A 55,663-nucleotide genomic window follows, 5' to 3' on the forward strand; every position below is an offset into this window, starting at 1 on the left:
ATCCTATCATTTGAGTGGCTTGGGAGACTGAGCGACGAAGTGTGGATGTGCGACACAATTGAATACCGAATATATGTGGGCTGATCAAAGATCAGCCCAGGCTTCTTCTAGTTTGTACCAGTTTATGTCTGGTGGCCATAGCGAGGTGGTCCCACGCCTTCCCATCCCGAACAGGACCGTGAAACGCCTTAGCGCCGATGATAGTGTGGCATTCGCCATGTGAAAGTAGGACACCGCCAGACGCCCGATTGCGAAGCCCAGCTCAGACGAGCTGGGCTTTTGCATTGGTGTTCAGATCTTGCCAAGCCTCCCCATGGGAGGCTTTCGCGCGTCTGGGACGGTCCGCCTTGCGGTTCAGTGTTGGTTGGGAGGGAAGCGGATGGTGAAGCTGGCGCCTTGTCCCGGTGCGCTGTCTAGCCGAATCTCGCCTTTCAGTATGGTGTGCACGATGTTGTGCACCATGGCGAGTCCCAGCCCCACGCCGCTCTGTCCCATTTGCGTGGTGAAGAAGGGGTCGAAAACCTTGTGTTGCAGCTCTGGCGCAATACCCTTGCCGTCGTCTGAATAGCGCAGCAGCAGCGTTTCTTGCTGCGCTTGCAACTGGATGTCTATGCGGCCGTGGTCGTGCTCGTTGAAGCCGTGGGCAAGACTGTTGGCGATGAGATGGGACAGCAGCTGTTCCAAAGCGCCCGGATAATTCTCGATCTGTAGATCATGAGGCGCGTCCAGTGTTAGCTGGATATCGGGATAGTGCTCCGGCGGAAGCAGGGCGCGGGTCAATTGGGCAATGGTTTGAGCGGGCTTGAACGCGCGCTTGGGTTGCTTGAGTTGATCGGAGGCAATCAGCTTGAAGCGGCTGATCAGATCCCCGGCCAGCTCGCTGTTTCTTTGCAACAATTCGCTGGTTTCGACCGCCTTGCGCAGAAAGGCTTGCAGATTGCCGCGCGAGAGTTGCTTGGCTTCGTCTGCGTGGATGATGGACGTGAGGTCCGCGTGCAATACGGAAGCGCTAAGCAGAATATTTCCTATCGGCGTGTTCAATTCATGCGCCATGCCGGCGACCATGCGGGCGAGCGCCGTCTGTTTTTCCGCAATGCTGATTTGCTGCATGGCCTGTTTGAGCTCGGCGCTTCGCTTGGCGACGCGGTCTTCCAAGTGGCTATTGAGCTGTTGCAGCTCGGATTCCGCCTGCTTGCGCTGGCTGATGTCAGAGTAGGTGCCTATCATGCGCGACGGCCGCCCCTGCTCGTCGCGGCTCACCACCATGCCGCGGCTCAACAGCCAGATCCAGCCGTGTTGTGTGCGGAAACGGTGCTCCGAGGTGAATGAGCCTTCTGCTTGGCGCCGATAGGCTGTGATGTCGGCCTTTACCGTCGGCAGGTCGTCGGGGTGGATGCCGGTGTGCCAGAGCTTGAACGCGCCGGTGTCTTTATCGTCCAGTCCCAGCAGTTGCCGACAGCGGGGGGAGAGAAAGACGGCGTCGCCGGCGATGTCCCAATCCCATACGCCGTCGCCGGCGCCTTCCAGTGCGAAGTGCCAGCGTTCCTCGCTTTCGCGCAAAGCCTGTAACGCTTTCCGCTCTCCGGCTCGCAGCGATTCGAATTCCCGCCTAACGCGTTCGGCCTCGTCCGCGCGCAGAATGGCGTCCTCTTGTTCCCTGGCCATGTCGTGGTAAACCTGATGCAGGTCGCGCTCCACCATGGAGCGGAACTGGCTGAGCAATTGCTTGTGGGTTGGGCTGTAGGGATTTTCCACGCGGTCCAGCACGCAAATGGTGCCGAAGATATCCTGATTGGGCCAGATAAGCGGCATGCCCAGATAAGAGATCATACCCAGCTTGATGTCAGGGTTGTGATCCCAGTCGGGGTCTTTCAAGGCGTTGGGCACCAGCAGTTCCTTGCGGCTGCTCATCACGGTTTCGCAATACAGGCCGGTGTCGAGGTCGGCCAGTTCGTTTTCTTCGTACGGGTTGCCTTGGCTATGGCTGGAGAGGAAGACTTTGATGCTAGGCGCCTGCTTCTGCATGATCAGCGCGGCGGGGATGTCTACGATCTTGGCCAGCAGATCCAGCACCTGCTGCCACTTTTCCGACAGCTCGTGGCTGATGCTCAGGTTTTGGGTGTTGATCTTGATGGCCGACATCTCGGGCTCCATGTTTTGCTAAGCGCTTTCATCTTTTTAGCATATGGGCCGATGCGGGCGGAAATGGCGGAGACGTTTGGAGCCTATTCGGGACGCGACGGTTTCGAAACGCTGATGCGCTTTTGCGCCTCCTGTTTTCTCCGCCGTCGCGCGGGGGGCTTCAGAACGTGTTTACGATCTAGCGAGCTAAGGTGAAACAAGGCGAAAACAGCTGAGAAAGCGGAGTGTACACACGGTACATGAGCATTTCGAAGCGGTTTTCAACGCGGTATCGCCGACGCGCAGCAGATCGTAAACAGGTTAAGAGCGTTTACAGCATCAGGTTGAGCATGCGGTCGATGCGCACGCGGCTCAGGCGGGTCAATAGTTTTTTGATTTGTTCGGGATAGGTTCGAACGTCTTCCAGTTCGCGGTAATGCAGCAACTGCCGGCTGTGACGCAAGATGTTTTCCTGCTCTTGCTGGTTCTGGTGTTTGAGTTCGGCGTTGGGGTCGCTGATCAGCAACGCATTCTCCATGTCCAGGCGGAAGGCGCGCGGATTGAGATTGTTGCCGGTCAGCAGCATGTAGCGCTGGTCGCTGAACATGCCTTTGAGGTGATAGGTGTTGTCGCCGTCTTTCCACTGATGCACCCGCAGCTGGCCGATGCCGATGTAGTGGCGTTGGCGCTTGGCGAAGCGGCGCAAGTTCATTTCGTAGAGATAGGGCAGCGCGCCGATGACGCGGAAGGGCTCGCTGGGCGGAATGTAGAAGTCATTGGCGGTTTTGTCGCCGACGACGATGTCTATTTGCACGCCGCGGCGCAGCGCCTTGCTGATGGCGAGCACCACCGGCCGCGGAAAATTGAAATAGGGTGTGCAGATGAACAGCGAACTGCGGGTGTTTGCAACCAGTTCCAGAATCACCCGGTTGAGCATATTCCCTTTGCCGATGCCGACAATCGGGCTGATGGCCAGTCCGTCTTCCGCGCCTGTCGGGTTTTCAATCCGGTATTGGCTATGGCTGATCTTATCGCGGAAGGCGCGGATTTCCTTGCGTATGCTGCGGGTGGCCGGCGCCGGTTTGTCCAGCCGGAATACCGCGGGATCGTTGAAGAACTGCTCGTGCATATAGCTGGACATCACATCCGTCAGCGCCTGATTGCGAATCAGGTGGTAGCGGTCGAAGCGGTACTTATCCAATTTGTGCAAGTAGACATTGTTGATGCTGGCGCCGCTGTACAGCACCTGGTCGTCAATGATCAGCCCTTTAAGATGCAGCACGCCAAACAGCTCGCGGGTTTGCACCGGGATGCCGTAAATGGGCACGTCAACGTTGTGCCGCAGCGCCTGAGCCCGATACCAGGCGGCGTTGCAGCTGTCCTGGCTTTCTCCGATGCGCCCGCGCTGGGCGCGGTGCCAGTCCACCATGACGCGGATATCCAGCTGCGGTTGCCGCTGTTTGGCGGCGAACAGCGCGTCCAGCACTTCCTGGCCGGCTTCGTCATGCTCCAGATAGAGCGCGGCGATATAGATGCGGTGCCGGGCCTGCGCGATCGCTTCCAGCAGGCAAAGGCGGAAGTCGGCGGTCTGGTGCAGGGTGGTGATGGCGTCGGCTTGCATGCGCAGCTTGGGAAGCTGAGCCAGCAACGATCTTTTTAGCAGAAATGCCATGTAAGCGTTGGGTTTGACGTTTAATCGTGGAATCGTAGCATCGTTTTCGCCTCTTGGGGGAGTCCGCGCCTGAGCAATCCTTGCGCCAGCGCAGTTCCGGACGAAGTCGAACCTTTGCGAGGCTGGCGATAGAGTCCATGGCAAGGCGGGGCGAAATGTGCAAAAATTCGTTCAACTAGATGAATTGCAGGTTTTCCAATGCTGGACCGGGACGGATACCGCCCCAATGTCGGAATCATCCTCATCAACGGTAAAAATGAGGTGTTCTGGGGCAAGCGAGTGCGGGAGCATTCCTGGCAGTTTCCGCAAGGCGGGATCAAGCCAGGCGAGAGTCCGGAAGCCGCGATGTATCGCGAGCTGCTGGAAGAGGTGGGTTTGCTGCCGCAACATGTGAAAATACTGGGACGCACCCGCGACTGGATGCGTTACGAGGTGCCGACCAACTGGGTGCGCCGGGAGTGGCGCGGCAGTTACAAGGGGCAGAAGCAGATTTGGTTTCTGCTGAAGCTGGTGGGGCGCGAGTGCGACGTTTGCCTGCGCGCCAGCAGCCACCCCGAGTTTGACGGCTGGCGCTGGAACGAATACTGGGCGCCGGTGGACGCGGTGATCGAGTTCAAGCGCGAGGTGTACGAGCGCGCGTTGGCCGAGCTGTCGCGCTTCCTGCGCGGAGTGGAAAGCAGGGAGGCCTATCTGGCTCGCCTTGGCCGCGCTCAGGAGCCGCATTGACGCGGCGCCGTCCGCGCGCCTCGAAGCGACACGGCGGGCATGGCCCGCTGTCTTTTTTTGCGCCGTGGCCGTTGGCCGCGGCGTTTGGCGTAATTTGCTGAGCAACAAGATTCAAACATGACGCAACAATACGATGAGTCGTCGGTACGGGTGCTGAAAGGCTTGGAGCCGGTCAAGGAACGGCCGGGGATGTACACCCGCACCACCGATCCCACCCATATTTGCCAGGAAGTGATAGACAACGCCGCTGATGAGGCCTTGGGGGGCTTCGCGCGCAAGATCGCGGTGACGGTGCATCAGGATGGCTCCTTGTCGGTGGAGGACGATGGCCGCGGCATTCCGGTGGGCCTGCATCCGCAAGAAGGCGTGCCGGTGGTGGAACTGGTGTTCACCCGGTTGCACGCAGGCGGCAAGTTCAATAAGAAAGACGGCGGCGCCTACGCTTTTTCCGGGGGCCTGCACGGGGTTGGCGTGTCGGTAACCAATGCGCTGTCCACCCGGCTGGAGGTGGAGGTCAAGCGCGAAGGCGGCGTGCACCGTCTGGTGTTTTCCGGCGGCGACGTCATTGAGCCGTTGACTCGGGTGGGGGATTGCGGACCGCGCACCAGCGGCACTCGGGTCAGGGTCTGGCCCGACGGCAAGTATTTTGAAAGCCCGCGTTACTCCTTGCCGGAGCTGGAGCGCCTGCTGCGCGCCAAGGCGGTGCTGCTGCCCGGCGTGGCGGTCACCCTGGTAGTGGAGCGTCCCAGCGGCGACGAGGTCAAGGTCTGGCAATATCCGGAGGGCTTGAAGAGCTATCTGGCCGAGCTGTGCAACGGCGACGAGCCGGTGGCGCCCTTGTTTGCCGGAGAGGCGTATATCGGCGACGATCACGAGCAGTTCGCCAAGGGCGAGGGCGTACAGTGGGCGATGGCCTGGTTCGAGGATGGCGCCAGCGGCGAGAGCTACGTCAACTTGATTCCGACGCCGGTGGGCGGCACTCATGAAGCTGGTTTGCGTGCCGGCGTGTTCGACGCGGTAAAGAGTTTCATCGATCACCACAACCTATTGCCGCGCGGCGTCAAGCTGATGGCGGAGGATGTGTGGAGCCGAGTGCGCTTCGTATTGTCCGCCCGGGTGCTGGACCCGCAGTTTCAGGGGCAGACCAAGGACAAGCTGACCAGCCGCGACGCTCTGAAGCTGATTTCCGGCCTGGCGCGCGATCCGGTGGAGCTGTGGCTGAACCAGAACGTGGAGTCCGGCAAGAAGATTGCCGAACTGGCCATCCGCCAGGCGCAGTCGCGTCTGAAGTCGGTGAAGAAGGTTGAAAAGAAAAAAGGCTCCGGCGTGGCGGTGCTGCCCGGCAAACTGACCGATTGCGAGAGCGAGGATATCGATCGCAACGAGCTGTTCCTGGTGGAGGGCGATTCCGCCGGCGGTTCCGCCAAGCTGGCGCGAGACAAGGAATACCAGGCCATCTTGCCCCTGCGCGGAAAGGTGCTCAATAGCTGGGAAACCGATAAGGACCAGCTGTTCTCCAATGCCGAGATTCACGACATTTCGGTGGCCATCGGGGTGGATCCGCACGGGCCCAGCGACCACCCGGACTTGTCCGGCCAGCGCTACGGCAAGATCGCCATCCTGTCCGACGCGGACGTGGACGGTTCTCATATCCAGGTGCTCTTGCTGACGTTGTTCTTCCGCCATTTCCCGCGTTTGATCGAGAACGGCAATATCTATGTGGCTCAGCCGCCGCTGTTCCGCGTGGACGTGCCCGGCCAGGGCAAGCATCGTCCGCCGCGCAAGCTGTACGCCTTGGACGAAGGAGAGATGACCGCCATCCTTGACCGGCTGCGCAGCGAAGGCGTGCGAGAGAACGCCTGGAGCATTTCCCGCTTCAAGGGCCTGGGCGAGATGAACCCGGAGCAGTTGAAGGACACCACGATGAATCCAGATACCCGCCGTTTATCCCAAGTGCGGGTGCGCACCGGCGAGCTGGAGCAGACGTTGTCCACTTTCGTCATGCTGATGGGCAAAGGGGAAGCGTCCAGCCGCCGCAGCTGGATGGAAGCCAATGGCAACGCGGTAGAGGCCGATATCTGAGCGACCGCGCCGGTTGTTCTCAAAGGACGGAAAGCCCCTGCAAGCCTTGCTTGCGGGGGCTTTTCCATTGCGGGCTATAGTGAGGCTAGGCGTGATGTCTCAATCAAGGGGAATGGCATGGCCAAACGATGGCGGGGACTGTTGGCGGGGTGGCTGGCGCTGCCTGCGCTGGCGGCCGGCTACCACTCCTCCAGTCAGGATATTGGGCCCTGGGGCGACGGCGCTAGTCAGGACGGCCTGGCGCCTCGTTTCATCCGGTTTGTGGCGAAGCAGGCGGGGCTGGCGCTGACTCAGGATGTCCGGCCGTTGCCGCGCGCGATAGAGGAGCTGAGAAATGGGCGAAACGCGCTGGCGCTGGTGACCGCTTCGCCGGAGCGAGCACGCTTCGCCGTGGAGCTGTGCAGGCCGGTGTCGATCCGCATTTCCGTGCTCTACCATCGTCGCGGCCAAGTATCGCCCATAGGTCCGCAGTGGTTCCGCCTGCGCAGCCTGGGCATTCTGCGCGGCACCCACACCCTGGACGGCTTTGTCGCCGAAAGCGGGGCGACGCCGGTGGAGGTATCGGACATGCCGCAGGGGTTTCGCATGCTGCAAGCCGGCAGGCTGGACGCAATGATGTGCGTGCGTCCAGGCTGCGGCCACGCGCTGAGGCAGATGGGCGAGAGCCTGCCCAATCTGGCCGAATACGTGCACGGCGACGAGCCAATGGCGCTCTACGTATCCAAACGCAGCGAGCTGGCGCGCGACGCCGTCATGCTGGGCAAATTGAAGACGGCTTGTCTGTCCGCCGCGGGCAAGCGCGAGATGGCCGGCTTGATGACGATTTACGATTGAGGCGGGGGCTTACCAGACGCGCAGCGTTTGACCGGTCTGCACGCCTTCCACGCTGCGGACATAGGCTAGGGCCGCGCGTGCCGCTGGCACCGCTTCGAAGCCGGGGAAAAAGTCCCGGTACTGCTCCCAGGATTCCTGCAACACGTTGGGGCTGACCACATTGATGCGGCGTCCGCCGTCCAGCTCCGCCGCCGCGCCGCGCACAAAGCCCTCCAATGCGGAGTTCACGGCGCTGGCGTTGCTGCCGAAGCGGATGGGCTGTTCGCTGACGATGCCGCTGGTCAGGGTGATGGAGCCGCCGGCGTTCAGATAGTGTTGGCCGATCAGCGCCAACTCCACCTGGCCCATCAGCTTGTCGTTGAGGCCGATGCGAAATTGTTCGGCGTTCATCTCCGCCAAGGGGCCGAAGTGCAGCTTGCCGGCGGCGCTGATGATGGCGTCCACCCCGCCGATGCGTTCGAATAACGCGCGGATGCTGTCGCCATTGGTCAGGTCCACCAGCACATCACCGCGGCGGCTGCCCGCTTTGATGACTTGATGGTGGGACAGCGCCTGGCTGACGGCCTGGCCCAGAGTGCCGTGGGCGCCGACGATGAGAATCTTTTTCATGGGAAATCTCCCGGACAAGTGTTAAGACCCGCTCATTCTGCTCCCGCGCGGAGCATTGATTAATCCGCTAAGATGAACAAGATTGAAAACCATAGGTTATGAATGGCATGGATCGCCTTTTGAGCATGGAGCTGTTCGTGGCGGTGGTGGAGCGAGGCAGTTTCACCGCGGCGGCCGAGGCGCATGGCTTGTCCCAACCCATGGTGGGCAAGCATATCGCCAGCCTGGAACAGCGGCTGGGCGGCCGCTTGCTGGCGCGCACCACCCGCCGCCAGCAATTGACCGAGCTGGGCCTGCATTACTTTCAACGCTGCCAGTCCATTCTGGCGGAAATTCGCGCGGCGGAAAGCGGCGCCGAGTTGATGAGCGGCGCGCCGCGCGGCGTGCTGCGCGTCAATGCCTCTGTGACCTTTGGTTCGCTGCGGCTGGCGGGCTTGTTGGCAGAGTTCATGCAAGCGTATCCGGATATCACGGTGGACCTGACTTTGTCGGACGAACTGGTCGACTTGGTGGCCGACGGTTACGACGCCGCCTTCCGCATCGGCCGGCTGCCCGATTCGGGCTTGGTGGCCCGGCCTCTGCAGCCCTACCGGATGATGGTGGCGGCGGCGCCGGCCTATTTGGCGCGCAAAGGCGTGCCGCGCGCGCCGGAAGATCTGGCCGAGCATGATTGCCTGGGTTTTTCCCTGTGGCGCAAGGACGATGGCTGGGAGTTGCTGGGGGCCGGCGAGTGGGGGCGGGCCAGCCGCTTCCAGTCCAATCATGGTCAGGCCTTGCGCATGGTGGCGCTGGCCGGCGGCGGCGTCGTGCTGCAAGCCGAGGCGCTGTTGGGCGACGATGTGGCTTCCGGCCGGCTGGTGGAGGTGTTGCCGGGTTGTTTGCCGCCGCCCAAGCCCATGCATTTGATTTATCTGCCGGATCGCCAGCCTTTGCCCAAGCTTCGGGTGTTCATAGACTTCATTCTGGAGCGCTTGGGCGCGCTGTGAGTTTTATTGACAGGGCCTGTCAGCGATTTTCGTTTGAGCTGCGGCGCGCATCGGCGTAGCGTGAACGCATGGATGATTTGGAGAGAGGAAAGGGCATGGAACCGGATTTGCGGGCGCCCAGCCGGCGCGATTTGTTCGCCGGCTTTTTCTCTATCGGGCTGACCGGTTTCGGCGGCGTATTGCCGCAGGCGCACCGGATGATGGTGTTGCGCCGCCGCTGGCTGAGCGAGGCCGACTTCGCTGTGGTGCTGGGCCTGGGCCAAGTGTTGCCGGGGCCCAATATCGTCAATGTCGCGGTGGCGGTGGGCAGCCGCTTCCACGGCGTGAGCGGAGCCTTGGCCTCCATCGCCGGTTTGTTGCTGGCGCCCATGGTCATCGTACTGTTGTTGGCGTCCTTCTACGGCCATTACCGGCAGCTGCCGCTGGTGCAGAATGTGTTGCATGGTTTGGCTTCCGCCGCCGCCGGCCTGATCGCGGCGATGGGGCTGCGCTTGCTGGCGCGCATTGAGCGCAAGCTGTGGTGCGTGCTGGTGGCGGCGTTGACCTTCTGTGCGCTAGGCGTCCTGCAATTGCCCCTGCTGTGGTCGCTGGCGCTGTTGGCCCCCATTGCCATCGGGCTGGCCTGGCGAGACAGGCCGAAGGAGGACTCATGATTCTGCTGGTGCTGTTATGGCAGTTCTCCCTGCTGTCGCTGGTGGCGGTGGGCGGCGCCAATGTGCTGATTCCCGAGTTGCAGCGGCTGGTCATGGAACAGGGCTGGATGAGCGGGCGGGAGTTCGCCGCGTTGTTCGCCATCGCGCAGGCCGCGCCCGGCCCCAATGTGCTGGTAGTCTGTCTGATCGGCTGGCAAGTGGCCGGGGTGCCGGGCGCACTGGTCAGCATGGTGGGCATCTGCGGCCCGTCGTCGGTACTGAGTTTTTACGTGGCGCGCTGGTGGCAACGCTATCAGCAGGCGCCGTTGACCCGGGCGATCCAGCGCGGGCTGGCGCCGCTGACCATAGGCCTGGTGGCCGCCAGCGCCTGTTTGTTAAGTCAGGCGGCCAATGCCAGCGTAGGCGCCTGGTTGTTGTGCGGCGCGGTGGCGCTAGCGGCGTGGCGCACTACGCTCAACCCCCTGTGGCTATTGTCGGCCGGCGCTTTGCTTGGCGGTTTGGGTCTGCTGTAGGATGGCGCTCAAAGTCTCGCTTTAGTTCGCGAGATTGTGAACAGGCTCTACGCGGCGGCCATAATGAACAGGGTGTTCTCGGGAGGGCGCGCATGATGCGAATCTTGATGCTGCTGCTGTGCGTTCTGGCGCTGCCGGCGCTGGGGCAAACTTTGTCGATCCGCTACGCGCTGGTGTCCGGAGAGCAAGACCCGCATCTGCCTTATATGCAGGCCTTGCTGCAACTGGCGTGCAGTGAGGTCAAAATCAGTTGCGAACTGAGCAGCGCACTGGACATGAATCAGGGGAGGGCGCTGGAGCAGATGGCGCACGGCAATGCCAGCGTGGATCTTTTCTGGGGCATGAGCAGCCGCGAGCGCGAACAGAAGGCCCTGCCGGTGCGCATCCCTTTGTACAAGGGCTTGATTGGCTGGCGCGTGCCGCTGGTATCGCAAAAGCGCGGCCGGTTGTTTGAGAAGGTCTTCACATTAGCGGATTTGAAGGCGTTGACCGCAGGTCAAGGGCAGGATTGGCCGGATACGCAGATTCTGCGCGACGCGGGCTTGCCGGTGGTGGCGAGCCCCCTGTATCTGCCGCTGTTCGCCATGTTGCGCCAGGGGCGCTTCGACTATTTTCCGCGCAGCGTGATCGAGGTGGGGCAGGAGCTGGAGTCAGACGTCGCCAAGGGCCTGACACTGGATCCTTTCATTGTGTTGCACTATCCGGCGGTCTTTTATTTCTTTGTGTCGCCGCGCCGGCCGGAGCTGGCCCGGGCTCTGACTCAGGGCCTGGAAGCCGCCGTTAAGGATGGTAGCTTCGACAAGTTGTTCATGCGCTTCAACGGGCCTCGCCTGCGGGCCTTGAACCTGGCGCAGCGGCGCATTATAGAACTGCCCAATCCCTTGTTGCCCAAGGAGACGCCGCTGAAGCGGAAGGAGCTGTGGTTCTATCCGCGTTGAGTGTCCAGCGGCAGCAGATCGGTAAAGACAAAGCCGTCCCGCTCCACCGTTTCGCCCACTGCATGCGGCACCGGTCGCAGGAACATCGGGCCGTCCCAGGCGAAGGAGTGGAACTCGCCGTATTCGCCGCAAGGGTCGGCATCCGGCGGCAGCGCGTCCAGCAAAGCCTGGCCAAACTCGCTGCCGGCCAGGCCGCGCGGCAGCTTGCGCGGGTCCAGGCAGGTCAGCCTGGCTTTGAGCCCGCCGCGCAGCATGGTTTGCGCCAGTTCCGCGGTGGACAGGCCCCATAACGGGAATAGCGGCGCAATGCCGCTGCCGGCCAGGCTCTGCTCTCGGTAGACGCGCACATCTTCCAGAAATAGATCGCCAAAGGCCATATGGCTGACGCCGTCGGCGCGGCAGGCGCTGACAAAGTCCGCCATCCGGCTGGCGTAGTCCTCGTTGCTGCAAGGGTAGGGGATGCTTACCTGGCGCAGCGGCAAGCCCAGCGCCGCCGCCTGCGCCTGCAGCAGCTCCACCCGCACCGCGTGCATGGCCACGCGCTGGAAAGCCTGGTTGACGGTGGTGAACAGTCCGACGACTTCAACGTCGGGATCCCGGCGCAGCACATGCAGCGCCCAAGCGCTGTCCTTGCCGCTGCTCCAGGACAAGAGAACGGTTTTCTTCATGGCGCACAGCTTAGCCGCGCGGAGGCCAGCCGCCAAGCGGGGGGACTGGGCCGGGGGACTCGGGTATAATGACGGTCTATTTTTTTCGCCTCTCAGGACTGATTGCCGCATGACCCAGCTCAAGAACGATACCTTCCTGCGCGCGCTGCTTGGCCAGCCCGTCGAATACACCCCGATCTGGATGATGCGCCAGGCCGGCCGCTATTTGCCGGAGTACCGCGCCACTCGCAGCCGAGCCGGCAGTTTCATGGGGTTATGCACCAGTCCCGACTATGCCACCGAGGTGACGTTGCAGCCGCTGGAGCGTTTCCCGCTGGACGCCGCCATCCTGTTTTCCGACATCCTGACCGTGCCGGACGCCATGGGCCTGGGCCTGTACTTCGCGGAAGGCGAGGGGCCTAAGTTCGAGCGTCCGCTGCGCGACGAGGCCGCCATCCGCGCGCTGACGGTGCCGGCGCTGGACAAGCTGGGCTACGTCTTCGACGCGGTGTCCAGCATCCGCAAGGCGCTGGATGGCCGCGTGCCGCTGATCGGCTTCTCCGGCAGCCCGTTCACCTTGGCCTGCTACATGATAGAGGGCGGAGGCTCCGACGATTTCCGTCACGTTAAAGCCATGCTTTACAGCCGCCCTGAGTTGCTGCATCACATCCTGGATGTGAACGCCCGCACCGTGATCGATTACCTGAACGCACAGATCGACGCCGGCGCGCAGGCGGTGCAGATCTTCGACACCTGGGGCGGCGCGCTGACCCAGGCGGCCTATCGCGAGTTCTCGCTGGCCTATATGCGTCAAATTGTCGCCGGCCTGAAGCGCGAGGCCGACGGCCGCCGCGTGCCGGTGATCGTGTTCACCAAGGGCGGCGGCCAGTGGCTGGAGGAAATCGCGGCCATCGGCGCCGACTGCGTGGGGTTGGACTGGACCACGGACCTGGGCGCCGCGCGCGCGCGGGTGGGCGGCAAGGTGGCCTTGCAGGGCAACTTCGACCCCAACGCCTTGTTCGCGGAGCCGGCCGCCATTGAGCGCGAAGTGGCCCGCATCCTGGCCAGCTACGGAGCCGGCAGCGGCCATGTATTCAACCTGGGTCACGGCATCTCGCAACACGTCAAGCCGGAGCACGCAGGAGCCTTGGTGGAGGCGGTGCATCGTTTGTCCCGTCCCTACCACTCCGCGGGCTGATCAACCGGTTTTAAGTTCAATGGCATGTTTCTGTCGGTCCGACGGAATCCCCTTTGACGAATGCACCAAGTTGGCGCTGGCCGGCGGGCATTAAAGCCGGCTTTATCAGTGTCTAAATCCGGTATCAAGTTGTTGTTAGCGGGGCCTGCGGAAAAGGATTTGTTTTTTCAACAGAAAACTTAACTTTTCCCTTGGGGCCTTTCGCGCGTCGTCAGGGTATCCTAACTTGTCCGGCCAAGGACTCTCCTCTGGCCGGATTGTATTTTTACACTGAGATGAATAAGGATATTGACAAGGCGAACCATAGTTGTTCTCTGAGTTATGCACATTTGCTAGTCAGAGTTCGGGCCCTTGTCAAGCCGATTGCTCATGTTTTTTTGATCAATTTAAGTCTTTGAAAATAAAGAGAAAAATAATTGATTAATTTTTGCGCAATCTAACGGAAACGCTGATCTGAGGCCGTTTCAACCTCGGACCGGCAGCTTGTTCACAAAGTTATCCACAGCATCTGTGCACAGAGGCCGCAAAGCCTTGTCACAACAGCATTTGTCTTCGGGGGCGCACCGGATGGGGCAGCAAAGCATCGTACAAGTGGCCGTGGATGTGCCGCTGCCAGGTACGTTCAGTTACCTGACCCAGTTGTCTGTCATGGCCGGGCAAAGAGTAGCGGTTTCCTTTGGGCCCCGCCGGCTGTGTGGCGTGGTTGTCACGGACATACCTCAACAGGGTATCGATCCCGCCAAGCTCAAGCCGGTGGAGTCGGTTCTGTCCGGGCTGCCCCCGCTGCCGGAAGACTTTATGTCCCTGGTGCGCTTCGCCGCGGATTATTACCATCATCCCTTGGGACAGGCGCTGTTCACCGCTCTGCCCACCGGGCTGCGGGAGCCCCGCGACATCGTTTTGCCGGATGAGCGCCCGTACGCGCTGACGCCGCAAGGCGAGGCGGAGGCGCCGCCGGCTCGCCAGCGCGCGCGGCTGGCGCTGTGGCAGGCTTTGCAGGACGGGGCATTGACGCTGGCCGCGGCCAAGGCGGTGACGCCGCAGGCCGGCAAGGTGTTGGCGGATTGGCTGGTGGACAACAAGGTCCGCCGCGTGGAGCCGGAGCCCGTTCCTTTGCGAGTGGCGGGCAGCCCTGAGCTGAACGAAGAGCAGCAAGCCGCGCTGGACGCTTTGCGCGGCCAAGCCGGATACCAGCCCTGGCTGCTGCACGGCATTACCGGCAGCGGCAAGACCGAAGTTTATCTGCGGCTGATCGCCGATCATCTGGCCACCGGCCGCCAAGTGTTGGTGCTGGTGCCGGAAATCAACCTGACCCCGCAGTTGATCACGCGCTTCACCCAACGCTTTCCGGACAGCCGCATCGCGGTGCAGCACAGCCATCTGGCCGACGGCGAGCGCCTGAGGGGCTGGCTGGACGGCTGGCAGGGGCGAGCCGACGTGATGATAGGCACCCGCTTGTCGGTATTTACCCCGCTGCCGCGCCTGGGGCTGATCGTGGTGGACGAAGAGCACGACGGCTCATTCAAGCAACAGGACGGTTTGCGCTACCATGCGCGCGATCTGGCGATCTGGCGCGCGCGCCAGGCTGGCGTGCCCATTCTGCTGGGGTCGGCCACCCCCAGCCTGGAGACCGTGGCCAATGTCGAGGCTGGCCGCTATCGTCGCCTGTCGCTGAGCCGGCGGGCGCACGGCGCGGCGCGGTTGCCGGATGTGAGACTGGTCGACGTGAGGCGGCAAAAACTGGCGGAAGGCTTGTCCGAGCCAGTGATTCAGGCGTTACGCCAGCGCCTGGCGCGCGGCGAGATGAGCTTGGTGTTCATCAACCGCCGTGGCTTCGCGCCGGTGGTGGCCTGCACCGATTGCGGCTGGACCAGCGGCTGCCCGCGCTGTTCCGCCAAGCTTGTGGTGCACTTGTTGGAGCGCAAGCTGCGTTGCCACCATTGCGGTTGGGAAGAGGCGGTGCCGCGCGCCTGCCCGGATTGCGGCAATCCCGACATCAAACCGCTGGGGGAGGGCACACAGCGGCTGGAGTCCGCGCTGACGCGTTTGTTTCCCGAGGCGCGCATCCTGCGCATAGACCGCGACACCACCAGCCGCAAGGAGGCGTGGGACGAGATCTATCGCAAGGTCCATGCCGGCGAGGTGGACATGCTGGTGGGCACCCAGATGCTGGCCAAGGGCCACGACTTTGGCACTTTGTCGCTGGTGGTGGCGCTGGGCGCGGACGGCGGCTTGTATTCCGCGGATTTCCGTGCTTCCGAACGGCTGTTCGCGCAACTGATGCAAGTGGCGGGCCGGGCTGGCCGCGCCGAGGCCGCCGGCGAGGTGCTGATCCAGACCCAGTGGCCGGATCATGAGCTATACCAAGCGCTGACGCGTCACGATTTCGACGGCTATGCCAAGGCCCTGTTGGACGAGCGACGCATCGCCGGCTTTCCGCCCTGCGCCTACCAGGCGCTGCTGCGCGCCGACAGCCCCAGCCTGGAATTGGCCACCGCCTTTCTGGCCGAGGTGCGGCGGCTGGCCGAGCCGCTGGCCGAGCAGGTGTTGATCGCCGGCCCGGCGCCGGCGCTGATGGCGCGATTGGCCAATCGCGAACGCGCACAGCTGGTGCTGGAGTCGCCGCAACGGCAGGCGCTGCACGGATTTTTGAATCAATTGCTGCCGCAGGTGGAAGCGGCGGCCAAACGCCATGGACGCGGCCTGCGCTGGTCGCTGGACGTGGATCCACAAGACATGTGATCGCCCAATGAAAGCAATGAAGAAACAAATCCTGATGGCGGCTTGTCTGCTGTTGCCGGCGTTGCCGGCCCGCGCGTTGGACCTGCACGGCCTCAAGCCGGAGGAAGTGGCCGTCTGGGCCGCGCCGGTGGAAAGCGGCAAGGAGCTGGCCGGCCATCGCGCGGACAGCGCGGTCAATCCGGCCTCCACCATGAAGCTGATCACTAGTTGGAGCGCGCTGAACCTGCTCAAGCCCGGCTACCGCTGGCACACCGGGCTGTGGTCCGCCGCGCCGGTGCGCGACGGCGCGCTGCAAGGCGATCTTTACTGGCTGGGCGCCGGCGATCCGCGTTTCAACAACGATAGCCTGCTTAATCTGCTATACGGTCTGCGGCTGCGTGGCGTGCAACGGATAGACGGCAAGCTGGTGTTGGACAAGAGCGCGTTCAAGGGCGTGTCCAGCGCTCACGACTTCGACGAAGACGCCGGCCGCGCCTTCACCGTGGAGCCGGACAGCCACCTGACCAACCTGAAAGTGGCTTGGCTCAACTTTTACGTCGACGCCGGCGGCGCGCGCGTGGCGCTGGACCCGCCGTTGGCAGGCGTCAGCGTCAACGCCAAGCTTCAGGCCGGCGGTCAGGGCGGCCCGAATGACTGTTCCGATGTGCGCCGCTACGTCAGCATCGCCAACGACATGCGTTCCGTCACGGTCAGCGGTACTTTGCCGCCCAGCTGCGACGGCGTCAAAACCTTCGTCAACGTGCTGGACCACGACGCTTTCGCCAGCCAGGACTTCGCTGCCCTATGGCAGGCGCTGGGCGGAGCCGGACCCAAGGGTGCGGGGTTGGGGCGGGTGCCGGCCGGCGCGCGCGAACTAGCCGGCCACGACTCGCAGCCGCTGACCGTGGCGATCAGCGACATCAACAAATACAGCAACAACACCATGGCGCGCACCCTGTTCCTGACCTTGGGCAAGGAGGGCGGCGGTGAGGATACCCGCGCCAACGCCGAGCACGCAGTGCGGCGCCTACTGGCGGCCAACGGCATTTCCGATGAAACGCTGGTGTTGGAAAACGGTTCCGGCCTGTCGCGCCGCGAGCGGGTGAGCGCGCGGCTGATGGGGCGGGTGCTGCTCAACGCCGCGCGCGGGCCCTACGCCAGCGAATTCCTGGCCAGCCTGCCCATCGCCGGCGAGGACGGCACCTTGCGCAAGCGCTTCGCCGAGCAAGGCCCGCGGCTGCGGATGAAGACCGGCACCTTGAAGGACGTGAAGGCTCTGGCCGGCTACTGGCTGGGCGCGGACGGCCGCCGGCTGGCGCTGGTGGTGATCGTCAACAGCCCGCGCGCGCCGGAGATGGGCAAGGCGATGGACCAGATCGTCGCCGATCTGATCGACCGCTTCGAGGCCTCCAAGTAAGAACATGGCGGATTGACGGTTTCGGCGCGCGCGGCGGCGGTATAATATCGGGCTTTGCGCGCTCCTTGCCGGAGCGCCCGATTTCGCGAAAGCCATCGATGAAACCCGTAACCATGTATACCACCGCGGTGTGCCCCTACTGCATCCGCGCCAAGCAAATCCTCGCCGCCAAAGGCGTGGCCGACATCAAGGAAATCCGCATTGATCTGGACCCGGTCGAGCGCGACAAGATGATGGATCTGACCGGCCGCCGCACCGTGCCGCAGATCTTCATCGGCGACACCCATGTCGGCGGCTGCGACGACCTGGTGGCGTTGAACCAGGCCGGCAAGTTGGAGCTGCTGCTGGGCGATTGAGCCGTTTTGCCCGCGATCAAAGCCCTCGTTTGCGGGCGGTTGGCCCTGAACCGCTTTCGTGCGATGATGCAGGCCTGTTTTAACCATTCCCAAACCGGCCGCTTGCGAGCGGCCTCCGTGTGAGACAAAGAGATGAGCGAACAACAAGAGCTGCAGCCGGCGTTTTCCATCGAGAAAATCTATGTGAAGGACATGTCCCTGGAAGTGCCTAACGCGCCGCAGGTATTCCTGGAGCAAGAACAGCCGGAAATTGACATGCAGCTGGCCAGCGAAGGCAAGCAGCTGGACGACGGTTTCTACGAAGTGACCCTGACCGTGACCGTAACCGCCAAGCTGCCGGAAAAAACCATGTTCCTGTGCGAAGTGGGTCAGTCCGGCATCTTCCAGATCCGCAACGTGCCGGCCGAAGACATCGATCCCATCCTGGGCGTGGCTTGCCCCAACATCCTGTTCCCGTACGCGCGCGAAGCCGTGTCCAGCGTGGTGAACCGCGCGGGCTTCCCGCCGGTGCTGTTGTCCCCGATCAACTTCGAAGCCCTGTACATGCAGCAACGCGCGCAACAGGCCGAAGCCGGCAACGCCTGAGGCGACGCAATCAATGAAACGCCTCGTATATCCGCTGGCGCTGAGCCTGGGCCTGTTGGCTCACAGCGCCGCCGCACTTGAGTTTCGCTCAGTGAAGGAAACCGGCGTGGCGCTGTACGAGGCGCCGGCGCTCACCTCGAAGAAACTGTTCGTGGTGAGCCGCTACTACCCGGTGGAAGTGCTGAGCAGTCAGAAAGAATGGTCGCGCGTGCGCGACGCCACCGGCGGCATCGCCTGGATCCCGGCCGCCGCGTTGTCCAAACAGCGCTGGCTGTTGATCACCGCCGACAAGGCGGAAGTGCGCGCCGCGCCGGCCAACGATGCCCCGCTGGCCTACACCGTGCCCAAGGACGGCGTGGTGGAGCTGCAAGAGCCGCCCAAGGGCGGTTGGGTCAAAGTCCGCCACCGCGACGGCAGCATCGGCTATGCTCGTATTACCGACCTCTGGGGCTTGTAAAGGCTACGCATGAAACTGGCCATCCTGGGCGCTGGCGCGTGGGGCACCGCCCTGGCCATCGCCTTCGCCCGTCACCATCAAGTCACGCTCTGGGCGCGCGACGCCAATCAGGTGGCCGAATTGGCCGCCAAGCGCGTTAACCAACGCTATCTTCCCGATTGCCCGTTTCCGGATGCGCTCAAGCTGTCCGCGGAACTGCCGCGCGCTATCCAGGACGCCGAACTCATTCTCATCGTCACGCCGATGGCCGGTTTGCGGCCCACGCTGCGGGCGTTGACCGCGCTGTCTTCGCACCTGCCGCCGCTGCTGTGGGCCTGCAAGGGCTTTGAGGCCGGCTCCAGCTTGCTGCCGCACCAAGTGGTGGCGGAAGAACTGCCGGCCAACCACCGCTGCGGCGTGTTGTCCGGACCCAGCTTCGCCCGTGAAGTGGCGCAGGGCTTGCCGGCGGCGGCGGCCGTCGCTTCCGATGACGAAGCCTTCGCCCGGCAAGTGGCGCGAGATCTGCACAGCCCGCTGCTGCGGCTCTACGCCAACGCTGACCTGGTGGGCGTGGAAGTGGGCGGCGCGGTCAAGAACGTGATGGCCATTGCCACCGGCGTGGCGGACGGCCTGGAATACGGTATGAACGCCCGCGCCGCGCTGATCACTCGCGGCCTGGCCGAGATCACCCGCCTGGCCACCGCGTTGGGCGCCAGCCAGCAGACCATGATGGGCCTGGCCGGCATGGGCGATCTGATTCTCACCTGCACCGGAGCGCTGTCCCGCAACCGTCAGGTAGGGCTGAAGCTGGCCGAGGGCAAGCCTTTGCAGCAAGCGCTGCAAGAGTTGGGCCACGTGGCCGAAGGCGTAGCCACCGCTCGCGAAGTGCTGACCATGGCTGAACGGCTGGAAGTAGACATGCCGATCACCGCCGCGGTTTGCGGTTTGCTCTACCAGGGGCACGACCCGCAGCGGGTGGTGCAGGAGTTGCTGAGCCGCTCCCCCAAGTCGGAGGCTGGCGATCTGCTGCATTGAAGCCTCTGCCATCTGCCGGCGTTGCCGGCTGAATGAAAAAACGGACCGTTGCTCGGAAAAGAGCGGTCCGTTTTTTATGGCTAGCTGTGACAAGGCTATTGACAGCTAAACCCGGGCCCAATAGAATGCCCCACTCTGAGTCGGAGAGGTGGCAGAGTGGTCGAATGTACCTGACTCGAAATCAGGCGTACGTGCGAGCGTACCGAGGGTTCGAATCCCTCCCTCTCCGCCAGAACCAGACATTGAAGCCCTGAGCAATCAGGGCTTTTTTGTTTTGTTCTTCCGCCCCTCCACCTGTTTGCGCTGACCATTGCAGCCTTCTTCTCCCGGCCGCTGGCAAAGCGGTAATGGCTATCGAACGGCCCCTGGCTCAACAAGATAAAACCGTGATGAAACGATTGGCCTTACTATTTCGCAAGGCGGTGACCCGTGCCGCCAAACGTAGCGAGGCCGCGCGCTCCAACACCCACCGCAGCACCAAGGCGCCGACTTTTTTACCCTGATGCTCAGGCTGCACATAGAGATGATCTAAACGCATCTCCCCCTCTTGCTCCTGAAAAACGATAAACCCAGCCGCTGCTCGGTATCGACAATAAAGGAGGGCGGGGTCTGGACCGGCTACCCAGCCATGTGCCACTCTCACAGATCCCTCTCGGCAACCACAAACCAGACCCTAATCCAGATCCATCCAAGCCACCAACGGCATCTTGCTTGACCCGCTATCCCAATCAGTAACGATCGCCGCGTCTTGCCTCATTCTGCGGCATTTGCGTGTGGCAGCTATGCGCGATCGGTGCAAGGACCACGGTAGCCGCCGCATGACAAGTCGGCTTTACACGAACAACAGGGCTGAGTCATTTCTCGCCGCCATAAAAAACGCCGCCCGGAGGGCGGCGCGTTCAACGGAGCAGGCGGTGCTCAATGTTTTTTCAACTCGCCTTCCCACTTGGCCACCACCGCGGTAGCGATGGAGTTGCCCACCACGTTGGTGGCGGAGCGGCCCATGTCCAGGAAGTGGTCGATGCCCAGCAACAGCAGCAGGCCGGCTTCCGGAATATTGAATTGAGCCAGGGTGGCGGCGATCACCACCAGCGAGGCGCGCGGCACGCCGGCCATGCCCTTGGAGGTGAGCATCAGAATCAGCAGCATGGAGATTTCCTGCGCCAGCGTCAGATCGATGCCGTAAGCCTGGGCAATGAAGATGACGGCGAAGGTGCAGTACATCATCGAGCCGTCCAGGTTGAAGGAGTAGCCCATCGGCAGCACGAAGCTGGCGATCTTGTTGGAGCAGCCGAAGCGCTCCAGCTGTTCCAGGGTCTTGGGGTAGGCGGCTTCGGAACTGGCGGTGGTGAAGGAGAGCAGCAGCGGCTCGCGCATCATGCCCATCAGCTTTAGCACGCGCGGGCCGATGAACATCGCGCCAGCCAGGATCAGCAGGCCCCACAGGATGCCGATGGACAGGTAGAACTCCGCCATGAACTTGCCGTAGGTGGCGAGGATGCTCAGGCCTTCCTTGGCCACGGTGGCGGCGATGGCGCCGAACACGGCCAACGGCGCGAACAGCATCACGTAGCTGGTCACTTTCAGCATCACGTGAGCCACCACGTCAATGGTGTCGATCAGCAGTTTGGCGCGGTCGCCCAAAGCCGCCATCGCGCAGCCGAAGAACACCGAGAACACCACGATCTGCAGAATTTCGTTGGTGGCCATCGCTTCAAACACGCTCTTGGGGATGGCGTGGGTGACGAAGTCCTTCACCGACAGCGCGCCGGCCTGGATGCCGCTGGTGGCGTGGGTATCCGGCAGGGGCAGGTTGAGCGCCACGCCCGGCTTGAGCAAGTTGACCATGATCAGGCCCAGGGTCAGGGACATCAGCGAAGCGCTGATGAACCAGAGCATGGTCTTGCCGCCGATGCGGCCCACGGTCTTGGCGTCTCCCATTTTGGCGATGCCCACGATCAGGGTGGACACCACCAAGGGCGCGATGATCATCTTGATTAGGCGCAGGAAGATGTCGGTCAGGATGGAGATATTGCTTGCGAAGGCTTTGATGTCGGCTTCGCTAGCGGCATTCTCGCGATAGAGATAGCCGGTAATGATGCCCAGCACCAGGCCGATCAGGATCAGCCCTGTGAGTTTTTTCGACTGCATTGAGAAGTTCCTACCTGTATTTGAGAGCGTTTTGATAACAACACGGCAAGTTCGCAATGAAACAATGCCGGCGCCGGTCCGGTGGAGGGAGCAGCCGCTTCGTGTGTGTCAAGGTTGCCGATGTAGTGGCCTGCCTACGTTATTGTTGTTTGATTTTATTGGCATTGCTGCCAGTTGTAGGACAGTTGTTGACCTATTTAGGGGTGGGATTATAGTGAATTAGCGAACGCTTGTCTTTGTTGTATTTCGAGTCTTGAATTTCGTGGCTGAGTATGTGTTGCGGAAACGAATGATGATGAGCTTGCCATTGGGATGGGGCCGCCCCCGGCGCCTTGCGGCGGCGGCCTGATGCGTCAGTGGTGGATGTCCAGCGTGACATCGCCGCGCTCTTCGGCCACGGTTTCCAGAATTTCCAGGATGGTGGTGTAAAGGTCCACGCCCAGCGCCTTGCGCGCTTCCTCCGTTTCGCGCCATACGATCTCGAACGGCCCCGCCACGTCTTTGGCCAGGCTGTCGTAAAGCGCGTCCAGATTGCGGCCGAAATGCGCCGGCAAAAGCAGTTGCCGGCTTAGTTCGTCAAACAACTGGTCCAGATTTTTGATGTGGTGCAGTTCGCAAACTTTTACTGGCATGGTGGCACCTCGATGAAGCGGTTGTAGTGGTCCACGGTGACGAAACGCTGGCTGGAACCGGAGAACACGATGCGGTAAGCACCGCGCTTGCCCCCTTTATAGTTCAAGTCGGCTTCCTGCCATTGCCCTTTGGGCAGGCGTTTTTCGTAATTGCCGAAGCGGTCGCCTCCTATCGATTTGCCATTGAGGCCGGGCACGCTCCACAGGCTGCGGCCGGGTTGCCAGCCGGCGTTTTTCGCTTGGCGTTTATTGATGAATTGCGGAGGCAGCTGGCCGTTCTTGCCCAGTTGACTTAGCACCGCGCTCAGTTCGTTCTGGTTGAGCCGGTTGCCGGTTTGCTGATTGACTTGGGCCGCTACTAGCGAGCATTGGGGCAAGGCCCAGGCAGCGGGGGCGGCGATCAGACAGGCCAGCGCCAGCAGGCGCGATAGACGTGGAATCATTGAGCTTGCTCCAGGGGCAGGGATTCAACCGGATAGTCGGCGCCGATCAGCAGCGGCAGGATGCGACGCATGCCGGCGTTGTCGGCGTCGGTGGTGATGAAGCGGTAGGCCGGAGCGGCGGCGGGCGCGGTGTCCGGCAGCAGCGAGGCCACGCGCCGGGCAATGGCTTCGGCCGGATCGTACAAAGCGATGCCGTCGCCGGTGAGTTCGCGGATCAGCGGCTCCAAAAACGGATAATGGGTGCAGCCCAGCGCGATGTGGTCGATGTTTTCGCCAAGTAGCGGCCGCACTACGTCCGCCACCAGTTCGCGCGTGCGCGGGCTGTCCAGTTCGCCGGCCTCCACCTGTTCCACCCAGCCCGCGCCCACGCGGCGCAGCACTTCAACGTGGCCTGCGTGGGTGTCCAGCAGTTTGCGCACCCGCTCGCTTTGCAGCGTGGCCTGAGTGGCCAGCACTGCGATGCGGCCGGTGCGGCTCATGGCCGCCGCCGGCTTGATCGCCGGTTCTATGCCCACCAGCGGGATGGAGAGTTCGCGGCGCATGGCGGCGATGCCGGCGGTGGTGGCGGTGTTGCAGGCCACCACCAGCAGGGTGGCGCCTTGTTCTTGCAGGTAGCGGCCCATCCTGACACTGCGCTCGGCGATGTCGCTGTGGCTGCGTTGGCCGTAGGGGCAGTAGGCCTGGTCGGCCAGATAGGTGATGCCCCAGCCGGGCAGCGCGGCGCGCACGGCCTTCCATACCGAAAGGCCGCCGAGGCCGGAGTCGAACATCGCGATCATGATGCGTGTGTCAGTTGTTCTGGATGACGATCTTGGGGAATTTGCTGGAGAAGTCCTGGGCTTTCTCGCCCACCTTCACCGCCACTTTGCGGGCGATGGCCTTGTACAGCTCCGCTACTTTGCCGTCCGGATCGGCCGCCACCGTGGGGGTGCCGCCGTCCGCCGCCAGGCGGATGCCCATGTCCAGCGGCAAGGAGCCCAGCACGTCCACGCCAAAGTCCGCCGCCATCCGCGCCGCGCCGCCTTCGCCGAAGATGTGTTCGGCGTGACCGCAGTGGGAGCAGACGTGGATGGCCATGTTCTCCACCATGCCCAGGATGGGAATGCCCACTTTCTGGAACATGGTGACGCCCTTGCGCGCGTCCAGCAGCGCGATGTCTTGCGGGGTGGTGACAATGACGGCGCCGGTGACCGGCACCTTCTGCGACAGCGTCAGCTGGATGTCGCCGGTGCCCGGGGGCATATCGATGACCAGATAGTCCAGATTGTCCCAGCGGGTGTCGTTGAGCAACTGTTGCAGCGCCTGGCTGACCATGGGGCCGCGCCACACCATGGCCTGATCCGCGTCCACCAAGTAGCCGATGGACATGGTTTGCACGCCGTGGCTTTCCAGCGGCTTCAGGCTCTTGCCGTCCGGGGTTTCCGGACGCTGGCCCTGCAAGCCCATCATCAGCGGCTGGGACGGGCCGTAGATGTCGGCGTCCAGGATGCCGACGCGCGCGCCTTCCGCGGACAGCGCCAGCGCCAGGTTGGCCGCGGTGGTGGATTTGCCCACGCCGCCCTTGCCGGAGGCGACGGCGATCACGTTCTTGACGCCGGTGAGCAGCGGCACGCCGCGCTGGGCGGAGTGGCTGGTGATCTGGCTGCCCACGCGCACGCTTAGTTTGCGTTGCTCGGCCAGCGGCGCCAGCGCGGCTTCAAAGTGCTGGCGCACGGATTCGTGCTGGCTGTTGGCCGGGTAGGCCAGCACCACGTCCAGCGACAGCTCGGCGTCGCTGATCTTGATGTTTTTCACCGCCTTGGCGGCGACGAAGGGTTTGCCGGTATTGTCGTCGATCAGGCTGGACACGGCTTCCAGCACTTGAGCATCGCTGAGTGACATGCTGTTTTCGGTTCCCGGTGAGGACTGGAAAAGGCGGGTGAGCTTGGAAAGCATGGGGAGGACATCCGTTGAATCTGTGGCTGTCCGGCAGTGTACCCCAACTTGCCCGCGCTGGCATCGGCGCGGGCAAGTTGGGCTTGCTGCCAGCCTGGTTTATTTGACCACGTTGCCGGCGACGTTGAGCACGTCCCAGGTGCGGGCGAACGGCGGCGCGTAGCAGAAGTCCATCATGCCCAGTTCGCGCGCGCTGACGCCTTTGGCGATGGCCACGGCCAGCGCGTCCAGCCGGTGCACCACATCGCCGTTGCGGCCTATCATCTGCGCGCCCAGCAGCCGCTGGCTGCCGGTTTCATAGCAGAGTTTGACGTGGACTTCCGCCTGTCCGGGCACGTAGTTGGTGTGGTTTTTGTCCTTGACCAGCACGCTTTGGCAATCAAAGCCGGCGGCGCGCGCCTGTGTTTCGGACAGGCCGGTGCGCGCGGCGTCCAGGGACAGGACGCGCACCGCGGCGGAACCCAGGGTGCCGGGATAGGCTTGGCGGCCGCCGGCCAGGTTCTCGCCCACTAGTCGGCCCAGCTTGTTGGCCCCGGTGGCCAGCGCCACGTAGACCGGTTGGCCGGTCAACTGATGCGGAGCGGCCGCGCAGTCTCCGGCGGAGTAGATGTCCGGCAGGCTGGTTTCGCCGTAGGCGTTGACCACGATGGCGCCGTTGCCCAGTCGCGTGAGGCCGGCGTCGGCGGCGAAGGCGGTATTGGGGCGGATGCCTATGCTCAGCACCACCAGATCGGCCGGGTATTCGCCCCGTTCGGTGACCACGCTTTGCACCGCGCCGTCGCCACGCAGCGCGGTGACGGCCTCGGACAGGTGCAGCGCCACACCATGTTCGCGCAATTCCTGCTCCATCAGGCTGGTGATTTCGGCGTCGAAGGCGTCCGGCATTACCCGCTCGGCCAGTTGGATCAGCCGCACTCGCTTGCCCAGGCGAACCATGGCTTCTGCCAGCTCCAGGCCGATGAAGCCGGCGCCGATGATGACAACCTCGCGCACCTCGTCGCGGGCCGCGGCGGCGCGCAGCGCCAGGCCGTCCTCCATTACCCGCAGCGTGTGTACGCCGTGCAAGTCCAGGCCCGGCAGCGGCGGCCGGATCTCGCTGGCGCCGGTGGCGATCATCAGTTTGTCGTAAGCGGCGTCGAACGCTTCGCCGTCCGCCAGCCGGCGCACGCGCACCCGCTTGGAGGCGGGGTCTATGCTCAGCGCCTGGTGGCCGGTGTGCACGCGGATATTGCGCTTGGCGAAGTCTTCCACGCTGAATTCGGCCATATAGCCGGGCTCGTCGAACTCGCCGCCGACGAAATAGGGGAGGCCGCAAGCGCCGAAAGAGATGATGTCGGACATCTCGTAGACGTCGATTTCGGCTTGCGGCGCGCTGCGGCGCGCCTTGGCCGCCGCGCTCATGCCGGCGGCTTCGCCGCCGATGATGACGATTTTCATATAGTGTTTCCGTACGGGTTTTGCTGCGCCGCACTGCATCGTTTCGCCGTGCGGCGGCCTCTGTCGGCGCTGTCAGGCGTCCTGCGGGGTTTTCTTGCCCGCTTTAATGGGAAAACCGCCGTGGATGCTTAGTTTACAGGCTGTAAATCGGCATTCCCAGGCGGTTTTCAAGGCTGCTTCGCGCGCAGATCGTTAAGCCATCTCTTCGTCCAGATTGATTTCGCGATCGCTATTGAACACCTGCATATCGGTCTGGCCCAGCAAGCGGCTGGTTACCGTGCCGGCGGTGATGGAGCCGCTGACGTTGAGCGCGGTGCGGCCCATGTCGATCAACGGCTCGATCGAGATCAGCAGGCCGGCCAGCGCTACCGGGAAATCCAGCGCGGACAGTACGATCAGGGCGGCGAAGGTGGCGCCGCCGCCAACGCCCGCCACGCCGAAGGAACTGATGGTGATGATGGCGATCAGCGGCACGATGAAGTGTAGGTCCATCGGGTTGACGCCCACGGTGGGAGCGATCATCACCGCCAGCATGGCCGGGTAGATGCCGGCGCAGCCGTTCTGGCCGATGGTGGCACCAAAGGAGGCGGCGAAGTTGGCGATGCCATCCGGAATGCCCAGCAGCTTGTTCTGCGTGGCCACGTTCATTGGAATAGAACCGGCGCTGGTGCGCGAGGTGAAGGCGAAGGTCAGCACCGGAATCACCTTTTTAGTCCAGCGCAGCGGGTTGACGCCGGCCAGGCCCACCAGCAGCAGGTGCACGGCGAACATCAGCAGCATCGCGCCGTAAGAGGCCAGCACGAAATTGATCAGGTTGACGATGTCGGTCCAGCTGGAGCCGGACACCACCTTGGTCATCAACGCGAACACGCCATAGGGCGTCAAGCGCAGCACCAGGGTCACCATGCGCATCACGATGGCCTGGGCCACGGCGATGAAGTGGCTGAAGCTGGCGAACAGCTCGGGCTTTTTGCGGGCGATGCCGGTGGCGGACAGGCCGATCAGCACGGAGAAGATCACCACCGCGATGGTGGAGGTCTTGCGCGCGCCGGTCATGTCCAGGAAGGGGTTGGCCGGGAGGAAGTCCAGCACCAGCTTGCTGAAGGACAGGTCTTCGACCGTACTCAGGTTCTTCACCAGCGATTCGCCGCGCGCCACTTCGGCGGCGCCTGCGGTCAGGCCTTCGGCGCTGAGGCCGAAGAGATTGGCCATCAGAATGCCGGCGCCGGCGGCGAGCATCGTGGTGAACAAGAGCACGCCCAGGGTGGCGGCGCTGATCTTGCCCAGAGAAGAGCCGCCTTCCAGCTTGAGCAGCGCGGCGATGATGGACACCATGATCAGCGGGATCACGATCATCTGCAGCAGCTTCACATAGCCGGAGCCGATGATTTCACATAGTTCCAGGCAGGCGGCCAGCGCCGGCGAGCCGGGTTGGGCGAGCCATTGCAGAGCGGCGCCGAAGGCGACGCCCAAGGCCAGGCCGGTGAAGACCCGCTTGGTGAAAGAAACGTGGGTGCGTTGCTGCTGCCACAGCAGCGCCAGCAAGGCCAGCGTGACGGCTAGCGTGGCGATGACGGTCAAGGTCATGGGAAACCCCTTAATCTATTGGTTTTGTCGTCAGGTTTCACTGGCCGCCCGGGCCGGCTGGGTGTAGGAGGGTTGGGGTGGGGCGGCGAGCTGGGCTCAGGGTAGCGACGGCTTTGCGTCGGCATTTTGAGCGAGGTCAGACGAGCGTGGAATCCTGATAAAAAAAGCTTCATCCAGGCGGGGCGAGGCGCGAGCGAACGCGCGCGGCCATGCCGGGAGATACGGTGATAAAGTCGCGATTTTACCGAGTTTCCATTCGTTTTACTTATATTAATAAGAATAAGCTTATTGATTGTTTTTCTATCAGCCGCGAGGGGGCTTGGGCAGGAGCGATTAAAGCGGAGGGCCGCAATGGCGCGGCAAGCGTCGGCGCCAGCCGGGGCGCCCGGCAGCGCCTCTTGTTGAGGGAAATGGATTTTCTTGGTTGCAAATAGCTGTTTTTATTGTGTTTGTGGCAAAAATTGCTTTGCGCGGAAGGGGTTCTGCAGGTACAATTGCGCCCTTTTTTCGCTTTATTGGCCCTTGTCCGTCCGGCCGCATGGGCAAGCGCGCCGCCGCTTGCCGGTCTCAGAAAGGCTGCATCTCCGTAATGTCCGCTCTACACGCAAAGCTTAGCCGTTCCAATCTATTGTTCCCGCTGGCTCTGGTTCTGTTCGAATTCGCCGTCTACATCTGCAACGACATGGTGCAGCCGGCGATGTTGGCCGTGACCCGGGAATTCCTGGTCGATGCCTCTTGGGTGCCGGCGTCGATGACTGCCTTTTTGCTGGGCGGCGCGCTGCTGTCCTGGCTGACCGGCCCCTTGTCCGATCGCATCGGCCGCCGGCCGGTGCTGCTGTTCGGCGTCGCCTACTTCACCGTGACCTGCCTGGCCACCTATCTGGTCAGCTCCATCGAAGCCTTCATCGCGCTGCGCCTGCTGCAGGGCATCGGCCTGTGCTTCATCAACGCCGTCGGCTACGCCGCGGTGCAGGAAGCCTTTGAAGAAAAGGCCGCGGTCAAGGTCACCGCGCTGATGGCCAATGTGGCGCTGATCGCTCCCTTGGCCGGCCCGCTGGCCGGCGCCGCCTTGATGGAGCTGGCGCCGTGGCGCACCAGCTTCCTGCTGATCGCCGCGCTGTCTTTCCTGGCTTTGTTGGGCCTGCTGTGGAAAATGCCGGAAACCACCCAGCCCAGCCATGAAAAGCTGCCGCTGGCGCAGATGGGGCGGGATTACCTGAAAGTGTTCAGCAACGGCCGTTTCGTATTGTCCGCGCTGTGCATTCCCTTACTGGCGCTGCCGCTGATGGGCTGGATTGCCATGTCGCCGGTGCTGTTGATCCATGATCTGCACATGAGCGCGCTGGAATACGGCCTGATGCAGTTGCCGGTGTTCGGCGGCCTGATCGCCGGCAATCTGGCGCTGGTGGTGGTGGCCGGCCGCTGGCCGCTGGGCCGTTCCGCGTTGATCGGCATGTGGCCCATTGTGATCGGCCTCAGCCTGATGCTGTCCGGCGTGCTCTGGTCCGCGCACCCGCAGTACTTCATGGTGGCCGGCATGATGTTGATGGCCTTCGGCGAAGGCTTGGCCTTTGGCGTGCTGTATCGTTTCGCCTTGATGTCCTGCGACGCCGCCGGCAAGGGCACGGTGTCCGCCAGCATGAGCATGTTGTCCATGGCCGGCTACGCGCTGGGCGTGGAGCTATTCCGCATCGCTTATCAGCAGGCCGGCATGTTGGGTTTCGCCTGCCTGTCGCTGGCCTTCTCGCTGGCCTATGTGCGGGTGGCGCGCCGTACTGTGCGCTGGGCGATGCTGGAGCGAGCGCAGCAAGCCGAAGCCAAACAGCCGGAACTGGCCAGCCAGGTTTCTTGAGCCGGCGTCTGATTCCGCAAACTAAAGCCCGGCCCGCATGCGCGGCCGGGCTTTGTTTTATCAGCGGCAGCATCCCGGATATCCATCGTGACCGCCGGGGGCGACTGCCTCTATAATCGATCGTTTGAGATCGCACCTTTGGAACAATCCTAATGACCAAACGCAAGATTCTGGTGACCAGCGCATTGCCTTACGCCAACGCGGGGCTGCATCTGGGTCACATGCTGGAACAGATTCAGACCGACATCTGGGTGCGCTTCCAGAAGATGCGCGGCCACGAATGCTATTACGTCTGCGCCGACGATACCCACGGCGCGCCCATCATGCTGGCCGCGGAAAAGCAGGGCATTACCCCTGAGCAGCTGGTGGACAGCGTGCGCGAACTGCACCTGGCGGATTCCCAGGGCTTCCTGATCGGCCACGACAACTACTACAGCACCAACAGCCCGGAAAACAAGGCGCTGGCGGAGCAGGTTTATCTGGCTTTGAAGGCCGACGACAAAATTGCCTGCCGCACCATCGAACAACTGTTCGATCCGGAAAAGCAAATGTTCCTGCCGGACCGCTTCGTCAAGGGCGAATGCCCTAAGTGCAGCGCCAAGGATCAATACGGCGACAACTGTGAAGTCTGTGGCGCCACCTACAACCCCACCGAGCTGAAGAACCCGTATTCGGCGGTGTCCGGCGCCAAGCCGGTGCTGAAAACTTCCGAGCACTACTTCTTCCGCCTGGGCGAATGCGCCGACTTCCTCAAGCAGTGGACCGGCGGCAGCAGCGTGCGCGCAGACGGCGCGACTCAGCCGCACCTGCAGCCGGAGTCGTTGAACAAGATGAACGAGTGGATTTCCGGCGGCTTGCAGGACTGGGACATCAGCCGCGACGCGCCGTATTTCGGCTTCGAAATCCCCGGCGCGCCGGGCAAGTACTTCTATGTATGGCTGGACGCGCCTATCGGTTACATGGCCAGCTTCAAGAACCTGTGCGATCGCAGCGGCCTGAACTTCGACGAATGGTTCGGCAAGGATAGCCGGACCGAGATGTACCATTTCATCGGCAAGGACATCCTGTACTTCCACGCCTTGTTCTGGCCGGCGATGCTGAACTACTCCGGCCTGCGCGCGCCCACCGGCGTGTTCGCCCACGGCTTCCTGACCGTGGACGGGCAGAAGATGTCCAAGTCTCGCGGCACCTTCATCCAGGCCAAGAGCTATCTGGATTGCGGTCTGAACCCGGAGTGGATGCGCTATTACATCGCCGCCAAGCTCAACGGCCGCATCGAAGACATCGATCTTAACCTGAACGACTTCGTCGCGCGGGTGAATTCCGACCTGGTGGGCAAGTTCGTCAACATCGCCAGCCGCTCCGCCGGCTTCATCGCCAAACGCTTTGACGGCATGCTGGCCAGCCAGGTTAGCGACGGCGATATCCTCGCCAAGCTGCAGGCCGCCGCCGACGAACTGGCCGCCGCCTTCGAGGCGCGCGAATACGCCAAGGCGCTGCGCGACGTGATGGCGCTAGCCGACGTGGTCAACGCTTACGTGGACGCCAACAAACCGTGGGAACTGGCCAAACAGGAAGGTCAGGACGCGCGTTTGCAGGAAGTCTGCACCGTGTTGATCAACGCCTTCCGTCTGCTCACCATTTACCTGAAGCCGGTGCTGCCCAAGCTGGCCGAAGGCGTGGAAGCCTTCCTCGACGTGGCGCCGCTTGCCTGGAGCGACGCCGCAAACCTGCTGCTGGGCAAGAAGATCAACGCCTACCAGCACCTGATGCAGCGCATAGACCCTGCACTGATCGACAAACTGATAGAAGCGAACAAACAGAATATGCAAGCCACCGCAGGCACCCCGGCCGCCGCTCAATACGAGCCGCTGGCCGAAACCATCAAGATCGACGACTTCGCCAAGCTGGATCTGCGCATCGGCAAGGTGCTGGAATGCAACTTCGTCGAAGGCTCGGACAAACTGCTGCAGTTCACCGTGGATCTGGGCTTCGAGAAGCGCAATATCTTCTCCGGCATCCGCAAGGCTTACCAGGAGCCTGAAAAACTGGTGGGCCGCAATGTGGTGGTGGTGGCCAACTTGGCTGAACGCAAGATGCGCTTCGGCGTATCGCAAGGCATGATTGTCTGCGCTTCCGGCCAGGACGATAGCGAAGGCCTGTTCCTGCTGGACGCCGATCAAGGCGCCAAACCGGGCATGCGCATCGGCTAAGCCGGTAGTTCCTAATCCTGACTGTTCTTTTTGCTAGTTGGGTCCCGCGGCCCCTGCTGTCATATTGGCATGCAGGGGCCGCGTCATTTCGCGGCCCTGAAATCTTCACTAGGCTGTCATCTGAGGCTGTTACATTCACTGCAAGCCAAATGCGAAACATTCTCGTCCGGCTGGCGGAACTTTTGAAAATATGGTATGTCTCTAGATGAAATGAATTTTGAACAACCCAAAAAAAAGAAAAAGGAATGAACCATCATGAAAATTTCTCAACTGAAACCCGGCTACAAAATCCTTGAGCACAAGGACAGCGGCTCTACCATGCATTACGAAGTGGTCAGCATTCGACAGGTTGGCAAGATGTTTGAAGTGACTTTCAAGTCCGCCTTGGGCTTGGCCAGCGCCTTGTATCCCGCAAATGCCTTCATTCAGGCGGCCGCCTGATGCCACTCCCCTGCGTTTGTCCATTCCATTGCGCAGATTACAGATGAAGCCCCGCGAAACGCGGGGCTTTGTTTTTTGGCCGGTCTGTTTCTTCCCGTGTGAAAAACTCAAGTCAGGCAGTTGACGTTTCGATGCAAATTGTTCATGCTTTTTGCATTTGATGGCGGAGGTTCCGTGCCGCAACGCGCAAAACTGATATTGGAAATCATCGTTAATTTCCTACTGCCCTGGTTGTGTTACCGCTATGGCGAGCCACGCTGGGGCGAGGCCGGCGCGCTGATGTTTTCCGCTTTGCCGCCGGTATTGTGGAGCGTGGTCGAACTGCTGCGCTTCCGGCGAGTGGACGCCTTGAGCCTGTTGGTGTTGCTGGGGATCGGTCTGTCCTTGCTGGCCATGCTGCTGGGCGGCGACGCGCGGCTGCTGTTGCTGCGCGAGTCCTTGATCACCGGCTTGATTGGCTGCGGTTTCTTGCTGTCTTTGGCGCTGCGTCGGCCGCTGGTGTTTTATCTGGCGCGTGCGACCTTGGCGCGAGAGTCCGAGCAGGGACGGGAGCGATTTGAGCAGCTGTGGCGCTTTGACGGTTTTAGACGCGCTATTCAGCGGATGACCCTGTGGTGGGGTTTGGGCCTGAGCCTGGAGGCCGGCGGGCGCGCTTATCTGGCCTGGACCTGGCCGGTAGAGCGTTTTCTGCTGGTTGCGCCGTTCATCAGCTATGGCGTGATGGGCGGGTTGTGTCTGATGACCTTGCTGTATCGTCGGCGGATGCGACGCGAAGCCGCCATGGCGATGGCTGCGTCCTGACGTGTTGGGTAGGGGAATAAAAAAAAGGGCCGCATAAGCGGCCCTGAAGTTCCGTGATGAACACTTAGGAGGAAAGACACGGCTGCTGGTTTGCGGCTTCGCTGGCAGTCGAAACCGCAGCGGCAATGTCTTCCAAAATGCACAAAGATCGCGCCCGCATCGGCAGTGCCTGTTGGCAGACAGGCGGCTGACTTCTCGGGCCGCAATCGCTCGGGGAGAACGACTGCGCTGACCTTAAGTTCACTTTAGACGGTCTTTGTTGATCAGGTGTGTGGCAGCAAAGATCAACTGTTAACAAGTATGAATCATCTGGGTGCGAACTTTCTGCGCGCCTGTAATCTTTTTGTCAAAAGGCTTGACCAAGGAAACGCGGCGGGGTATAGTTCACTCCTCTGCACGAAACACAGCAGACAGATCAGACGCGGGGTGGAGCAGTCTGGTAGCTCGTCGGGCTCATAACCCGAAGGTCGTAGGTTCAAATCCTGCCCCCGCAACCAAGTTAAAAAGCCCGAAGCTAAAAAGCTTCGGGCTTTTTGCTTTTTCATTCTCGCCCGGGAGGGCCGGAGTTGGCTGCGCGCCAGGTTTTTAGTTGAGAGAAGAGCTGCTTTATAGTGGTTATATCTATTCGCATTCGGGAGCCGCAGCATGCGCATTGCCGTTTTTGACGCCAAGAATTACGACCGCCACGCGCTGGAGGCCGCCAATCAAAATCACCACCATCAACTACATTTTTTCGAGCCGCGCTTGAATCAGGACACCGTGGGGCTGGTTCAGGGGATGGATGCGGTATGTCCTTTCGTCAACGACAGGCTGGACGCCGCGGTGGTGGCGAAGCTGGCCGCGGCGGGTGTGAAGCTGGTGACTTTGCGCTGCGCCGGCTACAACGGCGTGGATCTGGCGGCTTGTCGCCAGCAAGGCATCGCGGTGACCCGGGTGCCGGCCTACTCGCCGCACGCGGTGGCCGAGCACGCCTTTGCTCTGTTGCTGGCGGTGGTGCGTCGCATTCACAAGTCCTACACCCGGGTGCGGGAGATGGATTTTTCGCTGGATGGGTTGGTGGGTTTCGATCTTCACGGCAAGACCATGGGCGTCTTTGGCGCCGGCCGAATCGGTCAGGCCACGATGTCCATCGCCCGCGGCTTTGGCATGCGGGTGCTGGCCTATGATCTGTATCCCAATGCCGAACTGGCGGCCAGTCTGGGTTGCGAGTTCGTATCTTTGGAGGAAATCTGGCGGCAGGCGGATGTGATCAGCCTGCATTTGCCGTTGACGGCGGAAAGCCGGCACTTGATCAATCGCGAGACGCTGGGACGGATGAAGCCGGGCGCGGTGTTGATCAATACCAGTCGCGGCGGCCTGGTCGACACCGCCGCCTTGCTGGAGGCGCTGAAGGCAGGGCGCTTGTCCGGCGTGGGCCTGGATGTGTACGAGATGGAAGAAGGCGTGTTTTTCGAGAACCTGTCGGAAAGCGGGCTGCAGGACGATCAACTGGCGCGTTTGCTGACTTTCCCCAATGTGCTGGTAACTTCCCACCAGGGCTTTCTGACGCGGGAGGCGCTGATGAATATCGCCGACACCACCTTAGGCAACGCCGGCGCTTTCGAGCGGGGGGAGGCGCTGGTCAACGCCATCTCCGTTTAGTCAGGGAAGATCGCGGCGGAATACCCAGGTGAGTTCGCTGGAGGCTGTCGCATCGTAGGCGTAACCGGCGCTGTCAAAGTGCTTGAGTTGTTCCGGCTGGCTGACCTGATGCAGTGCGGCCCAGCGCACCATCATGCCGCGCGCGCGCTTGGCGTAGAAGCTGATGATTTTGTACTGGCCGTTCTTGCGGTCCTGGAACACCGGGGTGATCAGGCTGCCGTTGAGCTTGGCGGGTTTCACTGCCTTGAAGTATTCCTCCGAGGCCAGATTCACCAATACCGGGTCTTTTCTTTGCTCCAGCACGGCGTTCAAGGCGTGGGTGACGGTGTCGCCCCAGAACTCGTACAGGTTTTTGCCGCGCGGGTTGCTCAGGCGGGTGCCCATCTCCAGCCGGTAGGGCTGCATCAGGTCCAGCGGCCGCAGCGCGCCGTAGAGCCCGGATAGAATGCGCAAATGGTTTTGCAGATAGCTCATCTGACTTGGCTCCAGGTTGGAGGCGTTCAGGCCTTCGTAGACGTCGCCTTTGAACGCCAGCACCGCCTGTTTGGCGTTGGCCGGGCTGAACGGCGCTTGCCAGTCGTGGTAGCGGCCCACGTTCAATTGCGCCAGCGCATCGCTGATGCTCATCAACTTGCCGATTTCCAGCGGGCTCTTGGCGCGCAGCTCCTGGATCAGCTCGGCGCTGTGGTGCAGGAAGTCCGGCTGGGTGTATTGATCGGTGGCGGCGGGGGTGTCGAAGTCCAGCGTTTTGGCTGGGGAGATGACCATCAGCATGAGACGAATCCTTATTGAGCAACCGCCATTGTACTGGACTGCGCCGGGCTTGGCCCGCCGTCGTGACCGGCGGCTCGCTTGGCTCTAAAATGCAGGCCAGGATTTGAATCTATGATGGTCAGGCAAGGAGAAGACATGCGGGTATTGGTGCAGCGGGTGAAGCAGGCGTCGGTGACGGTGGAGGGGCGCGTGACCGGGGAAATTGGTTCAGGGCTGCTGCTGCTGGTGGGCATAGAAGAAGAGGACGGGGCGGAGGATGTTACCTGGCTGACGCGCAAGCTCAGCCAACTGCGGATTTTTAACGACGAGGCCGGGGTGATGAATCGTTCGGTGCTGGATTGCGGCGGCGAGGTATTGGCGGTCAGCCAGTTCACCTTGTTTGCCAGCACCAAGAAGGGGAACCGGCCATCGTATTCGCGCGCGGCGCGGCCGGAGCGGTCTAGGCCCTTGTTTGATCAGTTTGTCGCCGCGATGGCGGAGACCCTGGGCAAGCCGGTGCCCACCGGCGTATTTGGCGCGGACATGCAGGTGGCGTTGGTCAATGATGGTCCGGTGACGATCTGGCTGGACAGCAAGACGATGGAGTGAGCGATGGAGGGTAGCCGCTGGCGGTCATGGCGCATTCTGTTGACGCCGTATTATCTGAACCTGTATGCCCGGCAGGCGCATGTGCTGCGAGTGGCCGCGGCGTTTCTGGTTGGGCTCGGCTTGAACCTGTTGTTCGAGATACCCCACGGCAGCTGGATGCTGGTGACCATCCTGATCGTGCTGGGCAGCGTGCCGCATTGGGGCGGGGTGAGGCGCAAGGCCTTGCAGCGCATGGGCGGTTCCTTGCTGGGCGCGGCGGCGGGCCTGGTGGCGATGGCCTTGTACCGCCACTCCCCGCTGTCTTGCTATGCGTGGATGACGGCGCTGGTGATGCTCAGCGCCTGGTTCGCGCTGGGCAAGGGCGAGTATTTGGCGCTGCTGGTGGGGCTGACCATGGTGATCGTGGCCGGTTTAGGCAACGAGCCGGTTGAGGCCGCGCTGTGGCGCAGCTTCAATGTGCTGGCCGGATCTGTGCTGGGCTTGGTGGCCGCCGGGCTGTTTCCATTGCGGGCGATAGACAGCTGGCGTTTCTTGCTGGCGGACAATTTGCGCGAAGCGGCCACCCTGTACAGCAAAATCGCACGGCGGCGCGAGGTGGACGCCGGGCTGGCGCTGGAGCGTTTTAATAGCCGTTTGATCCGCATGCGCGCGCTGGTCGCGGCGGCGGTGCAGGAATCCGGCTTGTCCGGGGGCCGTTTTGACGCCATCCAGCGGCGGCAACGCGCCCTGTGCAGCCTGCTGGACCGGATGAGCGAGGTCGCCCAGGACACGCCGGCCTTGACCGACGGCGCGGAGTCGCGCCGCGCCATTGTTCGCACGCTGATGCGCGCGGCTCACGGGATGCGCTTCAACCAGCCGGGAATGCTGGCGGAGACGCTGGAGGAGGCCGTGAGCCCGCTGGCGCTGGACAAGCCTTCGTATTGCCACTGGCTGACCGCGGAGTTCAATCTGGTTGCCGAGCATTTGCGCGAAGACTTGGCGCTGCTGCTGCCCAGCTTGATGCAGGTGCCGCCGCCCAGCCGCGGGGTGCTGCTGATGGTGTGGCGCTGGCTGAGCAGCGCCAGTCAAGGACGCGGCCGATAGTGGCGGACATGAAAAAAGCCAGGGCTTGCTCTGGCTTTTTTTTGGGGGGAGTTAGTACTTAGAACCTGTTCAAAGTCTGCTGCGCGTCGGCGATACGGCGTTAAAACAAGCTCAAAATGCTGATGTACCACTCGTAAATTCCGTTTTTCGCTCGTTTTCGCATTGTCTTGTCTCGCTCTTGCTCGCGAGACTTTGAACAAGCTCTTACAGGCCCTGGATACGCACTTTCTGGCCTGGTTGCAGCCGGGTTAACTGGCGGGAATCGTTCCAGCGCTGGATATCGTTGTGGTTGACGCCAAAGCGGCGGGCGATGCTGAACAGGGTGTCGCCGCGTTGCACCACGTATTCGGCCGGCACGCTGCCGGTGGCGCGCTGGTTGATCTGCAGGCTGCTGACTTTGAGCAAGGCGTCTTGCTGCGCCTGGCTGGCCCGGTTGTCCGCCAGCAGCGTTACGCTCTTGTCCATGGTCTTGTTGACGTTCAACACCTGGCCCACCAGAACGGTGTTGGAGTCCAGCTGGTTGGCCGCTTTCAAATCGTCCAGGCCGAGGTTGAAGCGACGGGCGATGCTGTACAGGGTGTCGCCTGCGGCCACGGTGTAATTGCCGTCGGCGTCCGCCAGGGCCGCAGCCGTTGCCGCGGGAGCCGTCGCTACGAGGACGGCTTTGGCCTGCGTCGGCGTCGTTTCCGGCGCGGCGGCCAGGGCGGGAGCGGGCTGGGCGCTCGCTTGCGGCGCCTGGGCCAGCGCAACCGGTGTGCTTGGCTGGACGGCTTGGGTCGAGGCGACCATCACCGCCGGCGCCGCGCGCGGCGGCGTTTCCGCCTGCGCCAACAGGGTGGCGCTGTCGCCGCTTTCCGGCAAGGCGGTATCGGTGGCGTCCAGCGGACGGATATCGCGCTGATCCTTGCTCATCGCCACCAGCACCGGCTGACCGGCCTTGAGCGAAGTGCTGCTCAGATTGTTGGCGCTCATCAGCTGGCCGGCGCTCATGCCGTGCTCGCTGGCGATCAGGCTGACGTTGGCGTCCGCGGGCGGAGTGTAGACTTCCCAGGTGAGCAGCGGCTTGTCCCACTTGGCCAGGTTGGCCTGGAACTTGTCGGCCTTGGCAGCCGGGATCAGCATCTGACGGCCGTTTTTGTGCGCGTATACCGGCAGGTTAAAGGCCGGATTCAGTTCTTTGAATTCGCTGATGGACATGCCGGCCAGCTTGGCGGCGATGTCGATGTTCATGTGCTTGCCGGTGGAAACCGCAACGAAGTAAGGCTTGTTGGGGAATTTGTCCAGGCGCACGCCGAACTTGGCCGGATCGTTGAGAATGTTGCGCACCGCCAGCAACTTGGGCGCGTAGTTGCGCGTTTCGTTGGGCATGCGGATATTTTCGTAAGTCACTTCCTGGCCGCTGGCCTGCAGCCGGGCGATGGCGCGGGAGACGTTGCCCTCGCCCCAGTTGTAGGCGGCCAGCGCGATGTTCCAGTCGCCAAACTGCCCATACAGGTTTTCCAGATAGTCCAGCGCTGCGCGGGTGGCTTCCATCACGTCGCGGCGGCCGTCGTACCACCAAGTCTGTTCCAGTCCGTAGTGGCGACCGGTGGCCGGCATGAACTGCCACAGGCCGGAGGCGCCGACATGGGATTTCGCGGTGGGAACGAAGGCGCTTTCCACCAGCGGCAACAGCGCCAGCTCGGTGGGCATGCCGCGGCGCTCCACTTCGTTCATGATGTGAAACAGATATTTTCTACTGCGGTCCAGCGTGCGGCGGAAGTATTCCGGCTTGCTGGCATAAAAGCGTTCCTGGCGGCGCACGATCTCCGCGTTCACTTCCGGCAGTTGGAAGCCTTCGCGCGCGCGTTCCCAAACGTTGTCGCCGTTGCGAAGCAGGCTGGAGTTCAGCAGCATCATGTCCAGGCCGGCGGCCAGGCCCTCGTCCACGCCGACGGATTGGCGAAACGCCCCGTCCGCGTGCGCGGCGGAGGCAAATAAAAAAACAAATGACAGCGAAAGTGCCAACGGGGTGAAGCGATTCATTTGGCGGGCCCGGAATTCTGATTTCGGCTGATGCTAAACAGCCAACATAGGGGTGTCAACCAAAAAACCAAATAACTTCATGTGCTTTGCTGACATATAGGCCATACAGACTGTCCTGTGCCAGTTATTTTTAACAGTGGCGATCAGGATATAGTTTCTTGTCATGGTTTCAGCGTTTGCTCACGGAGCTCAGCGCGCCGGCGATACGGCCTTGAAAACGCCTTTGAAGGGCTGAGGAACGGAGATGGGTCTTCCGTTTTTCCCGTCTTTTTCGCCTTGTTTCGCTGTAACTTGCGAGCTCATGAACAAATTCCTCAGAAGCGATTTTTCCACTCGCGCAACGCGGCAAAGACTTCGACAACCTCATCAAGAGCTTGGCCGCTCCAGTGCGCGGCGGACTGGCGCACCGCAGGCTCATGCGCGCGCAGGAAAGGGTTGCTGGCGCGCTCCAGACTGATGGTGGAGGGCAGGGTGGGCAGATTCTGTTCGCGCAGCTTCAGGTCCCGGCTCATGCGGATGGCTAGCACAGGATTGCCAGGCTCCACCGTCAGCGCGAAGCGTAGATTGGCCAAGGTGTACTCATGAGCCGGGTAGACCTTGGTGGCGTTCGGCAGCGCGGCTAGCTTGGCCAGCGAATCATGCATTTGCCGCGGCGTGCCTTCGAACAGTCGGCCACAGCCGGCGCCGAACAGTGTATCGCCGCAAAACAGCGCGTCGTCGATCACATAGGCCAGGTGGTTCAGCGTGTGGCCCGGAACTTCCAGCACCAAGGCCGCGCCGAAGGAGAGCTCGACGCGAGCTCCGTCCATCACCGGGCGAGAGACCAAGGCGATGTCGGCCGGGCCGTAGACGGGGGCGTCCGGCCAGCGCGCGGACAGCTCGGCCACGCCGCCGATATGGTCGGCGTGGTGGTGGGTGAGCAGAACGGCTTCCAGCTGAAGCCCTTCCCGCTCAAGGAAGGAGAAGACCGGCGCGGCCTCGCCCGGGTCCACCACGACAGCGCGGCCGCTGTGATGCAAAACCCAGATATAATTATCATTAAATGAATTTATTGCTTTAATTTCAATCACTTAAACCCCAGGCGGATGAGCAATGTACTACGATTGATAATACTATTTTGAACACCGTTTCCGGCAGTAAAGGCAGCTCTTAGACTGTACCAAAACAGATACATAGCTGCCTATTTATTAATCAATTCTACACTTTCAGATACCGACAAATGGTTGCTTTACTCAGCCCGGTTTCCTCTTCAATCTGCCGCAACGTCTTGCCATCAGCCTTCAATGCCTTGATCACATCAGGGCTTCCCGCCTTGCCACGTCCCAAACTGGTCTTGCCTCTGTGGGTCTTGCCGGTTACCTCCAGTGCCTTGCGTGCTGCATCCCTGCCAGCCTCGCAACGGGCGTTAATGCGCTGACGCTCCATGTCAGCCACTTGAGCCAGCACAGTAAGAATCAGGTCGCCTACGCCTTTGGAGATGATGCCAAGGCCGTGAATATGTACCTCTACGCCTTTGTCTCTCAGGGCTTGAACGGTTAGCTGCACGTCAATCGCATCACGTCCAAGACGGTCAACAGCGTATACGTGCAGAGAGTCACCTTCCCGTATGAAGTCCAGTAGAGCGCGAAAGCCTTGGCGGTTTTTTGCCACGACTGAACCAGATACACCTTCATCCATGAATTCCCGTTCGAAGTTGCCTTCAAGAGCGTTGCGCTGGGCCTCGACGGATTGATCAAGGGTAGATACGCGGTAGTAAGCGATACGTGCCATGCTGGTGTTTCCCTGCAGTCTCAGTAGATAGTGTCTCACAAAATAGCACTCTCACAATAGACATTCAATATCTTTTGAGACAACGAGTGGGGGTATTATGGCTAGTCTCATAACCTACAAGTTTTGAGACAGGCGTAAAGGCTGAACAACCGGTGCTGGAGTGGGTACAAGACAGGCTTCTGGCGGTGACACTGCACTTGGCTGCCTTCCAGCCCTATGAGGCCATGCAGCGGCCCTGTATTGCAGGAAAGGCCTGCGACGATCCTTCCAGACGGCCCATGGGGGGGCGCAGGCTTCAAGATATCTCAGATGCCCATTTAAATTTTTGCCATACTTATAGACTGTTCGCATTATGATAAATGGATAATTTCAGCTTCAAGCTCATGCATCACTGGATGGCTCTTCAAGGCGATACGCCTGATAACGGCTCTCCTTATCATTTCCTTAATCGCCCTCATACTTACCCCTACAGCCACACTTGCACTTCGGCCTTGGAGTGTTTTGATATTCCTGCGCACTGCCGCTCTCGCTACTTGGCGGTCGAGCACATCCCAATCTTCTTGCGGGACATGAACTATTATGGGGTGAGCAACCTCGATCTTAGACGGCTCAGAAAAGCTGAAAAGCACTGCCGCAAGTCCCATGAGATATCCCCCAGAGCAATTATCCTTCTCCTTCCCGACGAAGACCCTGAAATAGCCCTCCAAAGCTTCAATGCCCCGATCGACAAAAGGCTAATAGAAGAGCCTGAAGCACCGATACTGGTGTTTGCCGGCTATACAGTCTCCGAAAAGGGCCGGGATGTCTTAGCACGCCACAGAAGCCGGAAGGTTTTACCTGAAACTATCTCCCACCTTCACGCTAACTCGTGATAATTTATTGAAACAGTAAGAATGGGAACTTATCAATAGGTACTCACCCCCACTTCTTAGCGCACCAACTACGGCCCCACGGAGGTCAGTCATGGAAGACCGAAAAACGTATCAAGATGGCATTCGCTATAGCGTAACCAGGCAGGGCGAGTACATCGGCTACATTCTGGATGGCGTTCATTTATCCTCAGATGGGAAGGCTATCGGAGAGATTCATAATGAATGGTACCTAGTAGACGGTAAGCGGGTGGGAGGCATAGTAACAGGAGACACAATCCTTCGAAGGGACGGTGCACACTACAAGGTCGTCAAGCAGGAAATCGCCTAGCCTTCACGACTTAGACGTCCTAACCGCCTTGCTCCGCCAAGCTGCCACAACGGCCTGCATGGCATTCACACCCCAGAGACCGTGCCCACACCGCCACAAAAACCAGAGCAGTCTTGGATTGCTAGGCTCAGCCACTTATCGCTCTTACCGCCATGTCAAGCAGACCTCACGGCTTCAAGCGCTCGTCAGGTATCGCGCTGGTGCTTGTGGGAAATCTGTAGATTAGACCGCTAGGCCCGTCGTTAAAACGATTAGAGATACCCAGCATTCAATAATTACACAATACTTTTAAAATCTATTATAACACCTGACTAAGCGAAACCATCTAAAAAGCTTTGAAGCATATAAATAAAACCGCCCCACCTTAATGGCGATTAAGATAAACTGACCAACCAAGGAGAAATTTTGTGCGAAAAGTATATTTTATCTTCCTGAGTTTCCTTATCCTCATATCGACGACAGCCAGAGGAGAAAATGTCGGCGCAAATGAAAACTTCTCAATAAATTCGAATCCCTTCAGGGCGACAGCAAAGATTAACGGCTCCACCATCGATTCACTTTCACTCACTCCTGGCCAAGTCGCAGCAATAGGAATAGGAGCTGGCCAGACGCTTGAGTTGAATTCGGATGTGTCGCCTGTGAGTTGGAATCCGACCTCCACCACCATCTCACCGCTTGTTATTTCAAACACCCCTTCATCATGGAAGGCCACCATCCCCTCTTCCGCAGTCGGAAATATTACTTTCCATATTACTTCCACACAGAACGCAACAAAAACTGCAACACTCACCGTTTACATAGCTCCGCCCACCAAAGTCTCTGACCACGGGGCCGTTGAATTTATTGGGTTTGATACCTCTGCAACGCAAATAGTATCACTGCAGACAACATTAACAGTCCCCATCAAACCGCCCGCATCTGGCACACTCTTTCTATGGCCCGGAATTCAACCTTTGGGGGCTAACTATCTACCAATCGACAATGGCGTTTTACAACCAGTCTTAACCTGGGGGCCATCTTGCGCACCAGGAAAGCAACCACGTACTTATTCAACATGGTGGGTTTCGGCGCAATATGTGAACACAGTTGGAAAGCATCCAGGGTATACGGACTGCCACGGCGGGCCAATCATGCCTGTTAACGTGGGAGACCAGTTGAAAATGTCGATGATCCTGCGCGGAACAACGTGGCATCAGACAGTCACAGACATCCAAACAGGCCGCTCCGTAAGCTTTAAAATTGACATGAAAAAGCAGGCTCAAAACCGTGCAATTTTTATAATCGAAGGATGGTCACAGCAATCAATTGAAGATGTTATATTTACAAACACAACGATCACCTTCACCCCCGCAGCCCCTCTGAGTTGTATTGCAAAAAATCAAGGGAGAAATGTCACAGTATCAATCCCACGCATATCTTCTGACGGGACACAATGTTCAATCTCTAAAATCATACTTCGATAAGGCTCAATTGCAGCCCCCCCCCCTAAGAGAGTAGCGGCACAACCAAGCCCATTTCCATTCTAGAAAATTCTAACTAATTTTCATTGACTTGAGCGATATTAATTCAACCAAGAAGTCTCGCCACACTTGAGCAAGAAGACCAATCAATGCCTTTTAAATCTTGAAATGGAAAATATCCATGTGCAAGCGAAAATATACATGAACAGGAAACAACAATCAGCAACCTGCTTTCCATTTTCATACGGTACATTTAAGAATATTCCCAAGAGACAAGCTCAGCCCGTTTATGGCCTAATGTTGATGCGGTGATTTCTCCATCTTCGCAGGTCTTCAGCCTGTCTTAATGACTTAGCGGTCACTGAGACAGGCCTTTTTTTGGCCTTCGAAATACAAGTGTTGATTACCTCAGCCGCATCCAAGGCCAGTCAAGACTCCACAGCTTCAAGTAGTTGCTTTCATGAGCCATCAGCCAATGAAACTCTTCAACTTTCATCTGGCAATCTGAACCTTCGGGTTCTTCTATTAGGCCCCATCGGCAATATCCTTCCACGTCAGATTGGCACGATTCCGCCGCAGCTTTGCATTTAGTTTCTGGCTTGCATTCGGTGCACCGCCTTTCATGCTACTTAGCGCCTCTGCACGCGCCTCCTGCTCTTCGGCATGGACTTGTCCTCCTGCACGCTCGACAGCTTGTACGGCTGCGATTGTGAGGTCTTCAATATGGACCTCCTTCACCTTGTCAGATACAGCAATGCCGTAAGTCTGAACTTCATCGAACTTGCGGATTACTTCAAGGTGAAGCTGCGGAGAAATCCACATGGCGTATGCATACACCAACTCCTTGGATACGTATGTACCACCGTTGCGGCCTCGAATGGTGCAGACAGCTTTATTACGGGATTTTCCCGTATTTTCCAACTCACGGATCAACGCAGCCGTTTCAGGCCGGCGCATGTACTCGTTAATCTCCAAGGTGCGGGAAGATCGTGCATCACCAATAGTCGCAGCCTTCTGCAAATCATTCAGACAGTAGCGTCCTTCCGCATCTTGACGGATATCGAAGCTACCCAAGGACATGGACGGGCTGGAAGCAGTATTCTGGTTGGCGCAGCTAGCGCTGCTGGCGTTCTTGGTATTAGTCATTTGGTCTATTTCCTTTTAAGTTTGTCGCCTCAAGAGTCCCATCGCTTTCATGCCCTCACGTGCCCTAAACCAGTAGGCAGCATGAAGCGCACTCGAAGCGACAAGCTTGAATGGACGTGAGTTTGTGATGGTGTTTGGCCCTAGGATGGCCTTTAACGCGCTTGGGAGGCGCAGAAGGTGTAAACAGTGGCGTAAGGTCTAAAAGAGACGCTAGCGGCCTTGCAGGGCGCTTTTGCGGGATACCAGTTGATGCCAGTATCTGTTTGATGATTATTCTTCACCAGCTTCTAAGAGCTGATAGGCGCATTGGAGCTTGGCAGGGATTGAAGGAGTGATCTTGACACCATCTATCTATCTGCTTTCAGCTCTTAAAGGCTTCTTGAATGAATAGTTCAAAGTTTGGTCCAAGATGATTCATCAAACCAACTGGCATCCTTATTCAAGCATCTGTCCCAGAGCCTTGAAGTCCCTGTAAGAAATAATCTTGAATCGGGTATAAATATTTTGCATCAAGCCTTGATTGGCAGTCAAATGTCTGAAGCTCTCTCGAAGACCCTTTATATAGGTGATCGAAACTACCCTTCACCGTTCTGTAGCATCGCATTGCGGATAGCTCTGGAAGCAACTCGCAGAGCCTGTGCCAGTTTTCGGCAATGGCTTTCAGATTGCTCCGCCACTTCTTGAACGGCCTTAACGGTGATTTCAGGCAGGGAGGAGAGCAGGTAGTAAATCTTCGATACGCTTAACGCTCTGGTATTGCCGCCAAAGTCCAATCGTGCAACTCCGGTAAGAATATCGTCCACGGCGTTTCTCATCGACTGCGGCACGCCTTCATCGTCCATGTAATGTTTGAAGGTCAGGAAGTCGCAGAGATAAAACTGTATGGTCTGGTTATCGTGGGTTGTGATCGGTCTTGCCATTGGTAATGATTTTCTCCTTATAGGTTAATGCGCGTATCGACAACTACGCAGCGGGCCATGGGACGTGTATAAGAACCTTCGGGCATAGAAAGCCCCCCCACACACAGCCTCCCAGCCGTGGACGATAGGGAGGTATCTAAGCGTCCCTTCTCTAGTGTGTGTAATTAGATTTATGGTGTGTGTTATTAAACTCAGGACTCTGATAGCCTTTTCCTATTTTGACGGCAGGCGAACTCCATGAATCAGAAATGGCCGCAATGGATGTGCATTCTTGAAGGTGCTATGCCGGCTTTTCAGATGCCACAAAGTCGGTCAGATGCGGCCTGAAAGCAGCTCGAAGCAAACGGAAAAATGGGACGGAGGTGACACGCCAACGGAAAGGGCTGGAAGTCGCTTCCCCTTCTATTAGTCAGTGTTATTGATGCAGGCCTCTACGAAGTCCGTAGCGAGGCGCTGACACCCCCGAATAGGGTTGATGCCTTTATCGCCGTAAGCGCGACGGAGAGGGCTGCAAGGGGGAATAGCCGGGAATGATGATTGGATTAAAGCGGGAGGGTTGATGCCGTACCTGCGGCTTTCGCGTCCCTGTCCTGCGCAATGTCCTTCCAGCGCTTGACCTCTACACGGGCCTCTTCCAGCTCTTCGCGCAGTGCCATGTTCGCGGCGTAGGTGGAAGGGTTTCGAATGGCGTTGGAGATCGCTGGCACTTGCAGGACTTCATGCGGGGTGCTGACGTTGATGTTGATGGTTGTAGAGCCTTGGAGCAGGCTGTCGATAACCGAGTCGCACCAGACGGCAAACTTGACATCCAGCCAGCGGGCGAAGAACACGGCAAGTTTCGGATGCGCCCATGTACCTTGGGCCTTGCCCTTGCCGACTACTACATCCGTCAGAACTTTTTTAGCTCCCGTGAATTCACGGGGGCTTAAATTCAGCGACTCAGCAAGGGCCATTACATAATCTTGCGTCTGGTCATACCGCCAGAATTCATCCAAGCGCTTCCCGTAAGCCTTCGCAGCCTTCGTCATGTTGAAGTAACCATCTTTGCGGAACTCGAAGGCCACGCCGTTGAAGGACTTGGCGAGGACTTGCGGGGCCTGCTGCGCCCCACCTTGAGCGGGGATTTCGAAATACTTGGCGAGCATTTCAGCCATGATTTACTTGTTCTTCGGGTCTTGGAAGGTGTTGGCGAGCATATTTCCAGAAAAAGAATTGGCCATCACGGCCACGCCACTGAGTCACCCGAATAGACACATCTCTCAGCAGAAAGGAGCTATAAAATCTGACGGGAAATCGGAACCCAATTGAAGGCCGATTCCTGTAGCGACATTCTACGAATGAGAAGAGAACACAAATAGAAGCCCGCCTTCCATGCAATCTTGCAATATCACCTAACAAGAATTAATAAGGCTAGTACGCCGGCAAATTCCAATTTTGATAAGCCGAGCCATCACATTTTAGCAAACTAACGGATTGGCCTACCCGGCTGGCACTCAGACACAGACCACTCTTGATACTCTGTATCACACTACCACTTCGCTTCCACTTGGACACGCCACTACAACTCCCAATGCCAACGGCACCAAGATGCTCTTCCAAGCAATAATTATCTTGCAGCTGCAATGTACTATCTTTCGCAAATACCCATGCTTGGTTATTACCACTGTGACAAGCATAGGTAATCACCGAGGCCCCTTCCTCAACTCCCCCGCTAGAGTCTAGACACTTTCCATTAGCCACCACTCCCCCCCTAGTACTATTACCCACGCCGTTCTCCTGAACGCTACGCTGGCTATAAGTTGTAACCTTGGAAAAGGCAGAGCAGGAGTCGCTAACTGAGGTACCACTTATTCGAGCCATTACTAGCTTTCCACCATTAGTACCTGATGGCACTCCGAATGTCACCTTACTATACGGCTGCCCCATACAAGTAGAGCGATCACTGTTCCACTCGAAATATTCTGTCCAATTAACCATATTGTGTGGCGCTATCTTGCTAGAAACCGTTTTAATACTTCCCAACTTAAATGACACCCCATTCGTCATATCCGTAACGGTCACACCCAACCAGTTGCCTGCCTCATAGGCAACATGGAAGCGATAGCTATGCCCCTGAACCCAGTCAACATGAATGCGGCAGCTTCGTCCCGTACCTTCGCCGGAAAAGGTAACGCACTGGCTACCAGGACTGCCAGCCTTGGCTTCTGTGGTATTCCAAGCAGAAAATAGAAAAGTTCGCTTGCTGCCGCCATTGCTCTGCATGCCTGTATAGGCACCATCAGGTGACCCAATCAACTCAAACTGGTTTGCCCAATATACATTAGCCGCATAGCCCGGGTCTCGATCCACAGTAATAGTGAAATCGACAGCATCCATCCCAACCGACACAGCGGCTGGAAACTCATAATTAGTATAGGTGCCTGGTGTTTTCCCAAGTGCACAAGCCAGTGGGGAAATCGCGAGCAGAAGAATCATGACTTTGGCATTCATAAAAATGACCTCAACCAATATGGCTTATTGATCCAACTTGCAACAAGCTGTTGACTATGTCAATGGCTTTGTTGCATAACCCCATCGCTCCCTGCGGTATGCTAAGGCGATGAACACCGCAGCACCCCAGAACAAGAAGCCCAAGCAACGCTACGCAACCACCAACTGGCATGAGTACGATGCGGCCCTGACCGCACGCGGATCGCTGCTGGTCTGGCTCGATAAAGACATGCAGTGGCTGGCCGAACCTACCGGCAACACCGGCCGACCAGCCAAATATACCGATGCTGCCATCCAGTTTTGTCTGAGCATTAAATGCCTGTTCAATCTGCCATTGCGACAGAGCCTGGGCATGGTGCAAAGCCTGCTGCAATTGGCAGGGCTCGACTGGCCGGTGCCGGATCACTCCACCGTATGCCGTCGCTAGCGTACCTTACGGGTCAAGATTGGCTATCGCCGCCCTCGCCCATGTGATACCCGTGCTTGGTTTGGATGGTTGGGAGATGAGGGGAAATCCCCGCATCACTCAGCGCCCACGCGTACTCCGTGGTTGATGCATTCTTCAGGAACTCCCGAACATCCTTCCCGTAAGCCTTAGCCGCCTTGGTCATGTTGAAGTAACCATCCTCGCGGAACTCGAAGGCCATGCCGTTGAACTCTTTGCCTATTACGTGGGACGTCAAGGCAGCACAGCTATAACAGCATCTGACGCCTCTCTAAGTACCTTGAATGCCGTGTCATAGCCTTGGCCGTACATCATCGCTACCTTGTTGCTCTTGCTGCTATGGCCTGTCAGGTAGTCGTTTACAGAGTCTTGAATGCCAGCAATACGCGCTTTGAGCTTCCACGTATGGCGAAGACTGTGCATCGTGACGCGGCTATCAATGCTGGCTTTTCTCTTCGCTTCGCTGAACTCCTTGCGTAGCCATTCGATACGCCTTGCTGGAGTTTGCGTTCTGTCCGCATCTGTCTTGGCGCTCCGATGCACTACGCCACGGCCTTTGGTAGGTCTTCCTTTTTCCAAGTCATCAAAGATGAATGGATACCCACGTTCCATCTGCTTCCTGAAAAACTCAGTCAATGGGCCTCTAGGTACTGGTACGGTTCTTACCGAGGATTGATTCTTGACTGAACGTCCCTCTGTATCTGTGACCCGAACAAATAGCCCATGGTCGCCACTGGTATCTCCTAGTACGTCACAGGGTTTTAGCTGTGCGGCTTCCGCTGAGCGCATACCCGTAGCGAGCAGGAACTCGAAGAACTCAGCGTGTGCCTTGATGATTGGTAACTTTCGCATCTGCTCAATCTCGGCATCTGTAGCGGCTCTGCGTCCTTCCTCTGACCTGTCGTGGAGTGGCAATCCTTGCTGCTTCCTGATTCCTTTTTCTTCATCAGCCGTTACCGAAATCTTGAAGGGCTTGGCAATGATGGATTCTTCAAAGGCTATACCAATCAGCATATTCATAATGGCTGCATGCTGGCTGTTCCATGTGCTGATCTTCATTCCTTTGCCCAGCCTGAACGCCTTGTAGCCTGCAAGCGTTTCCTTGTCGAAATCGTCAGGCAGCATCGCTGGCCGCTTCAGATACCGCTCATAGCCGTCAACAGCAGCCTTGTACACGCCTTGCCTTGTTGGTGTTGGGGTCTTGGCATTGATAAGGGCCGCTAGAAGGCTCTGTAACGGTCTTTGCTTACTGGTGGGGGTCGGCGCTTCCTTCGCCTCTTCCTGCGCAACAAGAGCCGTTGCGGCGTCCTCACGCGCCATCTGCTGTACTGTCTGTGCAGCAAGGGCTTTGGCGAGCTTGTACGAATGATCGTCACCAATCCAGATGCCTGTGTCCCGCAGGAAGGAGATGAAGCACTCTTCTTGATGGTCTGTGACGACTTCCAGTTGCAAGTCTCTTGCGTCCTCGTACCCAGCATGGTCTCGCGAGCCTTGGACGACTATGCATGTCTCGCCAGCATCTGGAACCATGTCTTCGATGTACAGCCGGTACTTACTCGCAAGGGCTTTGGCTTCTAGAAGCGTCAGGCTGTTCAGTAGGGCCATCTGCGCCGGCAGCGTACCCTTTTGCGTCCGGGCGTCTTGAGCGCCAGTGCTCAAGTCCTTTCTGATGCGCTCAAAAGTAGCCGTGTACTCGCTGAGTAAGGCTCCCGCCTTTGCTGCTGCCTCGGCGCGTGAATGTGTTCCAAGACTCTTGCGAATGATGGTGGGCAGGTTGCCGCGTTGCTCAAGAGGAAGGGCTTGCAGGTCTTTGGGCAGTCTAAGCTGGAAGTAATACACGCCTTCCGTATTGGTGTAGGTGTAGGCGGGCGCTTGGGCCATTCGTGGTATCCTGTGCAGCTGCAAAAGCAGCACTGTAACACCAAATGTATCACTATTTGTACTACGGTCTAAGGCTCTGAAAGCCTTGTTTGGTAAGGATTTCAGTGTTTACAAGGGTTTGGGTGGACTACTGTTTGGTTCAGATATAATTGTCAGTGAAGGCCCCTACCGGGCTGACGGTGAATTTGGCTGGCATAAGGCTTCTCTCAATGAAGAATTCGTTTAGCGACTGGCTGAGCTCCAGCGAATTGGGATGTTATCTGCTGGAGCGGGAGCAGGCTTATTTCGATCGCGCCGTCGCCGACGTGTTCGGCTTCCATGCGGTGCAGTTGGGATTGCCGGAAGTCGACTTCCTGCGCGCCAACCGCATTCCCTGGCAGTGCCGCGTCGCCGATTCCGGACCGGCTCAGATCCTGTGCGATCCGGAGCAACTGCCGTTCGAGAGCCGCAGCCTGGACCTGTTGGTGATGCCGCATGTGCTGGATTTTACCACCGTGCCGCATCAGGTACTGCGGGAAGCCGAGCGCGTGCTGATGCCGGAGGGCAGGCTGATCCTCACCGGCTTCAATCCGGTGTCGCTATGGGGCGTGCGCCGGCTGGTCCAGGGGCGCGAAAACGCGCCGTGGAGCGGCAACTTTCTGTCTTTGGTGCGCATCAAGGACTGGCTGACCCTGCTGGAACTGGAGCCCGCGAGCGGGGGCTTCATGGGCTACGCGCCGCCGTTTTCCCGCTGCGACTGGGTGCAACGCTTCCGCTTCATGGAGCGGGCCGGGGACCGCTGGTGGCCATTGGCCGCCGGCGTGTACGGCATTGAGGCGATCAAACGTCAGCGCGGCATGCGCTTGATCCTGCCCAATTGGAAGCAGGCCAAGGCCAAAACCGGTCTGGCGGTGGCCGCCGGCAACGAGCGTCATCACAGTCACAGGGAACCATGAGACAACACAGCAAGCGGGACGCAAGCCCCGGCAATGACGAGACAGCATGACGACTGAAGACAAGGTAGAGATGTATACCGACGGCGCCTGCAAGGGCAATCCGGGGCCGGGCGGATGGGGCGCTTTGTTGCGCTTCAAAGGCAAGGAAAAGGAATTGTGCGGCGGCGAGTCCAACACCACCAACAACCGCATGGAGTTGCTGGCCGTGATCAAGGGCCTGGCCACGTTGAACCGGCCCTGCCGGGTGGTGGTGTACACCGACTCCCAATATGTGCAAAAAGGCATTTCCGAGTGGATTCACGGCTGGAAGGCGCGGGGCTGGAAGACCGCGGCCAAGGAGCCGGTGAAGAATGCCGATCTGTGGCAGCAATTGGACGCCGAGCGCAACCGCCACCTGCACGTGGAGTGGCGCTGGGTCAAAGGCCACGCCGGCCATGAGTTCAACGAACGGGCCGATCAGTTGGCCAACCGAGGCGTGGAGCTGGCCTGATCCGGCCGCGCCTGCCTTTCTTCAGAGTTCAGAGCGGCGCCGCCGGCTGCGGCCGCCGCCAGGATAGCGCATGAGACAAATCATTCTCGATACCGAAACCACCGGTCTCGAACACGCCCAAGGCCATCGCATCATCGAGTTCGCCGGCCTGGAAATGATCAACCGCAAGCTCACCGGCAAGCATCTGCATCTTTACATCCATCCGGAGCGCGATATCGATCCGGATGCCCAGCGCGTGCACGGCATCTCGCTGGAATTTCTGGAAGGCAAACCCAAGTTCCGCGAGGTGGCCGAGGAAGTGGCCGACTTCCTGCGCGACGCGGAGCTGATCATCCACAATGCGCCGTTTGACGTCGGCTTCCTCAACGCCGAATTCGAAAGAGTGGGCCTGCCGTCCATCAAGAACCTGTGCGCCAACGTGGTGGATACGCTGCGCGAAGCGCGCGATCTGTTCCCCGGCAAGCGCAACAGCCTGGACGCCTTGTGCGACCGCTTCGAGATCGACCGCTCCAACCGCACCTTGCACGGCGCGCTGGTGGACTGCGAATTGTTGTCCGAAGTCTATCTATGGATGACCCGCGGCCAGGAAAGCCTGGTGATGGACATCGACGTCGACTTGCCCAATGGCCAGCACGGCGCGATGGATTTCGAGCGCAAGCCGTTGATCGTCAAGCGCGCCAATGAGCAGGAGCTGGCCGATCATCAAGCTTATCTGAACGATCTGGACAAATCGGTGAAGGGCACCTGCCTGTGGCGCAGCCTGGAGACGCCGGCCGGAGAGGGCGCGTGAGCCGCTACCTGGCGCTGGTGCCGGCCGCTGGCCATGGCAGCCGCTTCGGCGCGCCCAGTCCCAAGCAATACCTGCAACTGAACGGCAAGCCGCTGATGTGGCATACCCTGCAGGCGTTGGCCTCTGTGACCGCCGTTGAGGCGGTGGCGGTGGTGATTTCTCCCTGCGACGAGTGGTTTGACGATTTCGACTGGGACATTCCCAAGCTGCAAGTGTTGCGCGTGGGCGGCGTCAGCCGCGCCGAGAGCGTGCGCAATGGTCTGGCGGCGCTGGACTGCGGTGCCGACGACTGGATATTGGTGCACGACGCCGCGCGTTGCTGTCTGACCGCGGACGCGGTGGAGCGGCTGCTGGCGGAAGTCGGGGACGACCCGGTGGGCGGCCTGCTGGCCTTGCCGGTGCCTGACACCGTGAAGCGCGCGGACGCGGAGCAGCGCGTGGCGGTCACTGTTTCGCGCGCCGGCCTGTGGCTGGCGCAAACCCCGCAGATGTTCCGCCACGGCAAATTGCGAGAGGCCCTGCAAGGCGGCGATCTGGCTGACGTGACCGATGAAGCCTCCGCGATAGAGCGCTGCGGCGGCAAGCCGCGCCTGGTGGAAGGCGATGCTCAGAATTTCAAAGTGACTTATCCGCGCGATCTGGCCTTGGCGCGCGCGGTGCTGGCGGCAAGAAAGGATTGATATGTTTCGAGTGGGACAGGGCTACGATGTGCACCAACTGGTGGCCGGCCGGCCGTTGATCCTGGGCGGCGTGAACATTCCGCACGAGAAGGGGCTGTTGGGCCACTCCGACGCCGACGCCTTGTTGCACGCGATTACCGACGCGCTGCTGGGCGCGGCGGCGTTGGGCGATATCGGCCGTCACTTTCCGGACACCGATCCCGAATTCAAGGGCGCGGACAGCCGCGCGCTGCTGCGTGAAGCGGTCAAGCGCGTGCGCGCCGCCGGCTGGAAACCGGTGAATGTGGACAGCACGCTGATTGCGCAGCAGCCCAAGCTGGCGCCGCACATCGACGCGATGCGCGCCGCCATCGCCGAAGATCTCGGCCTGGACCTCGACGCGGTCAACGTCAAGGGTAAAACCAACGAGAAGCTGGGCTATCTGGGGCGTTGCGAGGCGATAGAGGCGCAAGCCGTCTGCCTGCTGACGTCCGTGTAACACCGCGCCGCGATTCGCGGTTTGCGGCTCGCAATTGATGACAGGTGTCTGGCGGATCGCCCCGTGCCATAATCCGCCCGGCGCAACACCATCCAAACACAGGAGGCATTACCATGTTGACTCAGGACCAACTGAAGCTTGCCGTGGCCAAGAAGGCCATTGAATTCGTGCCGGACGACAGCATCGTCGGCGTGGGTACCGGCAGCACCGTCAATCTGTTCATCGAAGAGCTGGCCGCGATCAAGGGCCGCATCCGCGGCGCGGTGTCCAGCTCCGACGCCTCCACCGCCCGCCTCAAAGCTCACCACATCCCGGTGTTCGACCTGAACGAAGTGGATGCGTTGCCGGTGTATATCGACGGCGCGGACGAAATCAACCACCATCTGCACATGATCAAAGGCGGCGGCGCCGCGCTGACCCGCGAGAAGATCGTCGCCAGCGTGGCCGAGCAGTTCATCTGCATTGCCGACGAAACCAAATACGTCACCATGTTGGGCGGTTTCCCGCTGCCCATCGAAGTGATCCCGATGGCGCGCAGCTATGTGGCGCGCGAGTTGGTCAAGCTGGGCGGCCACCCGGAGCTGCGTCAGGGCGTGACCACCGACAACGGCAATGTGATCCTGGACGTGCACGGCTTGAAGATTCAGAAGCCGGTGGAACTGGAAGAAATCATCAACCACCTGGCCGGCGTGGTTACCTGCGGCCTGTTCGCCCGCCGCCGCGCCGATGTGCTGGTGTTGGGAAAACAAAGCGGCGTGGAAGAAATCCGTTAAGAACCCGTTTACGATTAGCTGCGCGTTGGCGGGATGGATAGAAAGGGGTGTGAAACCGTCGTCGGAATGCCCGTGCACCGTATGTGCATTCCGTTTCTTCGGTCGCTTCCGCTCCTGTCTCGCTCACGGGATCGTAAACACGTTCTGAGCAAGTTTCGCCGGAGCGCGCTAGCCTTCTAGCGGGCTTGCCGCCGCCCGCAAGCGGGCAGATGAATTGTCACATCGTCGTCATCTGTCCGCATTAACATAGCGTTTTTTGACAGGTTTTGGTTTGGGGCAGACATGGCAGAGCATATTTCCAAACAGTTCGATATGGAGCTGGAAACCATCCGCACCCGCGTCCTGCAGATGGGCGGACTGGTGGAGCAGCAGATTTTGTCCGCGGTGGAAGCCCTGCTGGCAGGCGACATTGACAAGCTGGACAAGGTGATTGCCGAAGACGCGCTGGTCAACGCGATGGAAGTCACCATCGACGACGACTGCCTGCACATCATCGCCCGCCGTCAGCCGGCCGCCAGCGATCTTCGCATCGTGTTCACCGTGATCAAGGTAATCACGGATCTGGAGCGCATCGGCGACGAAGCCAAGAAGATCGCGCGCATGGGCAAGACCATTTATCAATCGGAGCGCTACCAGATGCCGCGCTTCCGCGAAATCGAGAAAATGGCGGATTCGGCGCTGGGCATGTTGCGCCGCGCGCTGGATGCCTTCGCCCGCCTGGACACCAGCGCCGCCTTGGAATTGGCCGAGGCCGACCAGGAACTGGACGAGGATTTCGCCTCCGAACTGCGTCAGCTGATCACCTTCATGATGGAAGACCCGCGCACCATCAGCATGTCCATCGACACCTTGTTCATCTCCAAGGCGATAGAGCGCATTGGCGATCACGCCACCAATATTTCCGAATACGTGGTGTACTTGGTCAAAGGCAAGGACATTCGTCACACCACGCTGGAAACCAAGAAGCGAGAAACCCTGGGCTGAGCCTGGCCGCGCCTGTCACGGCGACTTGACATGACGGTTTGCCTAAAATGGCGGTAACATTCGGTGTTGCCGCCATTGTTGCGTCCGGCG

Annotated in this window: 52 protein-coding genes, 2 tRNA genes, 1 rRNA gene and 1 pseudogene; 34 read left to right on the forward strand and 22 right to left on the reverse strand. The window is 60.0% G+C overall.

All coding sequences use genetic code 11. The annotated features are described in order from the left end of the window. Positions 1-127: 127 nt before the first annotated feature. Positions 128-242 (forward strand): 5S ribosomal RNA (gene rrf / locus BR71_RS11895). 112 nt (positions 243-354) lie between these two features. Here rrf and BR71_RS11900 read toward each other — a convergent pair. After that, complete coding sequence (locus BR71_RS11900) at positions 355-2,142, reverse strand: sensor histidine kinase (protein WP_043637724.1); 1,788 nt, start codon at positions 2,140-2,142, stop codon at positions 355-357. Between the two features lie 310 nt (positions 2,143-2,452). Then, the gene (gene pssA / locus BR71_RS11905) at positions 2,453-3,793 is read right to left on the reverse strand and encodes a CDP-diacylglycerol--serine O-phosphatidyltransferase (RefSeq protein WP_043637518.1); all 1,341 of its coding nucleotides are present in this window, start codon (positions 3,791-3,793) and stop codon (positions 2,453-2,455) included. Positions 3,794-3,991: 198 nt separating this feature from the next. On the opposite strand from pssA, the gene BR71_RS11910 reads away from it, so the two are divergent. From BR71_RS11910 to BR71_RS11920, 3 genes are all read left to right on the forward strand, one after another. Further along, positions 3,992-4,519, forward strand: coding sequence for an RNA pyrophosphohydrolase (locus BR71_RS11910; protein WP_019103838.1), 528 nt, complete (start codon positions 3,992-3,994; stop codon positions 4,517-4,519). A 117-nt stretch (positions 4,520-4,636) separates the two neighbouring features. After that, positions 4,637-6,601: a DNA topoisomerase IV subunit B gene (parE, locus tag BR71_RS11915; protein ID WP_019103837.1), complete on the forward strand. Its 1,965-nt coding sequence runs from the start codon at positions 4,637-4,639 to the stop codon at positions 6,599-6,601. Between the two features lie 117 nt (positions 6,602-6,718). Further along, positions 6,719-7,435 carry a substrate-binding periplasmic protein gene (locus BR71_RS11920; RefSeq protein ID WP_043637522.1) on the forward strand — a complete coding sequence of 239 codons (717 nt, stop codon included), beginning with the start codon at positions 6,719-6,721 and terminating at the stop codon, positions 7,433-7,435. Positions 7,436-7,444: 9 nt separating this feature from the next. Here BR71_RS11920 and BR71_RS11925 read toward each other — a convergent pair whose 3' ends face one another. Continuing rightward, on the reverse strand, positions 7,445-8,044 hold the full coding sequence (locus BR71_RS11925) for a short chain dehydrogenase (RefSeq protein ID WP_019103835.1): 600 nt from the start codon (positions 8,042-8,044) through the stop codon (positions 7,445-7,447). Positions 8,045-8,151: 107 nt separating this feature from the next. Here BR71_RS11925 and BR71_RS11930 point away from each other — a divergent pair, with 107 nt between their 5' ends. From BR71_RS11930 to BR71_RS11945, 4 genes are all read left to right on the forward strand, one after another. Then, the gene (locus tag BR71_RS11930) at positions 8,152-9,030 is read left to right on the forward strand and encodes a LysR family transcriptional regulator (RefSeq protein ID WP_043637726.1); all 879 of its coding nucleotides are present in this window, start codon (positions 8,152-8,154) and stop codon (positions 9,028-9,030) included. Positions 9,031-9,125: 95 nt separating this feature from the next. Then, a complete protein-coding gene (locus BR71_RS11935) occupies positions 9,126-9,683 on the forward strand; it encodes a chromate transporter (protein WP_043637525.1) in 558 nt (185 codons plus the stop codon). Continuing rightward, complete coding sequence (locus tag BR71_RS11940; RefSeq protein ID WP_043637529.1) at positions 9,680-10,195, forward strand: chromate transporter; 516 nt, start codon at positions 9,680-9,682, stop codon at positions 10,193-10,195. Before BR71_RS11935 ends, BR71_RS11940 begins: the two co-directional genes overlap by 4 nt. Positions 10,196-10,287: 92 nt before the next feature. After that, positions 10,288-11,133 carry a substrate-binding periplasmic protein gene (locus BR71_RS11945; RefSeq protein WP_043637534.1) on the forward strand — a complete coding sequence of 282 codons (846 nt, stop codon included), beginning with the start codon at positions 10,288-10,290 and terminating at the stop codon, positions 11,131-11,133. Here BR71_RS11945 and BR71_RS11950 read toward each other — a convergent pair. Continuing rightward, positions 11,121-11,801: a Dph6-related ATP pyrophosphatase gene (locus tag BR71_RS11950; protein WP_043637537.1), complete on the reverse strand. Its 681-nt coding sequence runs from the start codon at positions 11,799-11,801 to the stop codon at positions 11,121-11,123. The genes BR71_RS11945 and BR71_RS11950 overlap by 13 nt on opposite strands. 109 nt (positions 11,802-11,910) lie before the next feature. Between BR71_RS11950 and hemE the strand changes: the two genes are divergently transcribed. The 8 genes from hemE to BR71_RS11990 all read left to right on the forward strand — a co-directional run bounded on the left by hemE (position 11,911) and on the right by BR71_RS11990 (position 19,760). Next, on the forward strand, positions 11,911-12,978 hold the full coding sequence (hemE, locus tag BR71_RS11955; RefSeq protein WP_043637540.1) for a uroporphyrinogen decarboxylase: 1,068 nt from the start codon (positions 11,911-11,913) through the stop codon (positions 12,976-12,978). Positions 12,979-13,545: 567 nt separating this feature from the next. Next, entirely contained in the window at positions 13,546-15,720 is a 2,175-nt protein-coding gene (locus BR71_RS11960) for a primosomal protein N' (RefSeq protein ID WP_043637545.1), read from the forward strand. 16 nt (positions 15,721-15,736) lie between these two features. Further along, a complete protein-coding gene (gene dacB, locus BR71_RS11965) occupies positions 15,737-17,116 on the forward strand; it encodes a D-alanyl-D-alanine carboxypeptidase/D-alanyl-D-alanine endopeptidase (RefSeq protein ID WP_244269619.1) in 1,380 nt (459 codons plus the stop codon). Positions 17,117-17,214: 98 nt separating this feature from the next. After that, positions 17,215-17,472, forward strand: coding sequence for a glutaredoxin 3 (gene grxC / locus BR71_RS11970; protein ID WP_043637552.1), 258 nt, complete (start codon positions 17,215-17,217; stop codon positions 17,470-17,472). 132 nt (positions 17,473-17,604) lie between these two features. Continuing rightward, positions 17,605-18,057 (forward strand): protein-export chaperone SecB, encoded by a 453-nt coding sequence (gene secB / locus BR71_RS11975; RefSeq protein WP_019101498.1) that lies wholly within the window; start codon positions 17,605-17,607, stop codon positions 18,055-18,057. Positions 18,058-18,070: 13 nt separating this feature from the next. Beyond that, positions 18,071-18,514 carry an SH3 domain-containing protein gene (locus BR71_RS11980; protein ID WP_019101499.1) on the forward strand — a complete coding sequence of 148 codons (444 nt, stop codon included), beginning with the start codon at positions 18,071-18,073 and terminating at the stop codon, positions 18,512-18,514. Between the two features lie 9 nt (positions 18,515-18,523). Continuing rightward, positions 18,524-19,528, forward strand: a complete 1,005-nt coding sequence (locus BR71_RS11985) for an NAD(P)H-dependent glycerol-3-phosphate dehydrogenase (protein WP_043637555.1) — start codon at positions 18,524-18,526, stop codon at positions 19,526-19,528. A gap of 142 nt (positions 19,529-19,670) precedes the next feature. Continuing rightward, a tRNA-Ser gene (locus BR71_RS11990) sits at positions 19,671-19,760 on the forward strand. Between the two features lie 138 nt (positions 19,761-19,898). On the opposite strand, the gene BR71_RS24995 is transcribed toward BR71_RS11990, so the two are convergent. From BR71_RS24995 to BR71_RS12025, 8 genes are all read right to left on the reverse strand, one after another. Next, on the reverse strand, positions 19,899-20,171 hold the full coding sequence (locus BR71_RS24995) for a GNAT family N-acetyltransferase (RefSeq protein ID WP_341860351.1): 273 nt from the start codon (positions 20,169-20,171) through the stop codon (positions 19,899-19,901). Positions 20,172-20,446: 275 nt separating this feature from the next. Beyond that, a complete protein-coding gene (locus tag BR71_RS11995; protein WP_019103577.1) occupies positions 20,447-21,679 on the reverse strand; it encodes a dicarboxylate/amino acid:cation symporter in 1,233 nt (410 codons plus the stop codon). Positions 21,680-22,032: 353 nt separating this feature from the next. After that, positions 22,033-22,311 (reverse strand): barstar family protein, encoded by a 279-nt coding sequence (locus tag BR71_RS12000; RefSeq protein WP_043637558.1) that lies wholly within the window; start codon positions 22,309-22,311, stop codon positions 22,033-22,035. Then, on the reverse strand, positions 22,302-22,754 hold the full coding sequence (locus BR71_RS12005; protein WP_043637561.1) for a ribonuclease domain-containing protein: 453 nt from the start codon (positions 22,752-22,754) through the stop codon (positions 22,302-22,304). Before BR71_RS12005 ends, BR71_RS12000 begins: the two co-directional genes overlap by 10 nt. Beyond that, positions 22,751-23,533, reverse strand: coding sequence for a glutamate racemase (gene murI / locus BR71_RS12010; RefSeq protein ID WP_043637563.1), 783 nt, complete (start codon positions 23,531-23,533; stop codon positions 22,751-22,753). The genes BR71_RS12005 and murI overlap by 4 nt, the downstream gene beginning before the upstream one ends. A gap of 10 nt (positions 23,534-23,543) precedes the next feature. Then, a complete protein-coding gene (apbC, locus tag BR71_RS12015) occupies positions 23,544-24,635 on the reverse strand; it encodes an iron-sulfur cluster carrier protein ApbC (RefSeq protein WP_043637575.1) in 1,092 nt (363 codons plus the stop codon). 153 nt (positions 24,636-24,788) lie between these two features. After that, positions 24,789-26,126, reverse strand: coding sequence for a CoA-disulfide reductase (locus BR71_RS12020; protein WP_043637579.1), 1,338 nt, complete (start codon positions 26,124-26,126; stop codon positions 24,789-24,791). A 192-nt stretch (positions 26,127-26,318) separates the two neighbouring features. Then, positions 26,319-27,713 carry an L-cystine transporter gene (locus tag BR71_RS12025; protein WP_043590896.1) on the reverse strand — a complete coding sequence of 465 codons (1,395 nt, stop codon included), beginning with the start codon at positions 27,711-27,713 and terminating at the stop codon, positions 26,319-26,321. 589 nt (positions 27,714-28,302) lie between these two features. On the opposite strand from BR71_RS12025, the gene BR71_RS12030 reads away from it, so the two are divergent. The 6 genes from BR71_RS12030 (at position 28,303) to BR71_RS12055 (ending at position 34,661) form a co-directional block, all read left to right on the forward strand. After that, complete coding sequence (locus BR71_RS12030; RefSeq protein WP_043637582.1) at positions 28,303-29,565, forward strand: MFS transporter; 1,263 nt, start codon at positions 28,303-28,305, stop codon at positions 29,563-29,565. 152 nt (positions 29,566-29,717) lie between these two features. Continuing rightward, positions 29,718-31,778 (forward strand): methionine--tRNA ligase, encoded by a 2,061-nt coding sequence (gene metG / locus BR71_RS12035; RefSeq protein WP_043637585.1) that lies wholly within the window; start codon positions 29,718-29,720, stop codon positions 31,776-31,778. A gap of 255 nt (positions 31,779-32,033) precedes the next feature. Beyond that, on the forward strand, positions 32,034-32,219 hold the full coding sequence (locus tag BR71_RS12040) for a hypothetical protein (RefSeq protein ID WP_019103612.1): 186 nt from the start codon (positions 32,034-32,036) through the stop codon (positions 32,217-32,219). Between the two features lie 174 nt (positions 32,220-32,393). Then, complete coding sequence (locus tag BR71_RS12045) at positions 32,394-33,020, forward strand: VC0807 family protein (RefSeq protein ID WP_043591039.1); 627 nt, start codon at positions 32,394-32,396, stop codon at positions 33,018-33,020. Positions 33,021-33,440: 420 nt separating this feature from the next. Further along, a tRNA-Met gene (locus BR71_RS12050) sits at positions 33,441-33,517 on the forward strand. Between the two features lie 148 nt (positions 33,518-33,665). After that, positions 33,666-34,661, forward strand: a complete 996-nt coding sequence (locus BR71_RS12055; protein ID WP_043637588.1) for a 2-hydroxyacid dehydrogenase — start codon at positions 33,666-33,668, stop codon at positions 34,659-34,661. Here the strand turns inward: BR71_RS12055 and yaaA are convergent, their stop codons facing one another. Beyond that, entirely contained in the window at positions 34,662-35,435 is a 774-nt protein-coding gene (yaaA, locus tag BR71_RS12060) for a peroxide stress protein YaaA (protein ID WP_043637592.1), read from the reverse strand. It lies immediately after the preceding gene. A gap of 135 nt (positions 35,436-35,570) precedes the next feature. On the opposite strand from yaaA, the gene dtd reads away from it, so the two are divergent. Together dtd and BR71_RS12070 are read left to right on the forward strand one after the other, a co-directional pair. Beyond that, entirely contained in the window at positions 35,571-36,023 is a 453-nt protein-coding gene (gene dtd / locus BR71_RS12065) for a D-aminoacyl-tRNA deacylase (RefSeq protein ID WP_043637594.1), read from the forward strand. Between the two features lie 3 nt (positions 36,024-36,026). Beyond that, positions 36,027-37,106, forward strand: a complete 1,080-nt coding sequence (locus BR71_RS12070; RefSeq protein ID WP_043637596.1) for an FUSC family protein — start codon at positions 36,027-36,029, stop codon at positions 37,104-37,106. A gap of 204 nt (positions 37,107-37,310) precedes the next feature. On the opposite strand, the gene BR71_RS12075 is transcribed toward BR71_RS12070, so the two are convergent. The 3 genes from BR71_RS12075 to BR71_RS12085 all read right to left on the reverse strand — a co-directional run bounded on the left by BR71_RS12075 (position 37,311) and on the right by BR71_RS12085 (position 40,901). Further along, positions 37,311-39,131 (reverse strand): lytic transglycosylase, encoded by a 1,821-nt coding sequence (locus tag BR71_RS12075; protein ID WP_043637600.1) that lies wholly within the window; start codon positions 39,129-39,131, stop codon positions 37,311-37,313. A gap of 314 nt (positions 39,132-39,445) precedes the next feature. After that, positions 39,446-40,201 (reverse strand): hydroxyacylglutathione hydrolase, encoded by a 756-nt coding sequence (gloB, locus tag BR71_RS12080; protein WP_081862638.1) that lies wholly within the window; start codon positions 40,199-40,201, stop codon positions 39,446-39,448. Positions 40,202-40,328: 127 nt separating this feature from the next. Next, positions 40,329-40,901, reverse strand: coding sequence for a recombinase family protein (locus tag BR71_RS12085; protein ID WP_043637603.1), 573 nt, complete (start codon positions 40,899-40,901; stop codon positions 40,329-40,331). A gap of 359 nt (positions 40,902-41,260) precedes the next feature. On the opposite strand from BR71_RS12085, the gene BR71_RS24160 reads away from it, so the two are divergent. Further along, positions 41,261-41,773, forward strand: coding sequence for a hypothetical protein (locus tag BR71_RS24160; RefSeq protein ID WP_156038966.1), 513 nt, complete (start codon positions 41,261-41,263; stop codon positions 41,771-41,773). A gap of 735 nt (positions 41,774-42,508) precedes the next feature. Then, entirely contained in the window at positions 42,509-43,564 is a 1,056-nt protein-coding gene (locus BR71_RS24165; RefSeq protein ID WP_156038967.1) for a hypothetical protein, read from the forward strand. A 522-nt stretch (positions 43,565-44,086) separates the two neighbouring features. Here the strand turns inward: BR71_RS24165 and BR71_RS22965 are convergent. The 4 genes from BR71_RS22965 to BR71_RS23575 all read right to left on the reverse strand — a co-directional run bounded on the left by BR71_RS22965 (position 44,087) and on the right by BR71_RS23575 (position 48,117). Continuing rightward, positions 44,087-44,707, reverse strand: coding sequence for a KilA-N domain-containing protein (locus tag BR71_RS22965; protein ID WP_052370526.1), 621 nt, complete (start codon positions 44,705-44,707; stop codon positions 44,087-44,089). A gap of 575 nt (positions 44,708-45,282) precedes the next feature. After that, the gene (locus BR71_RS12110; RefSeq protein WP_043637621.1) at positions 45,283-45,627 is read right to left on the reverse strand and encodes a hypothetical protein; all 345 of its coding nucleotides are present in this window, start codon (positions 45,625-45,627) and stop codon (positions 45,283-45,285) included. Positions 45,628-46,169: 542 nt separating this feature from the next. Then, positions 46,170-46,781 (reverse strand): KilA-N domain-containing protein, encoded by a 612-nt coding sequence (locus BR71_RS22970; protein ID WP_052370527.1) that lies wholly within the window; start codon positions 46,779-46,781, stop codon positions 46,170-46,172. A 256-nt stretch (positions 46,782-47,037) separates the two neighbouring features. Continuing rightward, the gene (locus BR71_RS23575; protein ID WP_081862639.1) at positions 47,038-48,117 is read right to left on the reverse strand and encodes an RICIN domain-containing protein; all 1,080 of its coding nucleotides are present in this window, start codon (positions 48,115-48,117) and stop codon (positions 47,038-47,040) included. A gap of 109 nt (positions 48,118-48,226) precedes the next feature. Between BR71_RS23575 and BR71_RS12125 the strand changes: the two are divergent. Beyond that, a pseudogene (locus BR71_RS12125) lies at positions 48,227-48,541 on the forward strand (IS5/IS1182 family transposase); the annotation flags it as partial. 16 nt (positions 48,542-48,557) lie between these two features. Here BR71_RS12125 and BR71_RS22975 read toward each other — a convergent pair. Together BR71_RS22975 and BR71_RS12130 are read right to left on the reverse strand one after the other, a co-directional pair. Next, positions 48,558-48,764, reverse strand: a complete 207-nt coding sequence (locus BR71_RS22975; protein WP_156038968.1) for a KilA-N domain-containing protein — start codon at positions 48,762-48,764, stop codon at positions 48,558-48,560. 32 nt (positions 48,765-48,796) lie between these two features. Continuing rightward, positions 48,797-50,443: a DUF6538 domain-containing protein gene (locus BR71_RS12130; protein ID WP_043637628.1), complete on the reverse strand. Its 1,647-nt coding sequence runs from the start codon at positions 50,441-50,443 to the stop codon at positions 48,797-48,799. 209 nt (positions 50,444-50,652) lie between these two features. Here BR71_RS12130 and BR71_RS12135 point away from each other — a divergent pair, with 209 nt between their 5' ends. The 7 genes from BR71_RS12135 to phoU all read left to right on the forward strand — a co-directional run bounded on the left by BR71_RS12135 (position 50,653) and on the right by phoU (position 55,573). Continuing rightward, positions 50,653-51,378, forward strand: a complete 726-nt coding sequence (locus BR71_RS12135; protein WP_019103604.1) for a class I SAM-dependent methyltransferase — start codon at positions 50,653-50,655, stop codon at positions 51,376-51,378. A 46-nt stretch (positions 51,379-51,424) separates the two neighbouring features. Further along, positions 51,425-51,868, forward strand: coding sequence for a ribonuclease HI (rnhA, locus tag BR71_RS12140; RefSeq protein ID WP_043590906.1), 444 nt, complete (start codon positions 51,425-51,427; stop codon positions 51,866-51,868). 70 nt (positions 51,869-51,938) lie between these two features. Next, positions 51,939-52,658, forward strand: coding sequence for a DNA polymerase III subunit epsilon (gene dnaQ, locus BR71_RS12145; RefSeq protein ID WP_043637629.1), 720 nt, complete (start codon positions 51,939-51,941; stop codon positions 52,656-52,658). Next, on the forward strand, positions 52,655-53,338 hold the full coding sequence (gene ispD / locus BR71_RS12150; RefSeq protein WP_043637630.1) for a 2-C-methyl-D-erythritol 4-phosphate cytidylyltransferase: 684 nt from the start codon (positions 52,655-52,657) through the stop codon (positions 53,336-53,338). The genes dnaQ and ispD overlap by 4 nt, the downstream gene beginning before the upstream one ends. 1 nt (position 53,339) lies before the next feature. Further along, entirely contained in the window at positions 53,340-53,816 is a 477-nt protein-coding gene (gene ispF / locus BR71_RS12155) for a 2-C-methyl-D-erythritol 2,4-cyclodiphosphate synthase (RefSeq protein ID WP_081862640.1), read from the forward strand. A 113-nt stretch (positions 53,817-53,929) separates the two neighbouring features. Continuing rightward, positions 53,930-54,589, forward strand: a complete 660-nt coding sequence (gene rpiA, locus BR71_RS12160) for a ribose-5-phosphate isomerase RpiA (RefSeq protein ID WP_043637632.1) — start codon at positions 53,930-53,932, stop codon at positions 54,587-54,589. Between the two features lie 282 nt (positions 54,590-54,871). Further along, positions 54,872-55,573, forward strand: a complete 702-nt coding sequence (phoU, locus tag BR71_RS12165) for a phosphate signaling complex protein PhoU (protein ID WP_043637634.1) — start codon at positions 54,872-54,874, stop codon at positions 55,571-55,573. The last annotated feature ends 90 nt before the right edge of the window (positions 55,574-55,663 follow it).

Origin of the sequence: Chromobacterium haemolyticum DSM 19808 (genome assembly GCF_000711885.1) — a bacterium.
Lineage (GTDB): Bacteria > Pseudomonadota > Gammaproteobacteria > Burkholderiales > Chromobacteriaceae > Chromobacterium > Chromobacterium haemolyticum.

What these genes read in the sequence shown, in the direction of transcription:
- BR71_RS22970 (WP_052370527.1), bottom strand. Translation starts at nt 46,781, where the DNA reads ATGGCTGAAATGCTCGCCAAGTATTTCGAAATCCCCGCTCAAGGTGGG.
- BR71_RS12025 (WP_043590896.1), bottom strand. Translation starts at nt 27,713, where the DNA reads ATGACCTTGACCGTCATCGCCACGCTAGCCGTCACGCTGGCCTTGCTG.
- BR71_RS11950 (WP_043637537.1), bottom strand. Translation starts at nt 11,801, where the DNA reads ATGAAGAAAACCGTTCTCTTGTCCTGGAGCAGCGGCAAGGACAGCGCT.
- BR71_RS11995 (WP_019103577.1), bottom strand. Translation starts at nt 21,679, where the DNA reads ATGCAGTCGAAAAAACTCACAGGGCTGATCCTGATCGGCCTGGTGCTG.
- BR71_RS22975 (WP_156038968.1), bottom strand. Translation starts at nt 48,764, where the DNA reads ATGGCCTTCGAGTTCCGCGAGGATGGTTACTTCAACATGACCAAGGCG.
- hemE (WP_043637540.1), top strand. Translation starts at nt 11,911, where the DNA reads ATGACCCAGCTCAAGAACGATACCTTCCTGCGCGCGCTGCTTGGCCAG.
- phoU (WP_043637634.1), top strand. Translation starts at nt 54,872, where the DNA reads ATGGCAGAGCATATTTCCAAACAGTTCGATATGGAGCTGGAAACCATC.
- BR71_RS23575 (WP_081862639.1), bottom strand. Translation starts at nt 48,117, where the DNA reads ATGAATGCCAAAGTCATGATTCTTCTGCTCGCGATTTCCCCACTGGCT.
- BR71_RS11935 (WP_043637525.1), top strand. Translation starts at nt 9,126, where the DNA reads ATGGAACCGGATTTGCGGGCGCCCAGCCGGCGCGATTTGTTCGCCGGC.
- BR71_RS12000 (WP_043637558.1), bottom strand. Translation starts at nt 22,311, where the DNA reads ATGCCAGTAAAAGTTTGCGAACTGCACCACATCAAAAATCTGGACCAG.
- BR71_RS11940 (WP_043637529.1), top strand. Translation starts at nt 9,680, where the DNA reads ATGATTCTGCTGGTGCTGTTATGGCAGTTCTCCCTGCTGTCGCTGGTG.
- apbC (WP_043637575.1), bottom strand. Translation starts at nt 24,635, where the DNA reads ATGTCACTCAGCGATGCTCAAGTGCTGGAAGCCGTGTCCAGCCTGATC.
- BR71_RS12040 (WP_019103612.1), top strand. Translation starts at nt 32,034, where the DNA reads ATGAAAATTTCTCAACTGAAACCCGGCTACAAAATCCTTGAGCACAAG.
- dtd (WP_043637594.1), top strand. Translation starts at nt 35,571, where the DNA reads ATGCGGGTATTGGTGCAGCGGGTGAAGCAGGCGTCGGTGACGGTGGAG.
- ispF (WP_081862640.1), top strand. Translation starts at nt 53,340, where the DNA reads ATGTTTCGAGTGGGACAGGGCTACGATGTGCACCAACTGGTGGCCGGC.
- BR71_RS12075 (WP_043637600.1), bottom strand. Translation starts at nt 39,131, where the DNA reads ATGAATCGCTTCACCCCGTTGGCACTTTCGCTGTCATTTGTTTTTTTA.
- BR71_RS12130 (WP_043637628.1), bottom strand. Translation starts at nt 50,443, where the DNA reads ATGGCCCAAGCGCCCGCCTACACCTACACCAATACGGAAGGCGTGTAT.
- metG (WP_043637585.1), top strand. Translation starts at nt 29,718, where the DNA reads ATGACCAAACGCAAGATTCTGGTGACCAGCGCATTGCCTTACGCCAAC.
- BR71_RS24160 (WP_156038966.1), top strand. Translation starts at nt 41,261, where the DNA reads ATGGATAATTTCAGCTTCAAGCTCATGCATCACTGGATGGCTCTTCAA.
- BR71_RS12135 (WP_019103604.1), top strand. Translation starts at nt 50,653, where the DNA reads ATGAAGAATTCGTTTAGCGACTGGCTGAGCTCCAGCGAATTGGGATGT.
- BR71_RS12055 (WP_043637588.1), top strand. Translation starts at nt 33,666, where the DNA reads ATGCGCATTGCCGTTTTTGACGCCAAGAATTACGACCGCCACGCGCTG.
- grxC (WP_043637552.1), top strand. Translation starts at nt 17,215, where the DNA reads ATGAAACCCGTAACCATGTATACCACCGCGGTGTGCCCCTACTGCATC.
- BR71_RS11925 (WP_019103835.1), bottom strand. Translation starts at nt 8,044, where the DNA reads ATGAAAAAGATTCTCATCGTCGGCGCCCACGGCACTCTGGGCCAGGCC.
- BR71_RS12005 (WP_043637561.1), bottom strand. Translation starts at nt 22,754, where the DNA reads ATGATTCCACGTCTATCGCGCCTGCTGGCGCTGGCCTGTCTGATCGCC.
- BR71_RS12030 (WP_043637582.1), top strand. Translation starts at nt 28,303, where the DNA reads ATGTCCGCTCTACACGCAAAGCTTAGCCGTTCCAATCTATTGTTCCCG.
- rpiA (WP_043637632.1), top strand. Translation starts at nt 53,930, where the DNA reads ATGTTGACTCAGGACCAACTGAAGCTTGCCGTGGCCAAGAAGGCCATT.
- pssA (WP_043637518.1), bottom strand. Translation starts at nt 3,793, where the DNA reads ATGGCATTTCTGCTAAAAAGATCGTTGCTGGCTCAGCTTCCCAAGCTG.
- BR71_RS12070 (WP_043637596.1), top strand. Translation starts at nt 36,027, where the DNA reads ATGGAGGGTAGCCGCTGGCGGTCATGGCGCATTCTGTTGACGCCGTAT.
- BR71_RS11980 (WP_019101499.1), top strand. Translation starts at nt 18,071, where the DNA reads ATGAAACGCCTCGTATATCCGCTGGCGCTGAGCCTGGGCCTGTTGGCT.
- BR71_RS11985 (WP_043637555.1), top strand. Translation starts at nt 18,524, where the DNA reads ATGAAACTGGCCATCCTGGGCGCTGGCGCGTGGGGCACCGCCCTGGCC.
- secB (WP_019101498.1), top strand. Translation starts at nt 17,605, where the DNA reads ATGAGCGAACAACAAGAGCTGCAGCCGGCGTTTTCCATCGAGAAAATC.
- rnhA (WP_043590906.1), top strand. Translation starts at nt 51,425, where the DNA reads ATGACGACTGAAGACAAGGTAGAGATGTATACCGACGGCGCCTGCAAG.
- BR71_RS22965 (WP_052370526.1), bottom strand. Translation starts at nt 44,707, where the DNA reads ATGACTAATACCAAGAACGCCAGCAGCGCTAGCTGCGCCAACCAGAAT.
- BR71_RS12085 (WP_043637603.1), bottom strand. Translation starts at nt 40,901, where the DNA reads ATGGCACGTATCGCTTACTACCGCGTATCTACCCTTGATCAATCCGTC.
- BR71_RS11930 (WP_043637726.1), top strand. Translation starts at nt 8,152, where the DNA reads ATGGATCGCCTTTTGAGCATGGAGCTGTTCGTGGCGGTGGTGGAGCGA.
- yaaA (WP_043637592.1), bottom strand. Translation starts at nt 35,435, where the DNA reads ATGCTGATGGTCATCTCCCCAGCCAAAACGCTGGACTTCGACACCCCC.
- BR71_RS12020 (WP_043637579.1), bottom strand. Translation starts at nt 26,126, where the DNA reads ATGAAAATCGTCATCATCGGCGGCGAAGCCGCCGGCATGAGCGCGGCG.
- BR71_RS11960 (WP_043637545.1), top strand. Translation starts at nt 13,546, where the DNA reads ATGGGGCAGCAAAGCATCGTACAAGTGGCCGTGGATGTGCCGCTGCCA.
- dacB (WP_244269619.1), top strand. Translation starts at nt 15,737, where the DNA reads ATGAAGAAACAAATCCTGATGGCGGCTTGTCTGCTGTTGCCGGCGTTG.
- BR71_RS12110 (WP_043637621.1), bottom strand. Translation starts at nt 45,627, where the DNA reads ATGGCAAGACCGATCACAACCCACGATAACCAGACCATACAGTTTTAT.
- BR71_RS11910 (WP_019103838.1), top strand. Translation starts at nt 3,992, where the DNA reads ATGCTGGACCGGGACGGATACCGCCCCAATGTCGGAATCATCCTCATC.
- dnaQ (WP_043637629.1), top strand. Translation starts at nt 51,939, where the DNA reads ATGAGACAAATCATTCTCGATACCGAAACCACCGGTCTCGAACACGCC.
- murI (WP_043637563.1), bottom strand. Translation starts at nt 23,533, where the DNA reads ATGATCGCGATGTTCGACTCCGGCCTCGGCGGCCTTTCGGTATGGAAG.
- BR71_RS11900 (WP_043637724.1), bottom strand. Translation starts at nt 2,142, where the DNA reads ATGTCGGCCATCAAGATCAACACCCAAAACCTGAGCATCAGCCACGAG.
- BR71_RS11920 (WP_043637522.1), top strand. Translation starts at nt 6,719, where the DNA reads ATGGCCAAACGATGGCGGGGACTGTTGGCGGGGTGGCTGGCGCTGCCT.
- BR71_RS11945 (WP_043637534.1), top strand. Translation starts at nt 10,288, where the DNA reads ATGATGCGAATCTTGATGCTGCTGCTGTGCGTTCTGGCGCTGCCGGCG.
- parE (WP_019103837.1), top strand. Translation starts at nt 4,637, where the DNA reads ATGACGCAACAATACGATGAGTCGTCGGTACGGGTGCTGAAAGGCTTG.